Genomic DNA, 53,346 nt, shown 5'->3' with positions numbered 1-53,346 from the left:
GGGCCGGGGTGCGTCGGCCCCCGGTGCGGATTCGGTCACGGGCCCGGGGACGGGCGCCGGGGCGGGCGGTTCCCCGCCCGGTGCCGGGCGCACGGCCTCCACCCGGCGCAGCGCCATCGTCTCGTCCGCCGGGAGGTGCGCCTGCCTCAGCGTCATCGTCTCGTCGTCGAGTGCGGGCGCGGGTCCGGGGACGACGGGTCGGTACGCCTGCGCGTGCCGGTCGGTACCGGGCGCGTACGGCTCGGCACGGGGTTCGGCGCCGGGGGGCGCGTACGCCTCCGGCCGCTCCTCCCCCCGTACCGGTATCGGCCCCTGTCCCGGCAGCGGATCGTTCAGCGGATCGGCGAGCCGCCCCACCGCGGCCTCGAATGCCTGCTGCTCGGCGTGTCCCACCTGCTCGGCGTAGGGATCGGCAGGGGCGTCGGCGGGCGGGCCGGCCCGGTGGCGCCCGGTGAGCGGGTCAGCCCCTTGGGTGCCCTCCGGACGCAGGGCCGTCACGCCCCGACCACGGGGGCCAACCCCCGCGAGCGCTCCACGGCGCCGGTGTCACCGCACTCCGCGAGCCAGTTGGCGAGCATCCGGTGGCCCCACTCGGTGAGCACCGACTCGGGATGGAACTGCACGCCCTCCACCGGCAGTTCGCGGTGACGCAGCCCCATGACCACGCCCGTCTCCGTCCACGCGGTGACCTCCAGCTCCGCCGGGACGGTGGCGGGCTCGACGGCGAGCGAGTGGTAGCGGGTGGCGGTGAAGGGGGAGGGGAGTCCGGCGAAGACGCCGCCGTCGCCGTGGCTGACCGGCGACGTCTTGCCGTGCAGCAGTTCCGGTGCCCGGTCCACCACGCCGCCGTACGCCACGGCCATGGACTGCATGCCCAGGCAGACGCCGAAGACCGGCACACCGGTCGCGGCGCAGTGCCGGACCATCTCGACGCAGACGCCGGCCTCCTCGGGCGTGCCCGGCCCGGGGGAGAGCAGCACCCCGTCGAAGGAGTCCCCGGCGTGCTCGGGGCGGACCTCGTCGTTGCGGAGCACCTCGCACTCGGCGCCGAGCTGGTGGAGGTACTGGACGAGGTTGAAGACGAAACTGTCGTAGTTGTCGACGACCAGGACGCGCGCGCTCATCGTTCCCGCCCCGCTCCGGCCCGGCCCTCGTCGACCGTCACGTCGCTGAACGGGAGCAGCGGCTCCGCCCAGGGGAAGACGTACTGGAAGAGCACGTAGACGGCCGCCAGGGCCAGCGCGAACGAGAGCAGCCCCCGTACGAGCGTGTTGCCCGGCAGATGCCGCCAGATCCAGCCGTACATGCCGTGTAGCCGTCCCTTCTGTTACTCGCGCAACCAGAGTACGGGTACGCGGGCGCGCCGGGGGGCTCAAGCCCCGCAATGCGTCGCAGCCCACTCCGGGTTCAGCCGTCGGCCGCCTCGTCCACCGGTGTGCTCCGGGTCAGGTCGACCGTGCCCGAGTAGCCGGGGAGGGTCACCGCGTCGTGCTCGTCGACCGACCAGCCCAGGCCGTAGGCGTCGACGTACTCGCGGTAGCTGCGGACGGCGGGCGCGTCCTCCAGCGCCTCGCGCATCCGGTCGGGGTCGCCGACGGCGGTGACGGTGTACGGCGGGGAGTACAGGCGCCCCTGGAGGATCAGGGTGTTGCCCACACAGCGCACCGCGCTGGTGGAGACCAGCCGCTGGTCCATGACCTTCATGCCCTCGGCCCCGCCCGCCCACAGCGCGTTGACCACGGCCTGGAGGTCCTGCTGGTGGACGACGAGGTCGTTGGGCTGGGGCTCGGGGAGGCCGGGCGTGCGGGCGGCGGCGTCGGGCGGGGCGTCGTCGAGGGTGACGGTGAGACCGGATCCGGAGAGCTTCTCCATCCCCGCGGCCCGCTCCAGTTCCTCGAAGGCGCGTTTCTCGGCCTCCGTTCCGCCGCTGTCGCGCCGGGCGAGGGCGTTCACCTCCCGGCGCAGGGATCCCACGGACTCGTGCAGCGCCCCGATGTCGTCGCTGCGGTCCTCGATGAGGTCGGACAGCCGCAGCATCGAGTCGTCGGTGCGCAGGTCGATGCCCTGGGCGGTGTTGAAGCTGATCCAGAAGAGGAAGCCGGCGAGGGCGAAGACGCCCGCCGTGGCGAGCCGGACGGGCCGGAAGCGGGAATCGGTCACCTTACCCTTGTCTCCCTCCAGCGCGCGGAGGTACTACGCTAGCGGAACCAGGAATCGTCCCCTCCCCGGCCTCCCTCCGGATCCCGGACCGGACTCCGGCCGCCGGGGAAGGGCCATCACGAACAGGCCCGCGCGGTCACGCAGCGCATCGACAGGAGAGTCCCTCGTGCCGAAGTCACGGATCCGCAAGAAGGACGAGTTCACGCCGCCGCCGGCGAAGAAGGCCGCGAACATCAGCCTCACCTCGGGGCGCAGCTGGGTCGCACCGCTGATGCTGGCGCTGTTCCTGATCGGACTCGCATGGATCGTCGTCTTCTATGTGACGACGGGCGATCTGCCGGTCCAGTCGATCGGCAACTGGAACATCGTGGTGGGCTTCGGCTTCATCGCGGCGGGGTTCGTCGTCTCCACGCAGTGGAAGTAGCCACCGTCGCAACCAGGGCGAGTGCGCCCCGCGACAGCGTTATCCACAGGTCTTCCACAGCCCTGGGAAAACTTCAGAAGATCTGTGGATAACTTTTCCAGCCTGTCTGTCGTTATGACTGGCGACCCCCGGTAGGTACCTGGGATCAGCCCTTGCCTCCCTGGGGAAACACGCATGTGCACAGGGTCCTGGGCGCCTGTGTCCGCAGCTGCCCACACCGTGCACAAGATCGGTCACCTGTTGTGGATAACCTCTGGCCACAGCTCCGCGTACGGCGCTCGGCGGCAGCCGGTCAGCGGCCGAGCAGCTCCACCGTACGGACCACGCAGACGACCGCGATCACCAGCAGCACCGCGGCCATGGTCCCGTACTGCACCAGCGCGCGCCGGGCACGCGGGGCGTGCACCATCGCGTAGGCGGTCGCCGCGCCCACCACCAGGCCGCCGATGTGGGCCTCCCAGGCGATGCCCGAGAACCTGAAGGTGATGAACAGGTTGATCGCCAGCAGCACCAGGATGGGACGCATGTCGTACCGCATCCGCCGCATCAGCACGGCGGTGGCGCCGAACAGCCCGTAGATCGCGCCCGAGGCGCCCAGCGACTCCTGGTTCTGCGCGGCGAGCAGATACGTCAGCGCGCTGCCGCCCAGCGCGGACAGCAGATACAGCCCCAGAAACCGCCAGCGGCCCAGCGCGGCCTCCAGTTGCGGGCCGAGCCACCACAGCGCCAGCATGTTGAAGCCGATGTGCCAGATCTCCTGGTGCAGGAAGGCGGAGGTCAGCATGCGGTACCACTCGCCGTCCGCGACTCCGGCCCAGCCGGCCGCCGCCGGATCGTAGGCGTACCCCAGCATCGTCAGCGCGCCGAGCAGCGAACGGTCGTCGGCCGCGAGCACCGCGAAGAACACCGCCACGTTGATCCCCAGCAGCACCTTGGTGACCAGGCGCTGGTCGGCCGCGACGGCGCCGCCCGCCAGGGTGCGCGGCCGGGCGTCGCCCGCGGAGCGTCCCCCGCCGGAGCCGCCGCGCACGCACTCGGGGCACTGGTAGCCGACCGAGGCCGGGATCATGCACTCGGGGCAGATCGGCCGGTCGCAGCGGGCACAGGAGATGCCGGTCTCCCGGTCCGGGTGCCGGTAGCAGCGCGGCATCGCGGGCCGCGCCCCGTCCTGCTGGTCCTCCATGGCCACCTCAACGCCCCCTCACGACGGACACGGCACGCCCCCGCCCACGGTCGTGGCATACCCACGGGGGCGGAGAACACCGCCCCTCCGTCCTACGGACGGAGAAGGCGGCGGGTTCCCGTCGGGCGGCGTCTCCCGGTGCTTGCCGGCGCTTCTCAGCGCTTCTCGACGACCACCGACTCGATCACCACGTCCTGCAGCGGACGGTCGGTGCGCTGGTTGGTCTGGGTGCTCGCGATGGCGTCCACAACCCGCTGCCCCGCCTCGTCGGCGACCTCGCCGAAGATGGTGTGCTTGCCGGTCAGCCAGGCCGTCGGGGAGACGGTGATGAAGAACTGCGACCCGTTGGTGCCCGGGCCGGCGTTGGCCATCGCCAGCAGGTACGGCTTGTTGAAGGCCAGGTCGGGGTGGAACTCGTCGCCGAACTCGTAACCCGGGCCACCGGTGCCGTTGCCCAGCGGGTCTCCGCCCTGGATCATGAAGCCGCTGATCACCCGGTGGAAGACCGTGCCGTCGTACAGCCGGTCCGTGGACTTCTTCCCGGTGGCCGGGTGGGTCCACTCGCGCTTGCCCTCGGCGAGTTCGACGAAGTTCTTGACCGTCTTCGGCGCATGGTCCGGGAAGAGCCGGATGGTGATGTCGCCCTGGTTGGTCCTCAGGGTGGCGTAGAGCTGCTCGGCCACGGTCTGCCTTCCGTCTGCACTTTCGGAACCCCCCGATCCTCGCACAGCCGGACCCCCGGCGCCGTCCGGCGGGGTGCGCCGGACGGGTCGCGGGGCCTCCGCGCCCCCGCGGCCCGGGGGAGCCGCGGGGGTGCGGAGGTGAACGGGACCGGACCGAGAGGACGCCGAGGTGACACAGAGGTGGCGCCGAAAGGGCGGTGAAAGAACGCGGAAGCCGGAAAGGAGCGAATACGGCATAGCCCGTATGCCCGTTGGGACATGCCTCGACACCATTGCGAAGGCATGATCTCCAGCATGGGTGGAAGGCGGAAGAAACACGCCACCGATGAGGAGGAGATCCCGTGACCCGCATGGACAGCGTGCGCAGCGCGACCGACAACGCGAGGGAGACCGTGCGGCACGCCGCGGAAGTGGTGGCGCCGAAGGTGGCCCTCGCGGCCGGACAGGCCCGGTCCACGGTGCGCGGGCAGTACGCCGCCCGTGTCGCGCCGCGGCTGGAGCAAGCCCGCGAGACCCTGCCCCCCGCGGTCGACATGGCCGCCGCCCGGGCCGCCCACCGCACCCGCGAGGCCGCTCGTACGGCGGGTGAGTACGCGGCCCCCCGCGTCGAGGCCGCCCGCGCCGCTGCCGGTCCGGTCCGGGAGGCGGCGGTGGCCCGCTCCACCGCGGCCGTCGCCGCGCTGCGCGGCGAGCTGACCGCCCAGGACATCCGCAAGCTCGCGCGGCGCAACGCCCGCCGGGCACGCAGGGGCCGGGCGTTCAGGCGGTTGATGGTGGTCGGTGTCGTCGCCGGCGGCGCGGCGGCCTTCTGGAAGTGGTGGGAGAAGCAGTCCAGCCCCGACTGGCTGGTCGAGCCCCCGGCCGCCACCGAGGTCGGCGAGGACGCGGCCGTCATGGAGGGGACCGGGTCCGCCGGGCCGACGGCCGGGGCGACGGCCGCCCGGACCGACGCCCAGGGCACCTCCTCCGAGGCCGCCCCGTCGGACGAGGAGCGCTGAGGGCGCCGGCGGTCGCCCCCTCCCGGCGTGCGGCCCGTCCGCCGCCGCGCAAAAGCCGCACGGCACGCGACAGGCCCGGGGGGGGGGGGGGGGGGGGGGGGGGCGGGGGCGCCGCGGCCGCGGGCCCGGGGGGCCCCCCCCCCCCCGGGCCTGTGTGGTGTGGAGCTTAGGGGAGTCGAACCCCTGACATCTGCCATGCAAAGACAGCGCTCTACCAACTGAGCTAAAGCCCCGCCATGGAACAGAGTACCCAATGCCCGGGGTTGCTTCCGACCGGGTATCGCTCCACGCGCACCGCCTCCGTAGGATGCTCCGAAAGTTCGCTCCAGCGAAGCGGACACGGGGAGACAGGGGAGAGCGATGGACGCAGTACAGCAGGAGGCGACCGCCAGGGCGAGGGAACTGCAGAGCCAGTGGTACGGCGAACCGCTGGGCACCCTCTTCCGCCGGCTCATCGACGACCTCGGCCTCAACCAGGCGCGGCTGGCCACGGTGCTCGGCCTCTCCGCCCCCATGCTCTCCCAGCTGATGAGCGGCCAGCGGGCGAAGATCGGCAACCCCGCCGTCGTCCAGCGGGTCCAGGCGCTGCAGGAACTGGCCGCCGACGTCAGCAAGGGCATCGTCACCGCGGTCGAGGCCACCCAGCGCATGGACGAGATCCGCCGCACCGCGGGCGGCAACGTGCTGACCTCCTCCACCCATGTCACCCCCTCCGGTGGCCAGGCCACGACCGTCAAGCGCGTCGTGCGCGAGATCCAGGCGCTGCTGCGCTCGGTCGCGGACGCCGCCGACATCATCGAGGCCTCCGACTCCCTCGCCGGAAGCCACCCGGAGCTGGCAGAGTTCCTGAGGGTGTACGGAGCGGGCAAGACCGCCGACGCGGTCCGGCACTACGAGGCACACCAGGCCTGAGACGACGGCGACGGCGACAGCGGGGCAGGCGACCGGCGGGCAGAGGGACGAGGCGGGCACAGCGCGATGGGTGAGGTCTTCGCGGGTCGTTACGAACTGGTCGACCCGATCGGACGCGGCGGCGTGGGCGCGGTCTGGCGAACCTGGGACCACCGGCGCGGGCGCTACGTGGCCGCCAAGGTCCTCCAGCAGAGCGACGCGCACACCCTGCTGCGCTTCGTCCGCGAGCAGGCACTGCGCATCGATCACCCCCACGTCCTGGCCCCGACGAGCTGGGCCGCCGACGACGACAAGGTCCTGTTCACCATGGAACTGGTCCGCGGCGGGTCGCTCGCACACCTCATCGGGGACTACGGCCCCCTGCCCCCGGTGTATGTCTGCACACTGCTCGACCAGCTGCTGTCGGGACTCTCCGCGGTCCACGCCGAGGATGTGGTGCACCGCGACATCAAGCCCGCCAACATCCTGCTGGAGGCAACCGGCACCGGCCGGCCCCATCTGCGGCTGTCCGACTTCGGCATCTCGATGCGCAAGGGCGAACCGCGGCTGACCGAGGCCGACTACGTGCTCGGCACGCCCGGCTACTTCGCCCCCGAGCAGCTGATGGGCGCCGAGCCGGACTTCCCCGCCGACCTGTACGCGGTCGGACTGGTGGCGCTGTATCTGCTGACCGGCCGGAAGCCCGACTCCCAGGCGCTGGTGGAGGCGTACGTCCACGGGATGCCGCCCGCGCCGCAGGACATCCCCGAGCCGCTGTGGCAGGTGCTGGGCGCCCTGCTGCACCCCGATCCGGAGGCCCGCTTCCGTACGGCGACGGGCGTACGCAGGGCGCTGGTGTCCGCCGCGGAGCTGCTGCCGGCGGACGCCGCGGCGGAGCAGGAGGCCGTGGAGGTATTCGACCAGATCGGCCCGCTGCCGCCGGGATTCGGACCGGACGGGCCGCGGGACCGGGAGGGTTCAAAGGCCCCGGAGAGTCCGGAGGACGCCGGGGGACCGGAGCCGGAGCCGGGCCCGGACGGCGGGAAGGACCGGGAGGCCGCCGGCGCCGAGGCGCCTGCGGCGTTCCCCGCCTCCGAGACCGGGAGCTTCCACCTCCCCCCGCCCGTGCCGGCGTACGTCCGGGAACCGCCGCAGGCCCCGCCGTTCCCGGCACCGGCCCATCCCGGGGTCCGGGCCCAGGCGCGGTCCCACGCGCCGGCGGTGGGGCACGAGACCACGCAGGCGTCCTCCGGCGCCCCCGTCCAGCCGTATCCGCGGCCTCGGCCGCACACGTACCCGGGGCCGCCCCCCGCCGGTATGCCTCCGACGACGCCGCCTCCGAATCCGACACGGCCCTACACGGCCGCCCGGCCGTCCGCCCCCGCGGCGCGCAGGCCGGGGCCGCCCCCGAAGGTGGCGGCCCCGCTCCTGGTGCTGGCCCTGGCCCTCATCGCCGTCGGTGTCTGGGCTCTGACCCTGGCGCCCTGACCCGGCCGCGCCTCAGGCCCGGGCCGCGCTCCGCCGGGCGAGGAACGTCCACATGCCGAGCCCCAGGATCAGCGCGGTGCCGACGCCGATCCCGGCCCAGCCCAGCAGCCGCAGGGTGTCGCCGCTCTCCGCGGCCGACCGGCTCAGTCCCTCGGCCGCGGCCTCGCGGTCGCCCTCGGTGACCGCGAAACCCGCCTCCTCGGCGTTCCCCTCGTACTCGGGGCCGGCCTCCGGCTCGCCCACGACCGTGGTGCGCAGCACCACCGGCACCGTGCCCTCGACGGACTCGGCGAGTTTCCCGTTCGCGTGCACCGCGATGTAGTACCAGCCGGCGAAGCGCGTCCCACCGAGCTCCGTGCCGCCGTCGAAGCGATTGGCGAAGGCGACGCGCTGCCCGTCCAGCCGGTACGCGGCGGGCTTGTCGGGCCGGTAGCCCACCCCGTCGGTGCCGATCCGCCCGCGGGCGGTGTTGTAGAAGTCCACCCGGAAGGCGCCGCCGACGTACGAGGCACCGCCACCCCTGGCCCTGGCCGTGCCGAACTCCACCCGGGTGTGGAGCCGCTGGCCCCAGTCGAGCGGCACCTTGTAGAAGCGGGTCTCGCCGGGCCGCAGCCGGTCGCTCCAGTTGCCCTCCCCCATGCCGGGCGCGTCGTTGAAGCCGGTGCCGCCCTCGATGGGCCTGGTCTCCCCCTCCGGCGCGCCGGGCGGGCTCGGCGTCGCGGCGTCGGGCACGGCCCCGGACGTGCCTTCGGAGGCCGGCTTGCGCACCCCCGGCTCCCGCATGAAGGAGATCTCCAGGGGCCAGCGGGTGGAGTCGGCGGTCTCGTCGCTGTCCCGCTCCACGGAGAAGTGGTAGACGCCCGGCTCCTGGCAGTAGCCGTCCTCCCTGATCATGCGTCCGGCGAGGTCGGCGATCGGCCGGGCCGTGTCGTCGGAGCCGAAGCTCACGTCCCCGTCACCGCAGTTGTCACCGTCCGCCGACTCCAGGGTGACCTCGATGCCGTCCATGCTCCTGACCCGGCTGCCGGGCTCGGGCAGGGCGGTCGCGGAGATCCAGACGTTGGACTCGCCGTCCAGCGTGACGCTGTAGTACCTCCGCTCGCCCGGACCGATGTCGTCGGTGTGGAAGCCCGGCTCGATGGCCGGGCCGTGCGCGCTGCTCTCCTCGCCCTCGACGCGCTGGGCGCCCGGAGCCGTCTCGTAGGCGGGCGGGTCGTCCGGCCCGTCCGACGGTGCGGCCGCCGCGGCGCCCGGCGGTGCCGCGACCGCGCACAGCGCCGCCGCGGCGGCCAGTGAGCTCCTCATCGTGCGTCCTGCCCGCCCCTTCACCACGCGCCACCCTCCGTCGTGCCGTTCTCCGTGCCGCCGGCGCCCTTCGCCGCTCCCGCGTGTGCCGCCGTACGCCCGCGCAGCCGCGTGTACACGACCGCCGGCGCGATCGCCGGCCCCGTCACCGTCCCGGCCGCCACCGCGACGGCCGGACCGGACCATCCTGCACCTCCGGAACCCGAACCGTCCCGGGCGGCCCCGGCTTCCTTCCGCGTGCCCTCGCCGTCCCGCCCGGTGTCCTGTCCACCATCCCGCTCGGTGCCCCGCTCCCCGTCCCGCTCGCGCACGGCGGCTCGCCGTCCTCCGGACCGGCCCTCTCCTCGCCGATCACCGCCTCCATGCGGTAGCCGCCGGCGGGCGGACTCGATGCGGGTGGTGCCCGAGCCGTCGTCCTCGGCCGTCGAACCGGATGAGTCCAGCACCATCACCAGTGAGGCGTTGTCTTCCGCAACCGTTCGCGGTGCCACGGGAACCTCCCGGGAAGCGGCGGCGGCGAGCGGTGCCGCGATCAGCGCGAGAAGCATTCCGCAGCTCAACGCCGCGGCCATGCGGCGGTGGAGTGGCGCCATGCGCCTTGTCCCCTTCGGACGCGCCTCTCCGATACCCTGCGGAAGCATCACATGCATTTGCTAATGCGTACATCAAGAGGGCTGCGTCACGATACCGCGACACGCGCGCCGGTACCGGGATGCCCGGCTCCCGTACACGGAGACGGCGAAGCCCCGGCCGGGACCGGCCGGGGCTTCGCGCGAAGTACTGGTTGCTCTCAGACGCCCGAACCCGCGGGCACGGAGTCGGTCGCCTCCGTCCACAGATCCTGCTCGGCGCGATCCGCCTGGATCTGGCGGTACACGAGGAGCCCGCCGACGGCGGCCAGTGCGATCAGGAGGAGCTTCTTCACCGCGCTACCTCGTCCTTCTAGACGTTGGGACCTACTGGCGCCCGATGATACCCAAGCGGGCATCTCGGCAGAGCGACCGACCCGGGCGGGCGGCGCCCGCCACCCCGCACTCCGGAGGGGCCGAACGCCGAACGCCCGGCCCCTCCGGAGAGGGTCCGGGCGTTCGGTTCGCCATGTGGGGCTAACAGGACTTGAACCTGTGGCCTCTTCCTTATCAGGGAAGCGCTCTAACCGTCTGAGCTATAGCCCCGCGCTGCACCGAAAGATTAGCGCACTTCAGCCGCGTGCCAAAATCGCGTTGTTCCGCGGCCGCTCCGGTGCGGCGCCCGGGAGGATCCCGGGGGTCACTCGTCCTCCGCGAGGGTCACCTCGACACCGCCGACGAGGCCGGCCGACATGTTGTAGATGAACGCCCCCAGCGTGGCCAGGGCCGTCAACAGCACCACGTCGATCACCGCCACCACCGAGGTGAAGGTCAGCACCCGGGGCAGGGACAGGAACGCCTGGAGGTCGAAGCCACCGTCGCTGTCCGTGGAGGTCGCCTCGCTGACCGTCCCGCCGACGGCCGCGAACACGCCCATGGCGTCCATCACCGTCCACAGCACGGCCACCGCGATGACCGTGCAGATGCCCAGCGCTATCGACAGCAGGAAGCCGACCTTCATCACCGACCACGGGTCGACCTTGGCCACCTTCAGCCGCGCCCTGCGCGTCCTGGGGACGGTACGGGCGCCGGTGCGCGGGCGGCGCGTGACGTCCTGCCGGAGGTCGTCCCGCTCCTCCCGTCCGTCCCGGACGGCGCGCGGCGGCGGGGCGCCGCCCGGCGGGGGCGGGTACGCCTGCGGCGGCCGGTGCGGCTGCGGCGTGCCCGCGTGCTGCTGGGCATGCGGCTGCGGTTGCGGGTGGGCACTGGTCACGGTTGTTCCCCCACGGTGGGATTCGCCCTGTCGTCGAGCGTCGTCAGCGGCCGGTCCACGGGCGCCGCCGTCATCGTCGCCGCCCCTGGCGGCGCCCGCGGTTCCACTCACGTTCTGTCTACTCCTCGTTGTCCGGAGCCGTCTCGGCGGCCGTCTCCGGGTAAGGCTCCTGCGCGGAATCCGCGGCACCGTCCCCGGCACCGGTCTCCGCCTCGACCTCCTCGGCCTCGCGGCCGGCCTCGGCATTGCGTGCGATACCGACCACGGCGTCGCGCTTGCCGAGGTTGATCAATTGGACGCCCATGGTGTCACGTCCGGTTTCCCTGACCTCGGCGACCCGCGTACGGATCACGCCGCCGCCGAGGGTGATGGCGAGGATCTCGTCCGTCTCCTCGACCACCAGGGCCCCCACCAGCGAACCGCGGTCCTCCACGATCTTGGCCGCCTTGATGCCCAGACCGCCGCGGCCCTGCACGCGGTACTCGTCCACGGCCGTGCGCTTCGCGTACCCGCCGTCGGTGGCGGTGAACACGAACGTACCGGCTCGCACCACGTTCATCGAGAGCAGTTCGTCCCCTTCGCGGAAACTCATGCCCTTCACACCGGATGTGGCACGCCCCATCGGGCGCAGCGCGTCGTCGGTGGCGGTGAACCGGATCGACTGCGCCTTCCGGCTGATCAGCAGCAGGTCGTCCTCGGACGAGACCAGCTCCGCGCCGATCAGCTCGTCCTCGCCGCCGCCCTCCAGCTCCCGGAGGTTGATGGCGATGACTCCGCCGGAACGGGGCGAGTCGTAGTCCTTCAGCGGGGTCTTCTTCACCAGGCCCGACTTGGTGGCCAGCACCAGGTACGGCGCGGCCTCGTAGTCCCGGACCGCCAGGATCCGGGCGATCGTCTCGTCCGGCTGGAACGCCAGCAGGTTCGCCACGTGCTGGCCGCGCGCGTCCCGCCCGGCGTCCGGCAGCTCGTACGCCTTCGCCCGGTAGACGCGGCCCTTGTTGGTGAAGAACAGCAGCCAGTTGTGGGTGGTGGTGACGAAGAAGTGGTCGACGATGTCGTCTTCCTTGAGCTTCGTCCCGCGCACACCCTTGCCGCCGCGCTTCTGCGAACGGTAGTCGTCGGTCTTCGTGCGCTTGACGTAACCGCCGCGCGTGATGGTGACGACGATGTCCTCCTCGGCGATCAGGTCCTCGATGGACATGTCGCCCTCGAAGGGCACCAGCTTGCTGCGCCGGTCGTCGCCGTACTTGTCGACGATCGCGGCCAGTTCCTCGCCGATGATCCGCCGCTGCCGCTCGGGCGAGGCCAGGATCGCGTTGTACTCGTCGATCTTCGCCTGGAGCTCGTCGTGCTCGGCGGTGATCTTCTGCCGCTCCAGGGCGGCCAGGCGGCGCAGCTGCATCTCCAGGATCGCGTTCGCCTGGATCTCGTCGATGGCCAGCAGCTCCATCAGGCCCCCGCGCGCCACCTCGACGGTGTTGCTGCGCCGGATCAGGGCGATGACCTCGTCGATCGCGTCCAGCGCCTTGAGCAGACCGCGCAGGATGTGGGCACGCTCCTCGGCCTTGCGCAGCCGGTAGCGGGTGCGGCGGACGATGACGTCGACCTGGTGGGTGACCCAGTTGCGGATGAACGCGTCCAGCGACAGCGTGCGCGGCACCCCGTCGACCAGGGCCAGCATGTTGGCGCCGAAGTTGGTCTGCAGATCGGTGTGCTTGTACAGGTTGTTCAGCACGACCTTGGCGACCGCGTCACGCTTGAGGACGATCACCAGCCGCTGGCCGGTGCGCGAGGACGTCTCGTCCCGGACGTCCGCGATGCCGGCGACCCTGCCCTCCTTGACCAGCTCGGCGATCTTCAGCGCCAGGTTGTCCGGGTTGACCTGGTAGGGCAGTTCGGTGACGACCAGGCACTGGCGGCCCTGGATCTCCTCCACCTCGACCACCGCGCGCATCGTGATCGAGCCGCGGCCGGTGCGGTACGCCTCCTCAATGCCCTTGCGGCCCACCACCAGCGCGCCGGACGGGAAGTCCGGGCCCTTGATCCGCTCCAGCAGCGCCTCCAGCAGTTCCTCGCCCGTGGCCTCGGGGTGCTCCAGGTACCACTGGGCGCCGGAGGCCACCTCGCGCAGGTTGTGCGGGGGGATGTTGGTGGCCATGCCGACCGCGATGCCCGCCGAGCCGTTGACCAGCAGACTGGGGATGCGCGAAGGCAGGACGGTCGGTTCCTGGTTGCGGCCGTCGTAGTTGTCCTGGAAGTCGACGGTCTCCTCGTCGATGTCCCGGAGCATCTCCATGGCCAGCGGCGCCATCTTGCACTCGGTGTAGCGCATGGCCGCGGCCGGGTCGTTGCCCGGCGAGCCGAAGTTGCCGTTGGAGTCCACCAGCGGCATCCGCATCGACCACGGCTGGGCCAGCCGGACCAGGGCGTCGTAGATGGAGGTGTCACCGTGCGGGTGGTAGGTGCCCATCACGTCGCCGACGACGCGGGCGCACTTGTAGAAGCCCTTCTCGGGCCGGTAGCCGCCGTCGTACATGGCGTACAGCACACGGCGGTGCACCGGCTTGAGCCCGTCGCGCACGTCCGGCAGCGCACGCGAGACGATCACGCTCATCGCGTAGTCGAGGTACGAGCGCTGCATCTCGGTCTCGAGGCTGACCGGCTCCACCCGGAGTCCGGCACTCTCGTCGACCACGGGGGTGCCCGGGGGCGGCGCCAGGGGGGCGGGGGCGGCGTCGCCCTCGGTCGGGGCAGGGGTGGTCTCGTCGGCCATTACTGGTCAATCCCTTCGTTGAGCGGCGTACGGCCGACTCAGATGTCGAGGAAGCGCACGTCCTTGGCGTTGCGCTGGATGAACGAGCGCCGCGCCTCCACGTCCTCGCCCATCAGGATCGAGAACAGGTCGTCGGCGGCGGCCGCGTCGTCCAGCGTCACCTGACGCAGCACCCGGTGGGCCTGGTCCATGGTGGTGACGCGCAGCTCCTCGGCGTTCATCTCGCCCAGACCCTTGAAGCGCTGGACCGAGTCCTCCCTGATGCGTTTGCCCTGCTCGCGGCCCAGGCGGATCAGGCTGTCGCGCTCGCGGTCGGAGTACGCGTACTCGAACTCGTCGCGCGACCACTTGATCTTGTAGAGCGGCGGCTGGGACAGGTAGACGTGGCCGGCCTCGACCAGCGGCCGCATGAAACGGAACAGCAGCGTCAGCAGCAGGGTGTTGATGTGCTGGCCGTCGACGTCCGCGTCGGCCATCAGGATGATCTTGTGGTAGCGGAGCCTGGCGATGTCGAAGTCCTCGTGGATCCCGGTGCCGAAGGCCGAGATCAGCGCCTGGACCTCCTGGTTCTGCAGAACCTTGTCGATCCGCGCCTTCTCCACGTTCAGGATCTTGCCGCGGATCGGCAGGATGGCCTGGTACTGCGGGTTGCGGCCGGACTTGGCCGAGCCGCCGGCGGAGTCCCCCTCGACGATGAAGATCTCGCACTCGGACGGGTCGTTGGACTGGCAGTCGCTCAGCTTGCCCGGCAGCGAGGCCGTCTCCAGCAGGCCCTTGCGGCGGGTGAGGTCCCTCGCCTTGCGGGCCGCGACACGCGCCGTGGCGGCCTGGATGCCCTTGCGGATGATGTCGGCGGCCTCGTTGGGGTTGCGGTCCAGCCAGTCGCCGAAGTGCTCGTGGACGATCCTCTGGACGAAGGTCTTGGCCTCGGTGTTGCCCAGCTTCGTCTTCGTCTGGCCCTCGAACTGCGGCTCGCCCAGCTTCACCGAGATGATCGCCGTCAGACCCTCGCGGATGTCCTCACCCGTGAGGTTGTCGTCCTTCTCGCGCAGCAGCTTCCTGTCGCGGGCGTAGCGGTTGACCAGACCGGTCAGCGCGGCCCGGAAACCCTCCTCGTGGGTACCGCCCTCGTGGGTGTGGATGGTGTTCGCGAAGCTGTAGACACCCTCGGTGTACTGGGTGTTCCACTGCATCGCGATCTCCACCGAGATCCTGCGCTCCCTGTCCTCCGCCTCGATGTCGATCACCGAGGGGTGGACGGGCTCGCCCTTGCGGGAGTTGAGGTGGCGGACGAAGTCCGAGATGCCGCCCTCGTAGTGGTAGCGGACGTGGCGCGGCTTGTCGTCCTCGGAGGTGTCCGCGGTGTCGGCCCCGGCCGTCTGCTTGGCCGCCGCCCGCTCGTCGGTCAGGGCGATCGTCAGACCGCGGTTGAGGAAGGCCATCTCCTGGAAGCGCCGCGAGAGCGTCTCGAAGGAGTAGTCGGTGGTGTCGAAGATGTCGCCGTCGGCCCAGAAGACGACCGTCGTGCCGGTCTCCTCGGTGGCCTCGTGCCGCTGGAGAGGAGCGGTGGGCACACCCATCTTGTAGTCCTGCGTCCAGCGGTGGCCGTCGGTCTTCACCTCGACCGATACCTTGGTGGACAGCGCGTTGACCACCGAGACGCCCACACCGTGCAGGCCGCCGGAGACCGCGTAGCCGCCGCCGCCGAACTTGCCGCCCGCGTGCAGTACCGTCAGCACGACCTCGACGGCCGGCTTGCCCTCGGAGGGCACGATGCCCACCGGGATGCCGCGGCCGTTGTCCACGACACGGACGCCGCCGTCGGCCAGCAGCGTCACGTCGATGGTGTCCGCGTGTCCGGCCAGCGCCTCGTCGACGGAGTTGTCCACCACTTCCTGCACGAGGTGGTGGAGACCGCGCTCACCGGTGGACCCGATGTACATACCGGGCCGCTTGCGGACCGCGTCCAGGCCCTCGAGGACCGTGATCGCACTGGCGTCGTACGACGGCTCGCCGCCACCGGCTCCGGAGACGGACGGGGTCGCGGGCGGGACGGGGGACTCCTCGCCGGAAGCGGGGATGGTTTCGTTGGAGTTGCCGGAATCGGCCACGAAGCGCCCTTTCTGGCACAGCACAAGCCTTCCCCTGCGACCGGGGGGAAGGGTCCCGGAGGCCTTCCGGCGACCCTGTCCGCACGGCAGGAGCGGCTGCGTCGTTCGACATGTTCCGCAGTAAGGCGGGTGTGTCTCCAGTCTACCGGTACCACTGACATCGATGGGGGTTTGCCGGTACCTGGGACCGCATGTGCCGCCCTGAACCGGCGTCCGCCGACTCCCCATATGCGGGCCGGGCCCCCAGGACGCTCACGACGGCCCTCAGCGCCTCGGCACGTCAATGGACCGTCACTGTGAGCGCACTCACGGGGCGAGGGGCGCCGCCTCCCTCCGCTCACCGGGTGTCCGTGCTGGTCAGAGGCCTGTCCGAACGGTGGAGCGACCTCTTGCGGAACTCCGGGAACCATCCGCGGGCCGTCAGTCAGCCGTAGGTGTCCCCCGGCCCCCGGCTGCCCGGCGCGCGCAGCGGACCGTGCCGGGTGTCCGGCGCCTCCGGTCCCCGCACCCTGATCGACTTCACCGTCCCCTGTCCGAGATCGGCGTTCAGCCGCGCCACGAGCTGCGGGGCCAGCAGCCGGACCTGCGTCGCCCAGGCCGTCGAGTCGCAGCGCACCGACAGCACCCGCGCCTGCTCGTCGTAGGACCGCGGCACGCAGTGCCGCGCCACCTCCGGGCCCACCAACTCCGGCCAGCGGCCCATCACACCGCCGACCGCCATCGGCATCTCCCAGCCGCGCTCGGTCTTCAGGCGCTCGATCGCCGCCCCCAGCGGCAGCGGATCACGGCCGTCCCGCCGCGCCCCGGACCGCGGGCCGCCGCCCGTGCGCGCCTGCCGCCTCTGCCGCACCGCACTGCCGCGCGCCTTCGCCTGCTCCCGGGCGGCCCGCAGCGCCACTCTGGCCAGATCGACGCCCGACGGCTCGGCCGCGGGCCCCGGAATCCGCACCTCCGCGGAACCCCCCCGCCCGCCCGGAGGGGCGGGAGGAATCCCGGACGGGCCACCGCTCCGTCCGTCCGGACGGTCGTCCCGCCTCACAACCGGGTCACCTCCCCGTCGCCGACCGCGTACCGGGCCCCCGCCAGCAGTTCGGGGACATCCCCCTCCACGGCCGCCGTCACCAGCACCTGCTCGCCGTGCGCCACCAGCTCCGCCAGCCGCTCCCGCCGCCTGGCGTCCAGCTCGGCGAAGACGTCGTCGAGCACCAGAACCGGCTCGTTGCCCTCACCGCGCAGCAGGTCGTACGAGGCCAGCCGCAGCGCCAGCGCACAGGACCACGACTCCCCGTGGCTCGCGTACCCCTTGGCCGGCAACTCCCCCAGCCTCAGCACCAGATCGTCACGGTGCGGACCCACCAGCGTCACACCGCGCTCGATCTCCTGCCGACGCGCCCGGGACAGCGCGGCCAGCAGCCCCTCGTACAGTTCCTCGCGCGTACCGCCCTCCACCGGTGAGCGGTACTCCAGTACCACCGGCCCGCCGCCCGGGGCCAACCGCTCGTACGCCTTGTCCGCCAACGGTCCCAGCACCGCCACCAGCGACGTCCGGTGCGCCAGCAACTCCGCCCCGGCACGGGCCAGATGCTGGTCCCACACCTCCAGGGTGGACAGTGCCCCGCCGCCGGACCCCCCGCCGTGCCGGCGCGCCATCGCCGCCGTCTTCAGCAGGGTGTTGCGCTGCCTGAGAACCCGGTCGTAGTCCGACCGCACCCCCGCCATCCGCGGCGAGCGCGCCGTCACCAGCTCGTCCAGGAAACGGCGGCGCTCCCCGGGATCGCCCTTCACCAGCGCCAGGTCCTCCGGGGCGAACAGCACCGTGCGCACGATGCCCAGTACATCCCTCGGCCTGACCTGCGAGGAGCGGTTGATCCGCGCCCGGTTGGCCCGCCCCGGGTTCAGCTCCAGCTCCAGCAGCTGCTGCCGCTCCCCCTGCCGCACCACCGCCCGCACCACCGCGCGGTCGGCGCCCTGCCGCACCAGCGGCGCGTCGGAGGAGACCCGGTGGCTGCCCAGCGTCGCGAGGTAGCCGACCGCCTCGACGAGATTGGTCTTGCCCTGGCCGTTCGGACCGACGAAAGCGGTGACGCCCGGATCGAGCGGAACCTCGATCCGGGCGTAGGACCGGAAGTCGGCCAGCGACAGATGCGTGACGTGCATCGGATGTGCTTCGGGCCGGTCAGCCGCCGACGGGCGGGATGACGTCGGCGCCCGGCGCGTCGGCGCCCTTCTCTCCGCCGGCCGCGGCGGTCACCGCGTGGCCGCCGAACTGGTTGCGCAGCGCGGCGATCATCTTCATCTGCGGGGAGTCGTCCTGGCGCGAGGAGAAGCGGGCGAACAGCGACGCGGTGATCGCGGGCAGCGGCACGGCGTGGTCGATCGCCGCCTCCACCGTCCACCGGCCCTCGCCGGAGTCGGCCGCGTAACCGCGCAGCGCTCCCAGGTGCTCGTCGTCGTCCAGCGCGCGGACGGCCAGGTCCAGCAGCCAGGAGCGGATGACGGTGCCCTCCTGCCAGGAGCGGAAGACCTCGCGGACGTCGGTGACGGCCTCGGCCGCCTCCAGCAGCTCCCAGCCCTCGGCGAAGGCCTGCATCATCGCGTACTCGATGCCGTTGTGGACCATCTTCGCGAAGTGGCCGGCGCCCACCTTCCCGGCGTGCACGGAGCCGAACTCGCCCTCCGGCTTGAGCGCGTCGAAGACCGGCCGCACCTTCGCGACATGCTCGGCGTCACCGCCGTACATCAGCGCGTAGCCGTTCTCCAGGCCCCACACGCCGCCGGAGACGCCGCAGTCCACGAAGCCGATGCCCTTGGCCGCCAGCTCCTCGGCGTGCCGCTCGTCGTCCGTCCAGCGGGAGTTACCGCCGTCCACGACCACGTCCCCGGGGGAGAGCAGCTCGCCCAGCGCGTCGACCGTCGACTGTGTCGGGCCGCCGGACGGGACCATGACCCACACCACCCGCGGCGCCTTCAGCGAGTCCACCAGCTCCTCGAGACTGCGGACGTCGGCGAGGTCCGGGTTGCGGTCGAATCCGACGACGGTGTGGCCTGCGCGGCGGATGCGCTCGCGCATGCTGCCGCCCATCTTGCCGAGACCGACGAGACCGAGCTCCATCAGGGGGCCTTTCTTCGGTGTCCTGGTGTTGCGTACCCGGGTACGAGCCTACGACGGAGGGAGCGGCGCACAGCTGCGGGCACACTCCGCTCGTATGCGCGCCGACCGAGCCGGGAAAACGCCCCGGAGCCCGGTCCGGCCGGACGGACCGGGCTCCCGGCCGCACGCCACCGGGTCAGCCCGACAGCCGCACCGGCATGATCAGGTACTTGTACGCCTCGTCCGCCTCCGCGTCCACCGCCGGCTTGCCGCTCAGCAGCGCGGGCTTGGTCGAGGTGGTGAAGGAGAGCTGCGCGACCGGGGCGTCGATGGCGCTCAGCCCCTCCAGCAGGAAGCCGGGGTTGAAGGCGATCGAGATGTCATCGCCCTCCAGCTGTGCGTCCACCCGTTCCACAGCCTGTGCGTCGTCGCTCGATCCCGCTTCCAGGATCAGCACACCCTGCTCGAAGGTGAGCCGCACCGGGGTGTTCCGCTCGGCCACCAGGGACACGCGCTTGACCGCCTCCACGAAGGGGGCCGTCTCGATCACCGCGACGGAGTTGAACTCCGTCGGGAAGAGCGTGCGGTACTTCGGCAGGTCGCCCTCGAGCAGCCGCGTCGTGGTCCGCCGCCCGTTGCCCTCGAATCCGATCAGGCCCTCGCCCGCGCCGGAGCCCGACAGCGCCAGCGTCACGTTGTCACCGCCGCTGAGGGACTTCGCCGTGTCCAGCAGCGTCTTGGCCGGGACCAGGGCCACCGCGGAGGCGTCCGGCGTCTCCGGCTTCCACAGGAACTCGCGGACCGCGAAGCGGTAGCGGTCGGTGGAGGCCAGGGTGACCGTGTCGCCCTCGATCTCGATCCGCACGCCGGTGAGGACCGGCAGGGTGTCGTCGCGTCCGGCCGCGATGGCGACCTGGGCCGCGGCGGCGGCGAAGACCTCGCCCGGGACCGTGCCGGTCGCGCTCGGCATCTGGGGAAGCGCCGGGTACTCCTCCACAGGCAGTGTGTGGAGTGTGAACCGCGAGGATCCGCAGACGACGCTCACCCGTACACCGTCTGTGGAGATCTCCACCGGGCGGTTGGGGAGGGCTCGCGAGATATCGGCCAGCAGGCGGCCGGAGACGAGGACCGTCCCGTCCTCCTCCACGTCGGCCTCCACCGAGACCCGTGCCGAGACCTCGTAGTCGAAACCGGACAGGCTCAGCGAGCCCTCCTCGGCCCTCAGCAGCAGGCCCGCGAGGACCGGCACCGGGGGCCGGGCCGGCAGGCTGCGGGCCGCCCAGGCCACCGCCTCCGCGAGGACGTCGCGCTCCACCCGGATCTTCACTTAAGCCGCCTCCCGCTGTTGCTGGCTGCTCGCCTTGCTGGTCTTCGTCGTCGGCTTGTCGCCGGGGACCAGTCTGACGCACCCGGCTGACAGCGGGAGCGGGTCGGGGTCAAGTCGCCGGGAGGGTCGCGAAGCGCGGTCGGGCCGAGTTGTGCACAGGGCCCGTTTCCGACCGAAGTCCGCTCTTTATCTCCGTGGTCGTAGTAGTAGGGCCTGTGGAAACCGGGGATAACTCGATCCGCGCAGGTCAGACCGGAAGTTTTGTCCACCGGCCCTGTGGGTGGGGACGTGGACGAACAGGGGGCTCCTGTGGACGACGGAAAGTTCTGCACATCCCGTGCACAGCGATCCGCGACTTCTCCCCAGGGCCGCCCACAGTTTTACCCGCCTTCTCAACAGCCCAACCCAGACCCTCCATGTGACGCCTTTCACACGGAGGGGTGACATCGCGCGCCATGTTGTCGAACAGTGGACAGCTCTGTGGAGAAGCCGGTGAAAACTGTGCACAACGCGGCCGAGGCTGTGGGCGGGCGGTGGACAATCCGATCCGCCGCTTGCGGGCGCAATCACTGTCCACAGCTTGTGGAAAACTTCTGCCCACAGATCCCCAGGCATCTGACCAGGCCCATTCGATCATCGGGCGGCGTGCCTGTGGACGCTATCGGGACAACCCGCCGGTCCCCAGCGTGTGGACGGAAGAAAGTCGGTGAATCTGTGGATCACCGACTCTGCCGTCTGTGGATTCGAACAGCGACAAGCCCCCGGGAGGGGCCTCCTCGGGGGCTTCCGCGTCCGGAGGGACGCCTGGGGGCGAAGTGATCGCGGGACGGCGCCGCGTCAGACGTTCTTGATGCGGTTGGTCAGCTCGGTGACCTGGTTGTAGATGGACCGCCGCTCGGCCATCAGCGCGCGGATCTTGCGGTCGGCGTGCATGACGGTGGTGTGGTCCCGGCCGCCGAACTGGGCGCCGATCTTCGGCAGCGACAGATCGGTCAGCTCGCGGCACAGGTACATGGCGATCTGCCGTGCGGTGACCAGGACGCGGCTGCGCGAGGAGCCGCACAGGTCGTCCACCGTCAGCCCGAAGTAGTCGGCCGTCGACGCCATGATGTTGGCCGCGGTGATCTCCGGGGCGGCGTTCTCGCCGCCGGGGATGAGGTCCTTCAGCACGATCTCGGTCAGACCCAGGTCGACCGGCTGCCGGTTGAGACTGGCGAAGGCGGTGACCCGGATCAGCGCGCCCTCCAGCTCGCGGATGTTGCGCGAGATCCGCGAGGCGATGAACTCCAGCACCTCCGGCGGCGCGTTCAGCTGCTCCTGGACGGCCTTCTTGCGCAGGATCGCGATGCGCGTCTCCAGCTCCGGCGGCTGGACGTCGGTGATCAGACCCCACTCGAAGCGGTTGCGCAGCCGGTCCTCCAGGGTGACCAGCTGCTTGGGCGGCCGGTCGGAGGAGAGCACGATCTGCTTGTTCGCGTTGTGCAGGGTGTTGAAGGTGTGGAAGAACTCCTCCTGGGTGGACTCCTTGCTCGCCAGGAACTGGATGTCGTCGACCAGCAGGATGTCCATGTCGCGGTAGCGCTTGCGGAACGCGTCCGCCTTGCCGTCGCGGATGGAGTTGATGAACTCGTTGGTGAACTCCTCCGAGCTCACGTACCGCACCCGGGTGCCCGGGTAGAGGCTGCGGGCGTAGTGCCCGATGGCGTGCAGCAGGTGCGTCTTGCCCAGCCCGGACTCGCCGTAGATGAACAGCGGGTTGTACGCCTTGGCCGGCGCCTCGGCCACGGCCACCGCGGCGGCGTGCGCGAAGCGGTTGGAGGCGCCGATGACGAAGGTGTCGAAGAGGTACTTCGGATTCAGCCGGGCCGTCGGCTCACCGGGGCCGGTCGCGGGCGCGGGCTGAGCGGCGAGCGGGCCGGGGGCACCGCTGGGCGCGGGAAGCTGCTGGGGGTCGCGGCCTGTGCCCCGGGCGCCGTCGTAACGGGGCACCGACGGCTGGTCGTAGGGGGAGGCGTGGCGCCGGCCGCCGTAGGAGGGCGGCTCGTACGACGGGCTCTGCGACTGGTACGGGTCGTGCGGCGGCTGCCAGGCGTCGGGGTCCTGTGGGCGGGGCCAGGCGCCCGGCTGGTGCTGCTGAGGGGCGTGCGGATAGTCCGGGTACGCCGGCCGTGCGCTGGGCAGCTCGAGCTCCTGCTGCCGGTCCTCGTGCTGGGGTCCACCGTGCTGCCGGGCGTGCCGGCCGCCGTGCTGCGGAGCGTCGTAGCGGGGCTCGTCGAAGTGCAGCGGCTGCTGGTGCGGCGCCGGCCTGCGGTGCTGCGGCGGCTCCGGGTGCGCCGGCGGGGTGGGAGCAGCCGGAGCCCGGGGCTCGGGGGCCGGCCCGGTGACGGTGATCGCGAGACGGATCGGCTGCTGGCACTCGCGGCTGAGCGCGTCGGTGATCAGCGGGGAGAGCCGCCCCTCCAGTACGCCCTTCGCGTACTCGTTGGGCACGCCGAGCAGCGCGGTGCCGGAGACCAGCACCAGGGGCTGGCAGTCTCTGAGCCACCGCTGGTCCTTGGCCTCGACCCCCTGGCCGTCGGCGAGGAGCTGCTCCAGCACGCGTGGCCACACTGCGGCAAGATCGGCAGGCAGGTCAGCCACAGGGCACGCTCACTCACTCACTCACTCACTGGGTGGGGTTGTTCGGGCTTCGACAGTCCCACCCATGTGTGGTGCTTGGGACGGTCGGGAGGAAACGGAAGTTCAGCCACGGTAGTCAGCGCGGCATGTGTGGTTCAAGTCGTTGTCCACAGGCTGTGTACAGAACCCCCCGGCCGGCCCTGGTTTGACCTGATGGCGCGGGCGCGCGTACCGTAACCAGGTCGAGTTGTCGATGGCTGCTGCCGCCTGCCTCCGATGGGCAAGATCCTGGTGATCACAGAAGCGGTGCACTCGGGCGTTGCGAGCTACTCGTGGGCGCACGGTGACAGCCAGTCGGCGCCCCACGCGTCTCGTACGAGACACAAGCATTCCTGGAGCCCCGAGTGAGCAAGCGCACCTTCCAGCCGAACAACCGCCGCCGCGCGAAGACCCACGGTTTCCGTCTGCGGATGCGGACCCGCGCCGGACGCGCGATCCTCGCGTCCCGCCGCGGCAAGGGCCGCGCCCGTCTGTCGGCCTGACCGACCCGACGAGTCAGACCGCGGATCCGTGACGTGCTGCCCACCGAGAACCGGCTGAGGCGGCGCGAGGATTTCGCGGCCGCGGTACGCCGAGGACGCCGGGCCGGACGCCCGCTCCTCGTCGTCCATCTGCGCAGGGCGTCTCCCCGGAGCGATTCCGGGGAACGCAAGGACCCGCACGCCGCCGGGGGAGTACCTCCCCCGGCGCGTGCGGGTTTCGTCGTGAGCAAGGCGGTGGGCAACGCGGTGGTCCGTAACCTCGTGAAGCGGCGACTGCGTCATCTGGTCCGGGAGAGGCTCGACCTTCTGCCGCCCGGTAGCCTGATGGTCATACGGGCGCTGCCCGGTGCGGGCGAGGCGGACCACGACAGGCTGGCCCGCGATCTGGACACCGCACTGCAGCGGCTGCTTGGAGGCCCGTCGTGAAATATCCGCTGCTGTGGTTGATCAAGTTGTACCAGTGGACCATCAGCCCACTGCTCGGCCCGGTGTGCCGGTACTACCCGTCGTGCTCGCACTACGGCTACGAAGCCATCCGACGGCACGGCGCGGTGAAGGGGGCGGCGCTGACAGCCTGGCGCATCCTGCGCTGCAATCCATGGTCGCCCGGTGGGGTCGACCACGTTCCCGCCCGGAAGCATCCGGTCTGGCACCAGCGGATGCGTGACCGCTGGCAGCACCGGTCCCAGTCCAATGCCCAAGGAGCCTGACTCGTGGACACGATCGACACGATCCTCGGTCCTCTCTATAACGCTGTTTCCTGGATCATCGTCCAGTTCCACAAGCTGTACAGCCTCGTGTTCGACGAGGACAGTGGCTGGGCCTGGGGTCTGTCCATCGTCTCGCTGGTGATCGTGATCCGCATCGCCCTGATCCCGCTCTTCGTGAAGCAGATCAAGGCGACGCGGAACATGCAGGCGCTCCAGCCGAGGATGAAGGCGATCCAGGAGCGCTACAAGAACGACCGACAGCGCCAGTCGGAAGAGATGATGAAGCTGTACAAGGAGACGGGTACCAACCCGCTCTCCAGCTGCCTTCCGATCCTGGCGCAGTCCCCGTTCTTCCTGGCGCTCTACCAGGTGCTGAACAAGATCGCCAACGACCAAGAGGTCGGCGTCATGGGCGATCAGTTGGTGGAGAGCGCCCGTAACGCGAGCATCTTCGGGGCTCCGATCGCGACCCGGTTCATGGACAGCGCCGAGAAGGTCCAGGCGCTGGGCGCCTCGCTGACCGACGTGCGCGTGGTCACGGTCATCATGATTCTGCTGATGTCGGCGTCGCAGTTCTACACGCAGCGCCAGCTGATGACGAAGAACGTCGACCTGACGGTGAAGACGCCGTTCATGCAGCAGCAGAAGATGCTGATGTACGTCTTCCCGATCATCTTCGCCGTCTTCGGCATCAACTTCCCGGTCGGTGTTCTCGTCTACTGGCTGACCACCAACGTGTGGACCCTCGGGCAGCAGATGTACATCATCAAGCGCAACCCGACGCCGGGCTCGCTGGCCTACAAGCAGCGTCAGGAGAAGCTGCGGGCCAAGGGCAAGCTCAAGGAGGACCCGGCGGAGGCCGAGACCAAGAAGGCCGTCGAGGCCGCCCGTGCCAACCGCCAGCAGCCCAAGCGCATGACCAAGGCGCAGCGCCAGGCCGCCGCGGCCCAGGCGGAGGCGGAGGCCAAGGAGAAGAAGGCCACCGGGCAGAAGACCTCGTTGAGCAAGGAGGCCTCCGACTCCCCGTCGGTACGGCCCGGGCAGCAGCCGAAGAGGAAGCCCGGACAGCGCAAGGGCTCGCAGCGTTCCAAGCACCCGTCCAAGAAGTAAGAAGGAGTCCACTCGTGACGGACACGACCGCAGAGGGCACCGACACCCTGACCCGCCTTGAGCAGGAGGGTGAGATCGCGGCCGACTATCTCGAGGGGCTCCTCGACATCGCGGACCTCGACGGCGACATCGACATGGACGTCGAGGGCGACCGCGCCGCTGTGTCGATCATCAGTGACGGAGAGAGCCGGGACCTGCAGAAGCTCGTCGGCCGGGACGGTGAGGTGCTGGAGGCGCTGCAGGAACTGACACGGCTCGCGGTGCACCGCGAGACCGGCGACCGCAGCCGGCTGATGCTGGACATCGCCGGTTACCGTGCCCGCAAGCGCGAGGAGCTGTCGGAGCTGGGCACCAAGGCGGTCAAGGAGGTGCAGCGTACCGGTGAGCCGGTGAAGCTGAAGCCGATGACGCCTTTCGAGCGCAAGGTGGTGCACGACGCGGTGGCCGCGGCGGGGCTGCGCAGTGAGTCCGAGGGCGAGGAACCGCAGCGCTGCGTGGTCGTGCTGCCGTGACGGACGCCGTGTCGTCGCCCCTGCCTCCCGCGCCCGAGGTGGCGCGGGAGGTTTTCGGTGACCGCTTCGAGGACGCTGTCCGCTACGCGGAACTGCTGGCGGAGGTCGGGGTCAAGCGTGGACTGATCGGGCCGCGTGAGGTACCCCGGCTGTGGGAGCGTCACCTGCTGAACTGCGCGGTGCTCTCCGAGGTCGTGCCCGACGGCGTGACGGTCTGCGACGTCGGCTCCGGCGCCGGCCTGCCGGGTGTTCCCCTCGCACTGGTGCGGCAGGACCTGAGGATCACGTTGCTGGAGCCGCTGCTGCGGCGTACGACCTTCCTTCAGGAGGTCGTCGAGCTGCTGGGGCTGGACCATGTGTCGGTGGTGCGGGGCAGGGCCGAGGAGGTTCTGGGGTCGCTGTCTCCGGTGCATGTGGTGACGGCCCGCGCCGTGGCTCCGCTGGATCGGCTCGCCGGCTGGGGTGTACCGCTGCTGCGGCCGTACGGTGAGATGCTGGCCCTCAAGGGAGACACTGCGGAGGAGGAGCTGAAGACGGCGCGGTCCGCGCTTCAGAAACTCGGCGCGGTGGATGCCTCAGTGCTCCGTGTCGGTGAGGGCATGGTGGAGCCGTCTGCCACTGTGGTCCGTGTCGAGGTCGGCGAGAGTCCGGGTGGGGTGCGCTTCGCAGCCAAGAAGGCGAAAGCCGCCAGAGCTGGGCGCTCGCGGAGCGCGGCGCGTCGCCGACGGTGACTCCCGGAGACCGGCGGTGTCCCTGAAGGCGACCCCCGTTACTCCGTAGAGTCGCCAAAGACGAGCCGTGCGGAGTGTCGTCGCGTCCGAGGGCGGGCGTGGATGCATCGTGCTTCCCGTGAAACGTCGCTTTCTGCATGGATTCATCCGTCGAGGGCGCGCGACTGACGCGTCAGACCCATCCGAGCCCCGCTCAGAGGTGGATTCATCCACAGATGAGCGGGGCTCGCTGGTTCCCGACCCGGGGAGCATGGCAGGCTCTTCTCATTGCGAGCCTGACGTCGAGGAGAGTGAACCGTTGCGGTCCGACGGCCATATCCCGGGACCGATGACCGATCCGGTCCCGGGTCCCCGTTCTCAAGCGGTGGATGTTTCACGTGAAACGATGAGTGAGACACCGCCTCCGATGGATGCCTCTCCCCGGTACGAAGGGGATGTCTCCGCCCCCGTCGGCCGTGCCGCTCAGCAGGCGGTCGAGGCGATGAACCGTGCTGGTGAGGGTCTCCCCAGGCCCGAGGAGACCCGGGTGATGGTGGTTGCCAACCAGAAGGGCGGGGTGGGCAAGACCACGAGCACGGTCAACCTCGCCGCCTCTCTGGCCCTGCACGGTGCCCGGGTCCTGGTGATCGACCTGGATCCCCAGGGCAATGCCTCCACCGCCTTGGGGATAGATCACCACGCCGAGGTGCCGTCGATCTACGACGTTCTGGTGGACAGCAAGCCGCTCTCCGATGTCGTCCAGCCGGTGAGGGAGGTGGAAGGGCTCTTCTGCGCTCCGGCCACGATCGACCTTGCCGGTGCGGAGATCGAGTTGGTGTCACTGGTGGCGAGGGAGAGTCGTCTGCACAAGGCGATCTCCGCCTATGAGCAGCCACTGGACTACATCTTCATCGACTGCCCGCCCTCGCTCGGTCTGCTGACCGTCAACGCGCTGGTCGCCGGTGCGGAGGTGGTCATCCCGATTCAGTGTGAGTACTACGCCCTCGAAGGGCTGGGGCAGCTTCTGCGGAACGTTGAGTTGGTCAAGGGGCACCTCAACCCCAAGCTTCATGTCTCGACGATTCTGCTGACGATGTACGACGGCCGTACGCGGCTGGCCTCCCAGGTGGCGGAGGAGGTGCGGGGACACTTCGGCAAGGAGGTCCTGCGTACCAACATCCCTCGGTCGGTGCGTATTTCGGAGGCGCCCAGTTATGGGCAGACGGTGCTCACTTACGATCCAAGTTCCAGTGGCTCGCTCTCCTATCTGGAGGCGGCCAGGGAAATCGCGCTGCGAGGCGCTGGCAAGCAGCAGGAACAGCACATGGTGGAGGGGACTCAGTGACGGAACGACGTAGAGGGCTGGGTCGAGGACTCGGCGCGCTGATTCCCGCGGCGCCGACGGGACCGGACGACAGTGTCACCCCCGTGGTGGGAGAGAATGGCGCGCTTTCTCCGACCGCTGTTCCGGTGCTGACTCCGGGACGCGGTGTGGCGGCGGCCAAGGTGACCAATCCCCCCGATGGGGATGGGCGGCATGGTGGTGGAGTTTCACGTGAAACCGAGGCCATGAGTGGTGCTGCGGACGGCGCTGTGAGCGGTGAGGCGACAGGAGCTCACTTCGCCGAGGTGCCGGTCGATGCGATCACTCCGAACCCCCGGCAGCCGCGGGAAGTGTTTGACGAGGACGCTCTGGCGGAGCTGGTGACCTCTATCCAGGAGGTGGGGCTTCTCCAGCCGGTGGTCGTTCGGCAGACGGGCCCGGAACAGTATGAGCTCATCATGGGCGAACGTCGCTGGAGGGCTTGCCGGGAAGCGGGTCTGGAGCGGATTCCGGCGATCATCCGGGCTACGGAGGACGAGAAGCTCCTTCTGGATGCCCTGCTGGAGAATCTGCACCGGGCGCAGCTGAATCCTCTGGAGGAGGCGGCGGCCTACGACCAGCTGCTGAAGGACTTCGACTGCACCCATGATCAGCTGGCGGACCGTATCGGCCGGTCGCGCCCCCAGGTCTCGAACACACTCCGATTGCTGCGTCTCTCACCTTCGGTGCAGCGTCGTGTGGCGGCCGGAGTGCTGTCTGCAGGGCATGCGCGTGCGCTGCTCTCGGTGGAGGACTCCGAGGAGCAGGACCGTCTCGCTCACCGCATTGTGGCCGAGGGGCTGTCGGTGCGGGCGGTCGAGGAGATCGTGGCCGTGATGGACACCACGCCGAAGGGGAAGAGCCGGGCTCGGGGGGCACGGGCCGGCAAGCGGGTCTCCCCCGCGCTGGACCATCTGGCGAGCCGCCTCTCGGACCGCTTCGAGACCCGAGTCAAGGTGGACCTCGGGCAGAAGAAGGGAAAGATCGTCGTCGAGTTCGCCTCGATGGAGGATCTGGAGAGAATCCTGAGACAGTTCGCACCCGGTGAGAATCAGCTTCTGGAACGGCAGCTTGCTCAAGGAGACGACGACAGCGGCGAGTGAACCCGAGGAACCTGAGCACACCGAGGACACAGCCAAGAACACCACCGTACGACGCCCCATGGATACGATGTCTCCATGGGGCGTCAACTCGTTCCGCTCACCCTGGATAATCTGCCGGATCTCCCGAAGCGCTGCCGTAGATGCGTCTTCTGGGAGCTCGACCCTGTCAGCGGTGACGCCGCTGTGAAGGCGGGTCGGCCCGATCTGGAGAAAGAAGCCTGGATATCGGCAGTGCTGTTGGAGTGGGGCTCCTGTGGGCGGCTCGTCTATGTCGATGACGTGCCGGTGGGTTTCATGCTGTACGCGCCACCGGCGTATGTGCCGCGCTCGACGGCTTTCCCCACCAGTCCTGTCTCGTCGGACGCGGTGCAGCTGATCACAGCCTGGCTGATGCCGGGGTACCAGGGGCAGGGACTGGGCCGGGTGATGGTGCAGACCATGGCCAAGGACGTACTGAGGCGGGGTTTCAAGGCGATCGAGGCGTTCGGGGACGCTCGGTGGAAGCAGCCCGCTTGTCTGCTCCCGGCCGACCATCTTCTCGCAGTGGGGTTCAAGACGGTCCGACCACACTATGCCTATCCCAGGCTGAGGCTGGAGCTGCGTACGACCCTCTCCTGGAAGCAGGACGTGGAGCTGGCGATCGATCGGCTGCTGGGAGCGGTGCAGAAGGAGCCTGCCTTCAGGCCACTGTGATTTCCGCGGTGGTGGAAGGTGGAATGGCGACGGACCCGCCCCGGGGTGAGGCGGGTCCGTTCCACGTGAAACATCAGCCGATGAAGTCGGCCAGGTCGCGCTCGATGGCGGCCTTGGGCTTGGCGCCGACGATGGTCTTCACGACCTCGCCGCCCTGGTAGACGTTCATCGTCGGGATGGACATGATCCCGTACTTGGCGGCCGTCGCCGGGTTCTCGTCGATGTTGAGCTTGACGATGGTGAGCTTGTCGGCCTGTTCCTCCGAGATCGCCTCCAGCGACGGGGCGATCTGACGGCACGGACCGCACCAGGCCGCCCAGAAGTCGACCAGGACCGGCTTGTCGCTCTTGAGGACGACGTCCGCGAAGTCGGCGTCGGTGGCGGTCACGGTGGCCATAACGATCTCCTTGATTTCTCGGGGTAGGGGTGGTGGTCTCAGAGTGCGGCGGTGGCCGCGGCCTCGTCGGTCTTCTCCCGCTCGGCGTGGTGCTTCTCCGGGGCGTCGACCAGGGCGGCCAGGTAGCGCTCGGCGTCCAGTGCGGCCGAGCAGCCGGTGCCGGCGGCGGTGATGGCCTGGCGGTAGGTGTGGTCGACCACATCCCCGGCGGCGAAGACACCGGGGATGTTGGTGCGGGTGCTCGGTGCGTCGACGGTGAGGTAGCCCTCGCCGTCCAGGGTGAGCTGGCCGTGGAACAGCTCGGTGCGCGGGTCGTGGCCGATGGCGATGAACAGCCCCGTCACCGGCAGCCGGGAGGTGGCGCCGGTGGTGGTGTCGCGCAGGGTCAGCCCGGACAGCTTGCCGCCGTCCTCGTGCAGCTCGGCGACCTCGCTGTTCCAGGCGAACTCGATCTTGTCGTCGGCGAAGGCCCGCTCCTGCATGGCCTTGGAGGCCCGCAGGGTGTCGCGGCGGTGGACGATGGTGACCCTCTCGGCGAAGCGGGACAGGAAGGTGGCCTCCTCCATGGCGGTGTCGCCGCCGCCGACCACCGCGATGTGCCGGCCCTTGAAGAAGAACCCGTCGCAGGTGGCGCACCAGGACACTCCGCGGCCGGACAGCTCCTCCTCCCGGGGCAGACCGAGCTTGCGGTAGGCCGAGCCGGTCGCGACGATGACCGCCCGGGCGCGGTGCACGGTACCGGCCGAGTCGGTCACGGCCTTGATCTCACCCTCCAGGTCGACGGCGGTGATGTCGTCGGCGATCAGCTCGGCGCCGAACCGCTCGGCCTGGGCGCGCATGTTGTCCATCAGGTCCGGGCCCATGACACCGTCGCGGAAGCCGGGGAAGTTCTCCACCTCGGTGGTGTTCATCAGCGCGCCGCCGGCGGTCACCGAGCCTTCGAAGACCAGCGGCCGCAGGGCGGCGCGGGCGGTGTAGAGCGCTGCGGTGTACCCCGCCGGCCCGGAGCCGATGATGATCACGTTGCGGACGTCGCTCACGGAGTCTTCCTTGTCTGCCGATGGGTTTACCGGTGCCTGGGTGGAGCATCGCCTCGGAAGGCTTACTCCACCCAACGAATCCTAGGAGCCTGGCATTCCCAGCCGTGGCATTGCGCGCGCGGAACGCTCAACGTGGATAGGTGTGTACGGCCAGTACCGTGCCTGGGGCAGGAGTCGCCATGCTGACGCATTCGGCATCGATCACATAGGCCTCCACCTGGAAACCGTCGGTCCGATGCGGCAGGACCACGATGTACGCCTGCCGTCCCTCGTAGTCGCTCATGCCGACGGCCAGAGGTGCCTCGTCACGGCCGACGCCCTCACGGACGCACAACGGCATGGATGTCGAGGGTGCGGCCGTGGGTGTGCTCGGGGAACCTGGACTTGCCTTGAGGCTGAAGTCGGGAGAGTCGGGGCCCGCCTTCTTCAGGCTTCCCTGACTGCCCTGCTCCGGCTTTCCCGATGCGCTGTCGGCCAGTAGAGACCGTACGCGTGCCTCCAGCGCCTGATCGCTTCGCTTGCCTTCCGCGCCCGCTTCCGAGGCCAGGCCCCTGTCAGCGCCTCCGGAAGAATCTGCTCCCACACCTGGCAGCAGGACCGCGCCAAGGGTGAGGAGGGCTGCTGCGCCAGCGGTGCCGAGCAGGGCGGTGCCCCAGCGGCGCGGTCGCCTGCCGTTGACCCTGCCTGGGCCTCCGGAGCCTCGTGGTCGACCCGCCGGACGACCGTTAGAGCCTCTCGTAGGTCGGTCCGGGCCGGGACGGTCGAGGCGGATCGTTTCACGTGAAACAGCATTCGGCGCGTCCACCGAAGACGGGGATGGGGAAGCATCCCGGATCTCACTGCCGGAAGGGTTGGAGGCACTGAGCAAGGCCTCGGCGGCGAGCGCGGCGTCGATGCGGCCCGCCACGTCGTACGGCATCGGGGCTGGTTCCGGAAGAGTGCCCAGCGTGTTGCGGATCTCTTCCAGGGACGCCTGCACGTCCGCACACAGCACGCAGTCCGACAGATGGGCGCGAACATCGGCCGAACGCTCCGGGGAGAGCAGTCCCTCGGCGAGGTCGGAGATCTCGTCCACCTCGGGATGCCCGTCAGCGTCGAACGACGCGGAAGACATGGACGTCATGCGTGCTCACCTCCGCCCTTCACGGCCCCGGTGTCTGGTTTCCCTCTTGCCGGTGGGACGGATGCCCCCTGTGCCGGGTTCCTTCCGCCGGTGCCCACCCGAGGTCCTTCGGTCAGGCCTCCCGAGCGTAGATGGCTGACCAGCGGCAACAACCGAGCCCTGCCGCGGGCGCAGCGGCTCTTGACGGTTCCTACGGCGACATCGAGGATGCGGGCTGCTTCGGCGACCGGATAACCCTGCATATCGACGAGGACGAGCGCCGCCTGCTGCTCCGGCGGCAGCTGGGAGAGCGCGGCGATGAGCTCACGGTGGAGGTCCTGGCGCTCGACGGGCATGGCGGCGGATTCGTGTGGTTCCAGGAGTTGGTCCAGGCGCTCGGGCTCGGCGATGAGCGAAGTGCGTCGGCCGGCAGCCTTGCGTACACGGTCCAGGCAGGCGTTCACGGTGATGCGGTGCAGCCAGGTGGTGACGGCCGCCCGGCCCTGGAAGGTGTGGGCGTTCCGGTAGGCGGAGATCAGTGCGTCCTGTACGGCATCGGCGGCTTCCTCCCGGTCCCGCAGAATGCGCAGGGCGACGGCCCAGAGCCGGTCGCGATGACGGCGCACGATCTCGCCGAAGGCGTGCGGGTCGTCGGCGACATGGCGGGCGAGGAGTTCCCGGTCGTCGACTCTGCCGGCATTATCGGCGCCGTCGGGACCGCTCATGTCTCCGGCGCCGTCGACGGAGCCGCTCGTCACTCTGTCGCCCACCCGCCGTTCCCCTCCTGACTCCGCTGTCCCCACGTGCGGCAGGTCAGCTGAGGACCTCGACCTCCGTGATGCGGCCACGGTAGTTGCCTTCCGCCGTCAGGGGGAGTTCGGTGAGCCAGACCAGAACGTACCGTGTCCTGATCGGCTTCTTGGCCTTGAGCTCCACCTCGGTTCCGGATCCGCTGCTGACCTTGCTGAAGCCGCTCAGCGAGCCGGGCATCTGTGCGGTGTCCTCGTCTGCTGCCAGGAAGTCGACGGAGGTGCCGCCCTTGAAACCGACCTTGACGGTGCTGATCTGCCGGGACTCACCCAGATCGAGGATCAGTCCCACTCCGGTTTTGAGGTTCCCGAACTTCGCGCTGTTGTAGTACATGGTCTGCCAGAAGGTGTCGGCGTCGCCGTCGATCGCATTGCCCACCTGGTCGCTGTTCTCGGAAAGATCGTCGCCGAACGGGTCGAAGTCCTTGGTGAGGGAGATCTCGACCGGCTTGCCCGTGGGAGCGGTCTCCGGCTGCTTCTGCTGCTCGATCCCGCTCTTCCCCGGGCTCGGCGCGGGGGGCTCGCCGCCCTTCAGAAGGGTGTCGGCCAACTGCCAGCTCCCCAGGCCCAGTGCGGCGATGAGCAGGGCGGAGACACCCCACTTCAGTACCTTGCCGGCGCGGCCGGGCAGTGCGGGAGGCGCCGTCGGCACCGCTACGGGGGGTGCGCCGACGGGCCCTGCGGGAGGGCGGGCAGCGGGTCCGCTGTACCCCCCCTGCCGGTAGCCGGGGACTTGGTACGGCGGCGGAGCGGTGAACTCGGGCTCTGGCGGCCGGATGCGCGGCAGCGCGGCGATCGCCTTGGCCAGCTCCTCGGGAGTGGTGCAGGGCTGCTCCTGGCGGGAGGCGGTGGCGCCGTCGTTGACCATCGCGCGCATGGCCAGTTCGGAGAGCCCGCGGTGCACCCCGGCGCGTACCTGGTCCGGGGGGACGAGGGAGTCGCCGGTCAGCTCGGCCATGCCGCTGAGGCCGTAGGCGTCCTCACCGTACGGCCAGCGGTGGGTGAGGCAGGCGTAGAGCAGAGCGCCGATCGCCTCGGTGTCGGTGCGCTGGGGGTGGTCGGATGTGATGCCGCGCAGGGCGGCGTTCACGGCGAGGCCGCGGATGCGGTACTGGCCGGCGGCGGTGCGCAGGATGCAGCCGGGAGTCAGCCGCAGATGGGCCAGGCCCTCGCGGTGGGCGGCCGCCATCGCCTGGGTGATCTGGGTGACGAGCTGATAGGCCTCGTGGGTGGGCAGCGGGCCGGAGGCCAGGAGGGCGGTGAGGGGCGTGGCGTCCGGGAGCCACTCGTGGACGACGTAGACGAGGTCGTTCTCCTCGACCGCGTCCAGGACCTGTACGAAGCGGGGGTCGCCGAGGAGGGCTGCGGAGCGGGCGGCAGCCAGTACCGGCCGGGCGCGGGGGTGGTCGGCTGCGAGGAGATGGACGCCGACGGCGCGACGCAGTTTCTCGTCGACGGCCCGCCAGCTGCTGAAGCCATCCAGACGGGTGACGCATTCCTCCAGGCGGTAGCGCCGGGCCAGTTTGTGGCCGCTGTGCAGCTCGGGTGGCTGCGGGGAGCGGGAGGGCCGGGAGGCCGGTGTCACCGTGCCGGTACTGTCAGAGGCGCCGGGGGCGTCCGCCGCCGTGCTGCCATCGCCTTCGTGGTCCGTGGAACCGTCGGCCGTGGTCCGCTCGACAGCGTCGGCCGATGGCTTGTCCTTGCCATCCGTCCCGCCGCTCCCGTCGGCCACGTCGACGGCAGCCGTGCTCCGCTCCGCCACCGTCGCTCCTGCCTCCCCATCCGTTGCAGCCTGTTTCCCAACACAGCCAGAGACAATTGTGCCCACAGTCCGCCGCCGTGCACGACACACGGGCAGGGCCGAAGGTTGTGCGACAGGCCCCGGAGGGCCGTCAGCGGCCGAGCTTCGCGCGGACCATGCCCATCATGGCGGTCAGCTCCTCCACCCGCATACGCCGGGCTGCCAGAACGAAGACCACCCCCAGCACCAGACCGCCCGCGGCCAGGGCCGCGGCGCCGCCGACGAAGCCGGGACCGAGGGCCCGGACGACGGCGTAGGCGGCCGCGCCGCCGGCCAGGGCGGCCGGGAGGCCGGCGCCGCAGAGCCTGGCGTAGGTGCGCACGATGCGGGGGCCGTCCAGATCGCCGCCCAGCTTCCTGCTGAGCCGCTTCCAGGCGACACCGACGCCGACGGCGTAGGCGAGGCCGTAGGCGGCGGCCATTCCGGCGACCGCCCAGTGACTGGGCAGCAGCAGGAAGGCCAGCACGGAGCCGACGGCGTTGCAGGCGGCCACGATCACCGTGTTGTAGAAGGGGGTGCGGGTGTCCTCGTAGGCGTAGAAGCCGCGCAGGACCACGTACTGCACGGAGTAGGGGATCAGACCGAGGCCGAAGGCCATGAGGATGTAACCCATCGAGGTGGCCGCGTCAACGGTCGCGGAGGAGTACATCAGCAGGCACATCGGCACGCCGAGGGCCACGAAGGCGAAGGACACGGGCACGATGGCGACGGCCGAGGTGCGCAGCCCGTGCGAGATGTCGTCGCGGACGGCGGCCGGATCGCCGTCGTGTGCGGCGCGGGAGATCCTCGGCAGCAGAGCGGCCATCACCGACACGGTGATGATGGCCTGCGGCATCTGCCAGATCAGCTGGGCGTTGCTGTAGCCGAGGATTCCGGTGCCCGGATGGCCGTCGGCGTCGGCGGCCTTGCCGGCCCAGGTGGCGAGCTGGGTGACGACCAGGACACCCGCCTGGTTGGCCAGGACGAACAGGAAGGTCCACTTGGCGAGACGGGCGGCCTTGCCCAGGCCGTGGCCGCGCCAGTCGAAGCGCGGGCGGACGCGGAATCCGGTGGCACGCAGATAAGGGATCATCGCCAGCGCCTGGACGACCAGTCCCAGCAGGGTGCCCACGCCGAGCAGCCGGACCCCCTCCGGGGGGATCGTCTCCACGCTCACCCCGGAGGCCCGGGCGGTGCCGTACACCCAGATGAAGAGGCCGAAGGTGGTGATGATGACGATGTTGTTCAGGACCGGGGTCCACATCATCGCGCCGAAGCGGCCCCGGGCGTTGAGGATCTGACCCATGACGACGTGGACGCCCATGAAGAAGATCGTCGGCAGGCAGTAGCGGGCGAAGGTGACCGCCACGTTGTTGGCGGCCGGGTCGTCGGCGATCTGCACGGACAGTGCCCGGACCAGCAGCGGCGCACCCAGCACCGTGAGGGCGACCAGGCCGCCGAGGACGACCATCACCAGGGTGAGGAGGCGGTTGGCGTACGCCTCGCCGCCGTCCTCGTCGTTCTTCATGGCGCGTACGAGCTGTGGCACGAAGACGGAGTTCAGACCGCCGCCGATGGACAGGATGTAGATCATCGTCGGCAGCGTGTACGCCACGGTGTAGGCGTCGCCGAGGAGCGCGGCGCCCAGTGCGGCGGTGATCACCAGAGTGCGGACGAAGCCGGTGAGCCGGGAGACCATGGTGCCCGCGGCCATGATGGCGCTGGACTTCAGTATGCCGCCGCCCCGGCGGGCGGCCTTGCCCGCGGGCGCGGGGGCCGGGCCCGCGACGGCCTCCTCCGTCGCCGATGCCGCCTGCGGTGGTGGCGGCGGCTGGGGTGTGGAGACAGCGGGGGACGGAGGCTGCTGCGGCTGTCGCGAGCCGGGCTGCGGAGAGTGCCCGTGGAACTCCTGGGGTCGGTACGGCTCCTGGGCCTGCTGAGGTTCCTGGAGTGCGTACGGCTGCGGTCCCGAGGGCTGGTGCCGCTGGTAAGGCTGTCCCTGCTCGTGCGGCGGGCCCTGCTCGTGATGCTGCCCCTGGGACCCGGTCGGCTGCCGGGGCGGCGGATACTGCTGGTGCTCCTGGGACGGGGGTGCCTGCTGGTCGTGGAAGAGATGGACGAAGGCGTCGTCGCGGGCGCGGACGCCGCTCTCCTGCGCTCCTCTGTCCAGCATGCCGTCCATGCCCGTGAAACGCACGGTCGCCGGGTCGCCGCCCTGCCCCGGCTGTCGGCGGGCACCGTGAGGGGCGGGGTGGGAGGTGTTCCGGCCGTACGGGTACTGCCGGTACGGGTACTCCTCCCGCGCGTCCTGGCCGCTCGGGACGGCCTGTTCCCCGCCGTCGGGCGCGTCACCGCGGTCACGGTCGTACGGCGCGTTCATCGCTGCAACCCCACCTCATCGTCCGCGGCCGTTTTCCCCGGCCCCGACAGCTCGCTCAACGCTCCACCTTCTCACCCGCACCGGAGGGGTCGCGACGTCCGGCTCCGGTGTTCCCGGCGGGGTCACCCGCCTGCCCGGCTCCCGCCTCCCCGGCGGAGCCCCCGCGGGCCTCCCCGGCGCCCTCCGAGGCATCGGAGGCCTCCGGCTCATCGGCCTGCCGCTCCAGGGGGGCGTCCGGGTCCGGCCGGTCGCCGATGCGCTTGCGCTGGGTGTACATCCGCACCCCGGCCAGCACCACGAGCAGGACTCCGCCGGAGATCACCAGCATCACCGCGGAGGTGATCTCGGTGACCTCCACCTGGAACCTCATCGGCTCGCCCCAGGGATCGCCGTCCTCGGTGTAGAGCCGGGCCTCGACCCAGGTGCGGCCGTTGGCCTTGGCGGTGGTGGGGACCTTGACCGACTGGCTGTGCCCGCCCTCCACCGTGACCGGCTGCGCCTCGCCGACGTCCAGGCCGATCCGGCGTCCGGAGACCAGTCGCAACTCCAGGTTCTCCACGTCCTGGAGGAGATTGTTCTGCACGGTCACCGGGATGGTGGCGCTGCGGCCGGACAGTTTCATGTCCGATTTCTCGATCAGCCGGACACCGCCCGTCAGCTCCTCCAGATAACCGCCCACCGAGTCGCGGTACTCTGCTGCCGCCTCGTGGTCATGGCGCCAGGAGACGGACATCGAGCGGTGGAGCGCGCTGTTGAAGGGCGTCTGAACCCGGGCCGGCTCGGACAGGATGCTCTTGAAGTCCTCCAGGGTGGTCTGGATGGCGCGGATCTCCTCGAAGGACCCGGTCCGCAGTTCCCGCTTGCGCAGCGAGTCCGGGTAGGAGCCCCGCCCGGGGACCTTCCGGCCGGCCTGCGGGTCCGGATCGGCCTCCGCGGCCTCGGTCAGGCTCATGAACTCCGCCCAGCGCCCGTCGAGCTGGAGTGTGTCCAGTGCGGCGGCCATCGCCTGCGCCTGGCTGACGGTGGGCATCCGCTGGGGAGCCACCACGATGCTGCGCTGCCGGCCCGGCTGCTGTGCGGTGATCGACTGAGTGTGGGCCAGGAACCGCTGTACGGCCCGTGTGGAGTTGTCCGCCCGGGTCAGGTCCCCCTGGAACAGCTTCGACAGCCGGGCGTCCGCCACGATCGCGGTCGTGGCGCCGCCGACCGGCCGGGCGGCGGTGGGGGTGTGGTTCAGGGAATCGGGTTCGCGCATGCTGTCGCTGCGGGCGATGACGTTGTGGGCGCCCGCCGAGGTGGCGACGGAGATGATGGAGGGGTCGACGGCGCCCTCCACCGGCCAGGCGAAGTCGGTGCTGGGCTGGGTGAGCAGGGTGGTCTCCACCGTCATCCGGCCCAGTTCGGTGGCCGGACCGAGATGACTGAGCGCGCCGGAGACCTTCTTCCCCCGATGGGCCAGGGAGGCGAGATCCGGGTCGCCGAAGGGCAGGGCCACGATCTCCGCGTCCTCCACCGCCTGCCGCAGTTCATGCAGCCACTTCCGGGCGTCGGCCTGGCTCTTGCCCGCGACCTCCCGGCCGTCCTCGGCCAGCACCTTGTAGTTGCCGGTCATCGCCTCGACGGAGGCGAGCAGATCCGGATCGACCACCCAGGTGACCGGCAGCTCCCTGCCCAGGGCCACCATCTGCTGGAGGCGCCCGCCGGACGCGATCTCGGCCTCGAGGGCGTCGTCCTCGAACACCGGCACCCGTTGCCGGTCCCCGGACTCGGTGCGAGCGGCGATGTGGGGGGAGGAGATCAGCGGCCACAGGAAGGTCAGCTGTGTGGCCTGTTCGGGTGCGGACGGCTGCCATGGCAGGACGGCCCGCTCGATGCCGAGGACGCGTCCGTACGACTCGCCGGCCATCCGGCCCGACAGTGACACGCCGAGCTGGTACACCCCGGGCTCGTCGAACGGCAGCTTGTCGGCCGGCACGCTCAGGGTGAAGGAGAACCCGGCTCCCGAGGGGAGGTCGCCGATTTTCACGGTGCCCTCCTCGCCGAGCTCCTCACCGTCGACCCCGGGCACGTAGGCGGCACGCGAGTCGGTGCGGTCGATCGCGCTGCGTGTGGTCAGCCGGGCCCCGGGGCGCAGCGCGACCCTGGCCTCGGTGATGTCGGACGAGGTCCTGTTGCCGACACGGCCGGAGACGGTGACCGTGTCGCCCTTGCCCGGCGCCGAGGGGGTCAGCCCGGTGATGGAAACCGAGACCTCACGGGACTCGTCTGCGGTGGGCGCTGCCGGCGCGGCCGGGAGGGAAGAGGCCGAGGATACCGGGAGGGCTGCGGAGGCGGCGGCAGCCTCGGCAGGGATCTGGACGGCCACTCCGGCCAGCAGCGGGAGTGAGGCGGCCAACACGGCCGTGCGACGCACCGCCCATCGGCGACGGACAGGAGCGATGGGGGTCCCTGGGGTCTGTGCCGCCTCGGCCACGTGCCTCGTCCGTCCTGTTCGCCGGTCGTCCGTACCGGTGTGTTGCCGATCTGCCAATGGTCTGCCGCTGCTGTGGTGCACTCAGATGCTAACGACCCCCGTCGGCTGTGAGTGCCACGGAGCCGACCGCGGGCCGGAGCGGTCGACGGGCCGGGGAGCAGCGGGGAGGAACGGGGAAAGAGGGGCCACGTACTCTGTTCTGCTGTGCCGAACGCCAACACTGACAGCCATCCCCAGCAGCAGGCCCACGGGCCCACCCGAGGGGCTCCTCCGGCGGTGCTTGGGGAAGCCCAGCGCAGAGCTGTGAGCGAGCTGCTGCGGGTGTCCCCAGTCGCCGACGACCTGGCCCGCCGCTTCAAGGACGCCGGGTTCGCCCTGGCCCTGGTCGGCGGTTCCGTGCGCGACGCGCTGCTGGGCCGGCTCGGCAACGACCTGGACTTCACCACCGACGCCCGGCCGCAGGACATCCTGGCCCTGGTCCGGCCGTGGGCGGACGCGGTGTGGGAGGTGGGCATCGCCTTCGGCACGGTGGGCTGCCGCAAGGACGACTACCAGATCGAGGTCACGACGTACCGCTCGGAGTCGTACGACCGGACCTCGCGCAAGCCCGAGGTCTCCTACGGCGACTCGATCGAGGAGGACCTCGTTCGCCGGGACTTCACCGTCAACGCGATGGCGGTCGTGTTGCCGGAGAAGAACTTCGTCGACCCGCACCGAGGTCTGGAGGACCTCGCGCGCCGGGTGCTGCGTACGCCCGGCACACCCGAGGACTCCTTCTCCGACGATCCGCTGCGGATGATGCGGGCCGCCCGCTTCGCCGCCCAGCTCGGCTTCGAGGTGGAGGACGGGGTCGTCGCCGCGATGACGGCCATGTCCGAGCGGATCGGGATCGTCTCCGCCGAGAGGGTGCGGGACGAGCTGAACAAACTGGTCCTCGCCGACCACCCCCGACGCGGCCTGGAGCTGCTGGTGAAGACCGGGCTGGCCGACCGGGTCCTGCCCGAACTGCCCGCGCTGTGCCTTGAGCGGGATGAGCACCACCGGCACAAGGACGTCTACGAGCACACCCTGACCGTGCTGGAGCAGGCCATCGATCTGGAGGAGGGCGGCCCGGACCTCACCCTGCGGCTGGCGGCCCTGCTGCACGACATCGGCAAGCCGAGGACGCGCCGGTTCGAGAAGGACGGGCGTGTCTCCTTCCACCACCACGAGGTGGTGGGGGCGAAGATGACCAAGTCCCGGATGACCAAGCTCAAGTACCCGGGCGAGATGGTGAAGGATGTCTCACGCCTGGTCGAACTGCATCTACGCTTCCACGGTTACGGAACCGGTGAGTGGACCGATTCGGCTGTACGGCGCTATGTCCGCGACGCCGGCCCGCTGCTGGAGCGGCTGCACAAGCTGACGCGGTCGGACTGCACCACGCGCAACAAGCGCAAGGCCAACGCTCTGTCGCGTGCGTATGACGGTCTGGAGGAGCGCATCGCGCGGCTGAAGGAGCAGGAGGAGCTGGACTCCATCCGCCCGGATCTCAACGGCAACGAGATCATGGAGGTCCTCGGGTTGCGTCCCGGCCCCGAAGTGGGTGAGGCGTACCGGCACCTGCTGGAGTTGCGGCTGGAGCACGGCCCGATGGGACGTGAAGCCGCGATCGAGGCGCTCAGGCAGTGGTGGGCCGATCGGGACTGACCGCATCGCCGTCCCTCCTGTGGTGGCCGTTGCGGCGTTTCACGTGAAACATCGCGGCGGCCACCGCCGCGTACAGTGCCGCCGCCGTCATCACCAGAGTCGGCGAGCGGCCGTCCGGCGGGAGCATCAGGGCGGCCACACCGGCGGCGCCGACGAAGGCGACGTTGAAGAGCATGTCGTACAGGGAGAAGATCCTTCCCCGGTACACGTCGTCCACCGATGACTGAACGACCGTATCCGTGGTGATCTTCGCGCCCTGGGTGGCCAGTCCCATGGCGAAGACGGCGCCCAGTACGGGGACGGGCTGGAGGGGCAGCGCCAGCGCGGGCACCAGTACCGCCGCTCCCGCGGCGCACAGCGCGATCCAGCCGAATCGGCCGACGCGCTGTACCGCCCAGGGAGTGATCACGGCCGCTGCGAAGAAGCCCAGCCCGGAAACGCCCACGGCCAGTCCCAGAAGAGCCATTCCGCCCAGAATGTCTTCACCGTCGCCGCCGCCCCCCTCGCCGCCGTCCCAGGCGTACCGGCTCAGTATCAGCACCATCACCGTCAGCGCGCCGTAGCAGAAACGCAGCACCGCCATCGAGGCGAGCGACTGGGCGGCTCTGCGCCGCTGCCCCAGATGGCGCAGCCCGGCGACCAGCCCGCGCGCGACATCGGCCAGGGCGGCGCTCAGCCGTACGCGGGGAATCGTGTCCGGTCCGAGCGTTCCACGGCCGATCCGGAGCGCCGCCAGGGCTCCCAGCAGATAGAGACCGGCGCCGAGGACCACGACCACGGCGTCGGCGCCCGCGCTGTCCGGGGCGGGGATCCTCACGAGAAAGGCGAGCCCGCCTCCTGCGGTGGCCGCGAGGGTGCCGGCGGTGGGGGACAGTGAGTTCGCCATCACCAGCCGCTCGCCGTCCACCACATGCGGCAGTGCGGCCGAGAGCCCGGCGAGGACGAAGCGGTTGACGGCGGTGACCGAGAGGGCGGCGAGATAGAACAACCACAGAGGTGCCGAGACCAGCACCAGTGCCGCGGTCACGGCCGCCAGCACGGCACGCAGCAGGTTGCCGAACAACAGCACCTGCCGTCGCTGCCATCGGTCGAGCAACACTCCCGCGAAGGGGCCGAGCAGCGAGTACGGCAGCAGCAGGACGGCCATGGCGGAGGCAATGGCGGCGGGGGAGGTCTGCTGCTCGGGGGAGAAGACCACATAGGCGGCGAGCGCGACCTGAAAGACTCCGTCGGCCGACTGGGACAGCAGACGCACCGACAGCAGCCGGCGGAAGCCGGAGAAGCGCAGGAGCACGCGCAGGTCACGTACAACAGCCATGCGGTCAGCCTCACACACCCACCCGGGAGGAAGACGCAGCGCCCCGGGACACGGTGCGTCTCCGGAATACCGTGGGGCACGGTCGGTCCATTGGTGTTTCACGTGAAACACCAGCACGGCTCGGTGAGCGTCATTCCCCGCCGGTACGAGCCTCCCAGTGCACCTCCGATCCCTGAGGAGCGGAGGTGCCCGGCTGCTGGTGCTGTGGTGGACCGAGGACGAAGGCGTCGGGCGCGCGGTCGAGAACGCCTCCGGAGGGATCGTCGGAGCCGTCACGGCGGACCACATCACAGTCCGGCAGAAGGATGTCCCGTACCACCACGGCGCACAGATACAGAGTGCCCAGCAGGTGAAGCAGGATCGCGAACTGGTAGCCCTCGGTGGGCAGCCCATGGTGGTCGTCCCCGCTGCCCGTGTATGCCAGGTAGAACCAGATGCCGAGGTAGTACATCACCTCGCATGCCTGCCAGATCAGGAAGTCACGCCAGCGCGGCCGGGCCAGGACGGCCAGCGGAATCAGCCACAGCACATACTGCGGCGAGTAGACCTTGTTGGTCACGATGAACAGAGCGACCACGAGAAAGGCGAGCTGCGCGAAGCGTGGACGACGCGGTGCGCACAGGGTGAGCAGGGCGATCGCCGCACAGCCCATCAGCACCAGCAGCATGGCGTAGGTATTGGCGTGCTCCAGCGGGTTGCCGGTGCGCTGCGAGATGATCAGCCAGAACGATCCGAAGTCGATGTTCCGTTCCTGGCTGAAGGAGTAGAACTTCCCCCAGCCGTCCGGGGCGAGCAGCATGACGGGCAGGTTGACGGCCAGCCAGGAGGTCACGGTCCCGCCCAGCGCCGCACCGAAGGCCCTCCAGCGTCCCGCACGCCAGCAGAGCACCAGTAGCGGGCCCAGCAGCAGGAACGGATAGAACTTCGCGGCGGTCGCGAGCCCCAGCAGCACCCCCGAGGCGAACGGACGGCTGCGCGCCCACATCAGCATCGAGGCGGCGGTCAGGGACACCGCCAGCAGGTCCCAGTTGATCGTCGCGGTGAGCGCGAGGGCCGGGGCGAGCGCGACCAGCAGCGCGTCCCACGGGCGCCGCCGGTGCGTACGGGCGACGCACACCACCAGGATGGCGGCGCAGACCATCAGCATCCCGGCGTTGACCGTCCAGTAGATCTGCTGCCGCTGTACCATCTCGCCGCCCTGGGGCGTGAACCAGGACGCCACCTCCATGAACGCCCCGGTCAGCACCGGGTACTCCAGATACTCCATCCCTCCGGAGATCCCCTGGGGAATGCGGTCGAAGTACGGCGTGAGGTCGGCGGCGAAGCCGCGGCCGGTGTAGAGGTGCGGGATGTCGGAGTAGCAGGCGTGCACATACTGGCTGGTCGCCCCGCGGAACCAGCCGCTCTCGTAGCAGGGCAGCTTCTGCACCATGCCGAGCGCGAACATGCCCAGCATCACCAGCAGCACGATCCTCACCGGCGTCCACCAGGACCCCCCGGTCAGCGCGCGCCTGCCGATCGGCCCGCCGATCAGTTCGCTGCCCGCGGCGGCGATCTCGTCCTGGACGGTGGGCGGTACCGGTGCCCGCTGCTCCTGGTGCGCGCTCGTCATGGGCCACATCCTGCCGTATGGCGCGTCCGGCCACGCGGTGCGCGAGGAGGTGCTCCCCCGGGCTCGGCCGTACTCACGGGATCCACGGTCCGGGTGCCGGAAAGCCGGCAGCGGCGCCGTTTCCGGCGCCGCTTCCCCTCGTGCTCTTCCTCAGCGCTCTGTCCCGGGACTCCCGGGGATCATTAGCTGCCGGTGCCGCCCCAGATGCCGCCGCTGTCGTTGCCGCCGGGCCGGCCGTTGGTGCTGCCTTCGTCGGTGCCGCCGTCCGAGCCGTCGGTGCTGCCTTCGTCGGTACCGCCGTCCGAGCCGTCGGGGCCTCCGTTGCCCGCGCCGCCGTCCGAGCCGTTGGTACCCCCGGTGTCCGTGCCGCCGGTGTCGTCACAGAACCAGTCGTTGGGCCGGCAGGTGTTCGACGGAGGCGTGGACGGCGACTCCTGGGAGGGAGACGGCTCCGTGCTGGGCTCGGGCTCCTCGCTCTCCGACGGCGACGGCTCGGGCTCCTCGCTCTCCGACGGCGACGGTGACGGCGACGGGGCGCCGAGCTGGTCGATCTTCTTGCCGACCGGTCCGGGCTTGGGGAAGTCCTTCGTCGGCACTCCCTTGAGCGCGCTCTTCATGTACGCCGTCCACACCTCGGTGGGCAGCCGGCCACCGTGGATGGACGAGAAGCCACCCGTGTTGTTCATCGACAGCAGGGTGCGCTTCTCCGGGTCCGTGCGGAACAGTGTGACCGCGGTGGACAACTGCGGGGTGTACCCGACCCACCAGGCGGACTTGTTCTTGTCGGTCGTACCGGTCTTGCCCGCGGCGGGACGGCCCAGCCCCTGAGCCCTGGTACCCGTGCCGTGCGGCTTCTCGATGACACCGCGCAGCACGTCGGTGATGTTGTGGGCGATGTCGGAGTCCATCGCCGTCTCCTCCTGGGGCTTCTCGAAGCCGGGCTGCTCCTCGCCGTTGTGTGCCGCCTTCCGCACCGTGTAGGTGTCGACATAGGTCCCCGAGGCGGCGAAGGTCGCATACGAGTTGGCCATCTCGATGGCGCCCGGGGTGGAGGTGCCCAGCGCGAAGGACGGGTTGAGGTTCGGGTCGAAGCTGTCCTTCTCGATGCCCGTGCTCGTGGCCATCTCCTTGACCTTGTCCATGCCCACGTCCATGCCGAGCTGGACGAACGGGGTGTTGGCGGAGACCTCCATGGCCCGGCGCAGAGTGACGTACCCGTGGTCCTTGTCGCCGTCGTTCACCTGGTAGAAGGGGTTGCCGTCCTTGTCCAGGTAGTCGGTCCCGTCCTGCTGCCTGACCTTCAGCTTGTTGTCACCGTTGTACTCGCTGCTCGGTGCGACGCCCACGCCGTTGCTCTTGTAGGTGCCGTGCTCCATGGCCGCGGCCATCACGAACGGCTTCCAGACCGAGCCCACCGGGACGCCCAGGGTGTCCGCGTTGTTGGTGAAGTGGCCCTTGTCGAAGCCCGGACCGCCGTAGATCGCCACGACCTTGCCCGTGCCGGGCTCCACCGAGGCGGCGCCGAACTGGACGAACTTATCGGTTTCAGGCCTTCTGTCGGGGTCGATGTACTGCTTGGTGACCTTGTCGACCGCCTTCTCCATCTCGGCGGTCTTCTTCTTGTCGAAGGTCGTGTAGATCTGGTAGCCACCCTGGTCGAACTGCTTCTGGCTGATGCCCAGGGTCTTTTTGACCTCGGCCTCGGCGAGAGCGGCCAGATAGCCGGTCTGTCCGTTGAGTCCGGCCTGGGCCTTGCGCGGAGCGACCTCGGGGAACTCGTGCTTGTCCCGCTCGGCCTGGCTCATCATCCCCAGATCGACCTGCCGGTCCATCACCCAGTTCCAGCGCTTCACGGCGCGCTCCCGGTTCTCCTTGGCGGAGGAGTTGGGGCCCACGCCACCGGCCGGGTCGAACAGGTCGGCGCCCTTGAGGACGGTGGTGAGCAGCGCGCTCTCCGAGGGTGTGAGATCCTCGGCCCTCTTCTCGAAGTAGGCCTGGGAGGCGGCCTGGAGACCGTACGCGCCGCGCCCGTAGTAGCTGGTGTTGAGGTAGCCCTGGAGGATGTCGCGCTTCTCCACCTGGGCGTTGACCTTGATGGAGATGAACAGCTCCCGAGCCTTGCGGGCGATGGTCTGGTCCTGGCTCAGGTAGGTGTTCTTGACGTACTGCTGGGTGATGGTCGAGCCGCCCTGGGTGTCGCCGCCCGTGGCCATGTTGAACACCGCGCGGCCGACACCGATCGGGTCGATGCCCCTGTCATCCCAGAAGGTGGCGTTCTCGGCGGCGACCGTCGCCTCCTGCATCGACTTGGGGATGTCCTCTATCTTCATGTTCTGCCGGTTGGTCTTGCCGGCCCTGGCCATGACGGTGTCGTCGGACCAGTAGTAGACGTTGTTCTGCTGGAGTGCCAGGGCGTTCTTCTCGTCCGGCACCTCCACCATGGCCAGCGCCAGCCCCCCGAGACCGATCAGCATCCCCATGAAGGCCAGGGCCAGGCCGGTGATCAGCTTCCAGGACGGCGTCCAGCGCCGCCAGCCGTACTTGCCGGACCTGGGGTAGTCGATGAGGCGCTTCTTCTCGGGCTCGTAGCGCCCCCGCCTCCGGCCGACGACCGTGACGTCTCCGGCGGTGTCGGCCGCCCGGCGTCTGCCGCCGCCGGCGCCTGCGCGCTGTGCCGCGCGCCGCGCCTCGGCCCGGCCGCCGTGAGGGCGGTCCGAGGGCATGCCGTGGGAGGCGGTGGAGCCATACGGCTGTGCGGCACGCCGACCGCCTGACGGCGGCTGTGCGGCGCGCCGGCCACGCGACTGCGATGGCTTACGACGGTGCTCGCTCATGTGGAACAGCTACTCCTCGGGCAGGCGCTCGCGCCTGAAGGCGGCAGTGTACTTCCAGTCCCCCGAAGTGCGGCCCGCCCACGTTCTCAGAACTGGCCGCACTGCACCCGGGACGAGGACGCGTCCGACGCCTCGTTGGTTCCCGGTGGCCTTCCGCACAGCGGACAGACTACGCAGGACCAAAAAACCCATCTCCGGCATTCAGGAGAAAGAGGGACTGTCGAGCCGTGATGAAGGAGCGATGTGAAACCGCTCACTCCCTCTCGCGCCCATCCCCCCTTGTCGCGCCTCCGTAGGCGTTCTATCGTCTTCGCTATCGCCCTGATGTATCGAGTCGATACATCAGTGAGAGACAATGGCGCAGGGCGGCGGGACATGAGCCCGAGGCGGCCGCCCTGCGACGGGCCGGCCGGCGGACACCGGTGGAAGGAGTGACGGCGATGGGCAGACGCTCGGGAATCCTGGAGTTCGCCGTCCTCGGACTGCTCCGCGAGTCACCCATGCACGGCTACGAGCTGCGCAAACGGCTCAACACCTCGCTGGGTGTCTTCCGGGCCTTCAGCTACGGATCCCTCTACCCCTGCCTGAAGACGCTGGTTCAGCGCGGATGGTTGGCCGAGGAACCCGGTGACGAGCCGGAGGACTCCCTCACGGCGCCGCTCACCGGACGCCGGGCCAAGATCGTCTACCGGCTCACGGCCGAGGGGAAGGAGCGTTTCGAGGAACTCCTCTCCCAGACCGGGCCGGACACCTGGGAGGACGAGGGGTTCGGCGTCCGCTTCGCCTTCTTCGGCCAGACCTCGCGCGATGTGCGGATGCGGGTGCTGGAAGGCCGCCGCAGTCGTCTGGAGGAGCGCCTCGCCAAGATGCGCACCGCCCTGGCCCGCACCCGGGAGCGGCTGGACGACTACACCCTCGAACTGCAGCGACACGGCATGGAGTCCGTGGAGCGCGAGGTCCGCTGGCTCAACGAACTCATCGAGAGCGAGCGGGCGGGGCGTGATCAGCACCGGGGGGAGACCCCGCCCGATCCGTCCGATGACACCGCGTGAAGGTCCGCACCGAGCGGGCCGGCACCAACACCACCGTCGGAAACGACACGGAACAAACACAGGGAGCAACCGCCAATGGGTTCGGTTCGCGTAGCCATCGTCGGCGTGGGCAACTGCGCCGCCTCGCTGGTGCAGGGCGTCGAGTACTACAAGGACGCCGACCCGAAGAGCCGCGTGCCGGGTCTGATGCACGTGCAGTTCGGCGACTACCACATCTCGGACATCGAGTTCGTGGCCGCGTTCGACGTGGACGCCAAGAAGGTGGGTCTGGACCTCGCCGACGCCATCGGCGCCAGTGAGAACAACACCATCAAGATCTGCGACGTGCCCACCACCGGCGTGACCGTCCAGCGCGGCCACACCCTCGACGGCCTGGGCAAGTACTACCGCCAGACCATCGAGGAGTCGGCCGAGGAGCCGGTCGACGTCGTGAAGGTCCTCAAGGACCGGGAGGTCGACGTCCTGGTCTGCTACCTCCCGGTGGGCTCCGAGGATGCCGCGAAGTACTACGCGCAGTGCGCCATCGACGCGCGTGCCGCCTTCGTCAACGCCCTGCCGGTCTTCATCGCCGGAACCGAGGAGTGGGCGAACAAGTTCGCCGAGGCCGGTGTCCCGATCGTCGGCGACGACATCAAGTCCCAGGTGGGCGCCACCATCACGCACCGCGTGATGGCCAAGCTCTTCGAGGACCGCGGTGTCATCCTCGACCGCACGATGCAGCTCAACGTCGGCGGCAACATGGACTTCAAGAACATGCTCGAGCGCGAGCGCCTGGAGTCCAAGAAGATCTCCAAGACCCAGGCCGTCACCTCCCAGATCCCCGACCGGGACCTGGGCGAGGACAACGTCCACATCGGTCCGTCGGACTACGTGGCCTGGCTGGACGACCGCAAGTGGGCCTACGTCCGCCTGGAGGGCCGTGCGTTCGGCGACGTCCCGCTGAACCTGGAGTACAAGCTGGAGGTCTGGGACTCCCCGAACTCCGCCGGTGTCATCATCGACGCCCTGCGCGCCGCGAAGATCGCCAAGGACCGCGGTGTCGGCGGCCCGATCCTCTCGGCCTCCTCCTACTTCATGAAGTCCCCGCCGGTCCAGTACTTCGACGACCAGGCCCGGGAGAACGTGGAGAAGTTCATCAACGGCGAGGTGGAGCGCTAGGAACCGCCCGGGAGCCGCCCGGACGGCACCGGGAAGCTCACGGAGAACACCGCGCCGGATGCCGGGACGCATCCGGCGGTGCGGCATGGGGGGGGGGGGGGCCGCCGCGGGGGTTGGGGCGCCCCCCCCCCTCGCCGTCGTACGGCGCCGTGTACGGCCAGGCGGTACGGCGCCCGCCGCCGCGTGCGGCCGCTCAGTTGTCGACCAGCCGGTCGTACTGCGTCGTCGTGTGCCGCAGGATCGCCGTCAGTTCGTCGCCCACCTTCGGCTCCGCGGCCTCCTCCGGCACGAACAGGATCGACACCTGCATGTGCGGCGGTTCGGCGAACCAGCGCTGCTTGCCGTCCCACACGAAGGGCGAGAGGTTGCGGTTCACCGTCGCCAGCCCGGCCCGTGCCACGCCCTTGGCCCGCGAGGTCATCCCGTGCATGGCCTTCGGCGCCTCCAGGCCCACCCCGTGCGAGGTGCCGCCGGCCACCACCACCAGCCAGCCGTCGCCCGGCGCCTTCTGCTGGCGGTAGCCGAAGCGGTCGCCCCGCACCACCCGCGTGACGTCCAGCACCGAGCCCCGGTACCGGGTCGCCTCGTGGTCGCCCAGCCACAGCCGTGTGCCGATCCGCGCCCGGAAGCGGGTCTGCGGGAACTGCCGCTGGAGCAGCGCGAACTCCTCCGGTTTCAGATGGCTGACGAACACCTTCTCCAGCGGCAGGCGGGCCGTCCGCAGCCGGTCCATCCAGCCGATGACCTCGTCCACCGCGTCCGTGCCGTCGGTGCGGTCCAGCGGCAGATGGATCGCGAAGCCCTCCAGCCGCACGTCCTCGATCGAGGCGCGCAGCTTGCCGAGGTCCTCCTCCACCACCCCGTGCCGCTTCATCGAGCTCATCACCTCGATGACGACACGGGCCCCCACCAGAGCGTTCACCCCGTCCACCGAGGAGACGGTGCGGATCGCCCGGTCCGGCAGCGGCACCGGCTCCTCACCGCGGCGGAACGGGGTGAGCACCAGCAGGTCCCCGCTGAACCAGTCCTTCATCCGGGCGGCCTCGTACGTGGTGCCCACGGCGATGATGTCCGAGCCGGAGTGGGTCACCTCCTCGGCCAGCCGCTCGTGACCGAAGCCGTATCCGTTGCCCTTGCAGACCGGGACCAGTCCCGGGAACTGCTTCAGCACCGTCTGCTGGTGCGCCCGCCAGCGTTCGGTGTCGACGTAGAGGGAGAGCGCCATGGCCGTACGGAACCTTTCTCATCGGTCCCGGCGTGCGCCGGCGGGCCGTCTTCCGTCCCGCCGGCTCTCGCCGGACGTGCGTGGAGCGGGGCGTCAGCGGCGCGACATGTAGATGTCGAGCGCCTTGTGCAGCAGCTTATTGAGCGGAAAGTCCCACTCGCCGAGATATTCGGCGGCCTGGCCGCCGGTGCCCACCTTGAACTGGATCAGGCCGAAGAGGTGGTCGGAGTCGTCCAGGGAGTCGCTGATGCCGCGCAGGTCGTACACGCTCGCTCCGAGCGCGTAGGAGTCCTGCAGCATCCGCCACTGCATGGCGTTGGAGGGGCGCACCTCACGCTTGTGGTTGGCCGAGGCGCCGTAGGAGTACCACACGTGCCCGCCCACGATCAGCATGGTGGCCGCGGCCACCGGTTCGCCCTCGTGCTTGGCGAAGTACAGCCGCATCCGGTTGGGGTCCTCGGCGTTCAGCGCCGTCCACATCCGCTGGAAGTAGCCCAGGGGGCGCGGCCGGAAGCGGTCGCGCTCGGCTGTCACCTCGTACAGCTCCTGCCACACCGGCAGATCGTCGTAGCCGCCCTGCACGACCTCGACGCCGGCCTTCTCGGCCTTCTTGATGTTGCGCCGCCACAGCTGGTTGAAGCCCTTGTGCACCTCGTCCAGCGAGCGGTTCTCCAGCGGTACCTGGAAGACGTAGCGCGGCTGGACGTCGCCGAAGCCGGCGCCGCCGTCCTCGCCCTGCTGCCAGCCCATCCGCCGCAGCCGGTCGGCCACCTCGAAGGCGCGCGGCTCGATGTGCGTGGCCTCGACGTCGCGCAGCCGCTTCACATCCGGGTCCTGGATCCCGGCCTTGATCGCGGGGGCGTCCCAGCGCCTGATCACCACGGGCGGGCCCATCTTCACCGAGAACGCGCCCTTGGCCTTCAGATGCGCCAGCATCGGGCGCAGCCACTCCTCCAGGTTCGGCGCGAACCAGTTGATCACCGGCCCCTCGGGCAGGTAGGCGAGGTAGCGCTTGACCTTCGGCAGCTGGCGGTACAGCACCAGGCCCGCCCCGACCAGCTCACCGCCCGCGTCGAACCAGCCCAGGTTCTCCGATCCCCACTCGGCCTTCACGTCCGCCCACGCGGGGATCTGCATGTGGCTGGCCGACGGCAGGCTCCGGATATACGCCAGGTGCTGCTCGCGACTGATCGTCCTCAGGGTCAGGCTCATTACGGGGCGCTCCTCCGGCGTACTTCGCAGGGTCTGGCCGGAAGCCTACTGGGCTGGCACGCGCCCCGGACGTGCCAGTGCGGGGCCGTGGCGAGCCGGGCGGGCCCGCCGCGCCCCGTCCCGGGCGGCGGCCGGGCGGTCAGCCGAACAGTCCGCCGTTCGACATCCCCAGGTAGAAGCCGACCGCGGCCGCTCCCATGCTGACGACCAGCGCGAACCGCTCGCCGGTGGTCGCGGAGATCATCTGCCCCCAGCCGCCGGACACGATCCCCAGCAGCCCGACCCAGGACGCGATCAGGCTGAGGCCGGGGAAGAAGCCGGTGACGAACGCGACCACGCCGAGCACCGCGGCCACGGCGACGAACCGGTTCTCGACCGGGTGCCGCCGGCCGTCGGTGTTGAGGAGGGAGGAGACCGGGCTCCTCCGTACCGCCTGTGCCATGGGGAACCTCCTGCGAACCGTCCGGGCTTCCGGGCTGCCGAACCTCCGGGCGGAGCGGGTGAACCTCGTCCGCCGGATTTACGACGGTGTGGCGGGTGACGCGCATCACGTCACCTGTGTCCAGGTTGCGGGGAGCGGGCGCCGGATTTCAAACCGAGTGGCGGTGCGGGTACTCTGTATCCTCTGCGCGGTGTCCGCCCGGCGGCGACCGGATCCGGGAACGGACCGGGGCTTTCCGGGGACACGGCCCGGGACTGTCAGTGCCGGCCGATACCGTTGCTCACGCATCACGACCCTCCTGCCACGGAACGACCGTGGCCGCCGAGTCCAGAGGAGGTGGGTTCCACATGCGTCACTACGAGGTGATGGTCATCCTCGACCCCGATCTCGAGGAGCGCGCTGTCTCCCCGCTGATCGAGAGCTTCCTTTCCGTGGTCCGCGAGGGCCAGGGGAAGGTCGAGAAGGTCGACACCTGGGGCCGTCGTCGTCTCTCGTACGAGATCAAGAAGAAGCCCGAGGGCATCTACTCGGTCATCGACCTGCGGGCCGAGCCCGCGGTCGTCAAGGAGCTCGACCGTCAGATGAACCTGAACGAGTCGGTTCTGCGGACCAAGGTCCTCCGCCCCGAGACCCACTGAGCGCCCCCGCTCAGCGGATCACAGGGAACCGGTAGCGCCTCCGGTACTCCGGAAGCACCGCCACCACAGCATCACCAGCAGCCAGCAGCACCCCGCCGAGAGGTTCACCCATGGCAGGCGAGACCGTCATCACGGTCGTCGGCAATCTGGTCGACGACCCCGAGCTGCGCTTCACCCCCTCCGGTGCGGCGGTCGCGAAGTTCCGCGTCGCGTCCACCCCCCGCACCTTCGACCGCCAGACCAACGAGTGGAAGGACGGCGAGAGCCTGTTCCTGACCTGCTCGGTGTGGCGGCAGGCGGCGGAGAACGTCGCCGAGTCCCTCACCCGGGGCACCCGCGTCATCGTGCAGGGCCGGCTCAAGCAGCGCTCGTACGAGGACCGCGAGGGCATCAAGCGCACGGTCTACGAGCTGGACGTCGACGAGGTCGGCGCCAGCCTGCGCAACGCTACGGCCAAGGTCACCAAGACCACCGGCCGCGGCGGCGGCCAGCAGGGCGGTGGCGGCGGCTGGGGCGGCGGCCCCGGCGGCGGCCAGCAGGGCGGCGG

Annotated in this window: 47 protein-coding genes, 2 tRNA genes and 1 pseudogene; 18 read left to right on the top strand and 32 right to left on the bottom strand. The window is 70.1% G+C overall.

Features of this window, described 5'->3' with window-relative positions:
* The 4 genes and pseudogenes from AC2CJA_RS01820 to AC2CJA_RS01805 form a co-directional block, all read right to left on the bottom strand.
* Positions 1–498: pseudogene (locus AC2CJA_RS01820) on the bottom strand (hypothetical protein); the annotation flags it as partial.
* The gene (locus AC2CJA_RS01815) at positions 495–1,124 is read right to left on the bottom strand and encodes an aminodeoxychorismate/anthranilate synthase component II (protein WP_241713676.1); all 630 of its coding nucleotides are present in this window, start codon (positions 1,122–1,124) and stop codon (positions 495–497) included. The pseudogene AC2CJA_RS01820 and the gene AC2CJA_RS01815, both read right to left, overlap by 4 nt.
* Complete coding sequence (locus tag AC2CJA_RS01810; protein ID WP_484600851.1) at positions 1,121–1,306, bottom strand: hypothetical protein; 186 nt, start codon at positions 1,304–1,306, stop codon at positions 1,121–1,123. The genes AC2CJA_RS01815 and AC2CJA_RS01810 overlap by 4 nt, the downstream gene beginning before the upstream one ends.
* 101 nt (positions 1,307–1,407) lie before the next feature.
* Complete coding sequence (locus AC2CJA_RS01805; protein ID WP_484600850.1) at positions 1,408–2,160, bottom strand: DUF881 domain-containing protein; 753 nt, start codon at positions 2,158–2,160, stop codon at positions 1,408–1,410.
* 166 nt (positions 2,161–2,326) lie between these two features.
* Between AC2CJA_RS01805 and crgA the strand changes: the two genes are divergently transcribed.
* Positions 2,327–2,584, top strand: coding sequence for a cell division protein CrgA (crgA, locus tag AC2CJA_RS01800; RefSeq protein WP_241713669.1), 258 nt, complete (start codon positions 2,327–2,329; stop codon positions 2,582–2,584).
* Positions 2,585–2,876: 292 nt separating this feature from the next.
* Here the strand turns inward: crgA and AC2CJA_RS01795 are convergent, their stop codons facing one another.
* Together AC2CJA_RS01795 and AC2CJA_RS01790 are read right to left on the bottom strand one after the other, a co-directional pair.
* The gene (locus AC2CJA_RS01795; protein ID WP_484600849.1) at positions 2,877–3,767 is read right to left on the bottom strand and encodes a rhomboid family intramembrane serine protease; all 891 of its coding nucleotides are present in this window, start codon (positions 3,765–3,767) and stop codon (positions 2,877–2,879) included.
* A 155-nt stretch (positions 3,768–3,922) separates the two neighbouring features.
* Positions 3,923–4,450, bottom strand: coding sequence for a peptidylprolyl isomerase (locus AC2CJA_RS01790; RefSeq protein ID WP_484600848.1), 528 nt, complete (start codon positions 4,448–4,450; stop codon positions 3,923–3,925).
* A gap of 341 nt (positions 4,451–4,791) precedes the next feature.
* On the opposite strand from AC2CJA_RS01790, the gene AC2CJA_RS01785 reads away from it, so the two are divergent.
* Positions 4,792–5,448 carry a DUF5324 family protein gene (locus AC2CJA_RS01785; RefSeq protein WP_484600847.1) on the top strand — a complete coding sequence of 219 codons (657 nt, stop codon included), beginning with the start codon at positions 4,792–4,794 and terminating at the stop codon, positions 5,446–5,448.
* Positions 5,449–5,608: 160 nt separating this feature from the next.
* Here AC2CJA_RS01785 and AC2CJA_RS01780 read toward each other — a convergent pair.
* Positions 5,609–5,681, bottom strand: a tRNA-Ala gene (locus tag AC2CJA_RS01780).
* Positions 5,682–5,808: 127 nt separating this feature from the next.
* On the opposite strand from AC2CJA_RS01780, the gene AC2CJA_RS01775 reads away from it, so the two are divergent.
* Positions 5,809–6,360, top strand: coding sequence for a helix-turn-helix domain-containing protein (locus AC2CJA_RS01775; protein ID WP_484600846.1), 552 nt, complete (start codon positions 5,809–5,811; stop codon positions 6,358–6,360).
* A 66-nt stretch (positions 6,361–6,426) separates the two neighbouring features.
* A complete protein-coding gene (locus AC2CJA_RS01770) occupies positions 6,427–7,827 on the top strand; it encodes a serine/threonine-protein kinase (protein WP_484600845.1) in 1,401 nt (466 codons plus the stop codon).
* A 12-nt stretch (positions 7,828–7,839) separates the two neighbouring features.
* On the opposite strand, the gene AC2CJA_RS01765 is transcribed toward AC2CJA_RS01770, so the two are convergent.
* The 12 genes from AC2CJA_RS01765 to dnaA all read right to left on the bottom strand — a co-directional run bounded on the left by AC2CJA_RS01765 (position 7,840) and on the right by dnaA (position 22,916).
* A complete protein-coding gene (locus tag AC2CJA_RS01765; protein WP_484600844.1) occupies positions 7,840–9,132 on the bottom strand; it encodes a hypothetical protein in 1,293 nt (430 codons plus the stop codon).
* A 20-nt stretch (positions 9,133–9,152) separates the two neighbouring features.
* Complete coding sequence (locus AC2CJA_RS01760; protein ID WP_484600843.1) at positions 9,153–9,623, bottom strand: hypothetical protein; 471 nt, start codon at positions 9,621–9,623, stop codon at positions 9,153–9,155.
* 299 nt (positions 9,624–9,922) lie between these two features.
* Positions 9,923–10,057 carry a DLW-39 family protein gene (locus AC2CJA_RS01755; protein WP_217655894.1) on the bottom strand — a complete coding sequence of 45 codons (135 nt, stop codon included), beginning with the start codon at positions 10,055–10,057 and terminating at the stop codon, positions 9,923–9,925.
* A gap of 176 nt (positions 10,058–10,233) precedes the next feature.
* Positions 10,234–10,307 (bottom strand) — tRNA-Ile (locus AC2CJA_RS01750).
* Positions 10,308–10,401: 94 nt separating this feature from the next.
* Positions 10,402–11,085 (bottom strand): DUF3566 domain-containing protein, encoded by a 684-nt coding sequence (locus AC2CJA_RS01745; RefSeq protein WP_484600842.1) that lies wholly within the window; start codon positions 11,083–11,085, stop codon positions 10,402–10,404.
* Positions 11,086–11,092: 7 nt separating this feature from the next.
* Positions 11,093–13,747: a DNA gyrase subunit A gene (gyrA, locus tag AC2CJA_RS01740; protein WP_484600841.1), complete on the bottom strand. Its 2,655-nt coding sequence runs from the start codon at positions 13,745–13,747 to the stop codon at positions 11,093–11,095.
* 38 nt (positions 13,748–13,785) lie between these two features.
* Positions 13,786–15,882, bottom strand: a complete 2,097-nt coding sequence (gene gyrB / locus AC2CJA_RS01735; RefSeq protein ID WP_484600840.1) for a DNA topoisomerase (ATP-hydrolyzing) subunit B — start codon at positions 15,880–15,882, stop codon at positions 13,786–13,788.
* A gap of 400 nt (positions 15,883–16,282) precedes the next feature.
* Positions 16,283–16,807 carry a DciA family protein gene (locus AC2CJA_RS01730; RefSeq protein WP_484600839.1) on the bottom strand — a complete coding sequence of 175 codons (525 nt, stop codon included), beginning with the start codon at positions 16,805–16,807 and terminating at the stop codon, positions 16,283–16,285.
* Between the two features lie 86 nt (positions 16,808–16,893).
* Positions 16,894–18,015, bottom strand: coding sequence for a DNA replication/repair protein RecF (gene recF, locus AC2CJA_RS01725; protein ID WP_484600838.1), 1,122 nt, complete (start codon positions 18,013–18,015; stop codon positions 16,894–16,896).
* A gap of 19 nt (positions 18,016–18,034) precedes the next feature.
* Positions 18,035–18,970 (bottom strand): phosphogluconate dehydrogenase (NAD(+)-dependent, decarboxylating), encoded by a 936-nt coding sequence (gnd, locus tag AC2CJA_RS01720; RefSeq protein ID WP_484600837.1) that lies wholly within the window; start codon positions 18,968–18,970, stop codon positions 18,035–18,037.
* Positions 18,971–19,145: 175 nt separating this feature from the next.
* On the bottom strand, positions 19,146–20,276 hold the full coding sequence (dnaN, locus tag AC2CJA_RS01715; protein ID WP_484600836.1) for a DNA polymerase III subunit beta: 1,131 nt from the start codon (positions 20,274–20,276) through the stop codon (positions 19,146–19,148).
* Positions 20,277–21,113: 837 nt separating this feature from the next.
* A complete protein-coding gene (gene dnaA, locus AC2CJA_RS01710) occupies positions 21,114–22,916 on the bottom strand; it encodes a chromosomal replication initiator protein DnaA (RefSeq protein WP_484600835.1) in 1,803 nt (600 codons plus the stop codon).
* Between the two features lie 383 nt (positions 22,917–23,299).
* On the opposite strand from dnaA, the gene rpmH reads away from it, so the two are divergent.
* From rpmH to AC2CJA_RS01665, 9 genes are all read left to right on the top strand, one after another.
* The gene (rpmH, locus tag AC2CJA_RS01705) at positions 23,300–23,437 is read left to right on the top strand and encodes a 50S ribosomal protein L34 (RefSeq protein ID WP_003949374.1); all 138 of its coding nucleotides are present in this window, start codon (positions 23,300–23,302) and stop codon (positions 23,435–23,437) included.
* 33 nt (positions 23,438–23,470) lie between these two features.
* Positions 23,471–23,863, top strand: coding sequence for a ribonuclease P protein component (gene rnpA / locus AC2CJA_RS01700; RefSeq protein ID WP_484600834.1), 393 nt, complete (start codon positions 23,471–23,473; stop codon positions 23,861–23,863).
* A complete protein-coding gene (gene yidD / locus AC2CJA_RS01695; RefSeq protein ID WP_484600833.1) occupies positions 23,860–24,147 on the top strand; it encodes a membrane protein insertion efficiency factor YidD in 288 nt (95 codons plus the stop codon). The genes rnpA and yidD overlap by 4 nt, the downstream gene beginning before the upstream one ends.
* 12 nt (positions 24,148–24,159) lie before the next feature.
* On the top strand, positions 24,160–25,257 hold the full coding sequence (yidC, locus tag AC2CJA_RS01690; RefSeq protein ID WP_484600854.1) for a membrane protein insertase YidC: 1,098 nt from the start codon (positions 24,160–24,162) through the stop codon (positions 25,255–25,257).
* A 14-nt stretch (positions 25,258–25,271) separates the two neighbouring features.
* Positions 25,272–25,769 carry a Jag family protein gene (locus tag AC2CJA_RS01685; protein ID WP_484600832.1) on the top strand — a complete coding sequence of 166 codons (498 nt, stop codon included), beginning with the start codon at positions 25,272–25,274 and terminating at the stop codon, positions 25,767–25,769.
* Positions 25,766–26,500, top strand: a complete 735-nt coding sequence (gene rsmG, locus AC2CJA_RS01680; RefSeq protein ID WP_484600831.1) for a 16S rRNA (guanine(527)-N(7))-methyltransferase RsmG — start codon at positions 25,766–25,768, stop codon at positions 26,498–26,500. Before AC2CJA_RS01685 ends, rsmG begins: the two co-directional genes overlap by 4 nt.
* Positions 26,501–26,750: 250 nt before the next feature.
* The gene (locus AC2CJA_RS01675; protein ID WP_484600830.1) at positions 26,751–27,824 is read left to right on the top strand and encodes a ParA family protein; all 1,074 of its coding nucleotides are present in this window, start codon (positions 26,751–26,753) and stop codon (positions 27,822–27,824) included.
* Positions 27,821–28,945: a ParB/RepB/Spo0J family partition protein gene (locus tag AC2CJA_RS01670; protein WP_484600829.1), complete on the top strand. Its 1,125-nt coding sequence runs from the start codon at positions 27,821–27,823 to the stop codon at positions 28,943–28,945. The genes AC2CJA_RS01675 and AC2CJA_RS01670 overlap by 4 nt, the downstream gene beginning before the upstream one ends.
* A gap of 75 nt (positions 28,946–29,020) precedes the next feature.
* Positions 29,021–29,638: a GNAT family N-acetyltransferase gene (locus AC2CJA_RS01665; protein ID WP_484600828.1), complete on the top strand. Its 618-nt coding sequence runs from the start codon at positions 29,021–29,023 to the stop codon at positions 29,636–29,638.
* A 73-nt stretch (positions 29,639–29,711) separates the two neighbouring features.
* Here the strand turns inward: AC2CJA_RS01665 and trxA are convergent, their stop codons facing one another.
* The 7 genes from trxA to AC2CJA_RS01630 form a co-directional block, all read right to left on the bottom strand.
* A complete protein-coding gene (trxA, locus tag AC2CJA_RS01660; RefSeq protein ID WP_484600853.1) occupies positions 29,712–30,041 on the bottom strand; it encodes a thioredoxin in 330 nt (109 codons plus the stop codon).
* A gap of 32 nt (positions 30,042–30,073) precedes the next feature.
* Positions 30,074–31,075, bottom strand: a complete 1,002-nt coding sequence (gene trxB, locus AC2CJA_RS01655) for a thioredoxin-disulfide reductase (RefSeq protein ID WP_484600827.1) — start codon at positions 31,073–31,075, stop codon at positions 30,074–30,076.
* 127 nt (positions 31,076–31,202) lie between these two features.
* A complete protein-coding gene (locus AC2CJA_RS01650) occupies positions 31,203–32,198 on the bottom strand; it encodes an anti-sigma factor family protein (RefSeq protein WP_484600826.1) in 996 nt (331 codons plus the stop codon).
* Positions 32,195–32,902, bottom strand: a complete 708-nt coding sequence (gene sigM / locus AC2CJA_RS01645) for an RNA polymerase sigma factor SigM (RefSeq protein ID WP_484600852.1) — start codon at positions 32,900–32,902, stop codon at positions 32,195–32,197. The genes AC2CJA_RS01650 and sigM overlap by 4 nt, the downstream gene beginning before the upstream one ends.
* Before the next feature lie 88 nt (positions 32,903–32,990).
* A complete protein-coding gene (locus AC2CJA_RS01640) occupies positions 32,991–34,748 on the bottom strand; it encodes a protein kinase family protein (protein WP_484600825.1) in 1,758 nt (585 codons plus the stop codon).
* Positions 34,749–34,878: 130 nt separating this feature from the next.
* Positions 34,879–37,146, bottom strand: a complete 2,268-nt coding sequence (murJ, locus tag AC2CJA_RS01635; RefSeq protein ID WP_484600824.1) for a murein biosynthesis integral membrane protein MurJ — start codon at positions 37,144–37,146, stop codon at positions 34,879–34,881.
* Between the two features lie 55 nt (positions 37,147–37,201).
* A complete protein-coding gene (locus AC2CJA_RS01630) occupies positions 37,202–39,619 on the bottom strand; it encodes a DUF6049 family protein (protein WP_484600823.1) in 2,418 nt (805 codons plus the stop codon).
* 204 nt (positions 39,620–39,823) lie between these two features.
* On the opposite strand from AC2CJA_RS01630, the gene AC2CJA_RS01625 reads away from it, so the two are divergent.
* Positions 39,824–41,308, top strand: a complete 1,485-nt coding sequence (locus AC2CJA_RS01625; protein WP_484600822.1) for a CCA tRNA nucleotidyltransferase — start codon at positions 39,824–39,826, stop codon at positions 41,306–41,308.
* Here the strand turns inward: AC2CJA_RS01625 and AC2CJA_RS01620 are convergent.
* The 3 genes from AC2CJA_RS01620 to AC2CJA_RS01610 all read right to left on the bottom strand — a co-directional run bounded on the left by AC2CJA_RS01620 (position 41,280) and on the right by AC2CJA_RS01610 (position 47,072).
* Positions 41,280–42,626: an MFS transporter gene (locus AC2CJA_RS01620; RefSeq protein WP_484600821.1), complete on the bottom strand. Its 1,347-nt coding sequence runs from the start codon at positions 42,624–42,626 to the stop codon at positions 41,280–41,282. The two genes, AC2CJA_RS01625 and AC2CJA_RS01620, sit on opposite strands and share 29 nt — an antisense overlap.
* Before the next feature lie 130 nt (positions 42,627–42,756).
* Positions 42,757–44,238, bottom strand: a complete 1,482-nt coding sequence (locus AC2CJA_RS01615; protein WP_484600820.1) for a glycosyltransferase family 87 protein — start codon at positions 44,236–44,238, stop codon at positions 42,757–42,759.
* A gap of 182 nt (positions 44,239–44,420) precedes the next feature.
* Positions 44,421–47,072: a transglycosylase domain-containing protein gene (locus AC2CJA_RS01610; RefSeq protein WP_484600819.1), complete on the bottom strand. Its 2,652-nt coding sequence runs from the start codon at positions 47,070–47,072 to the stop codon at positions 44,421–44,423.
* 440 nt (positions 47,073–47,512) lie between these two features.
* Here AC2CJA_RS01610 and AC2CJA_RS01605 point away from each other — a divergent pair, with 440 nt between their 5' ends.
* Positions 47,513–48,124 (top strand): PadR family transcriptional regulator, encoded by a 612-nt coding sequence (locus AC2CJA_RS01605; protein WP_484600818.1) that lies wholly within the window; start codon positions 47,513–47,515, stop codon positions 48,122–48,124.
* A gap of 75 nt (positions 48,125–48,199) precedes the next feature.
* Positions 48,200–49,282, top strand: coding sequence for an inositol-3-phosphate synthase (locus tag AC2CJA_RS01600; protein ID WP_484600817.1), 1,083 nt, complete (start codon positions 48,200–48,202; stop codon positions 49,280–49,282).
* Positions 49,283–49,475: 193 nt separating this feature from the next.
* On the opposite strand, the gene AC2CJA_RS01595 is transcribed toward AC2CJA_RS01600, so the two are convergent.
* The 3 genes from AC2CJA_RS01595 to AC2CJA_RS01585 form a co-directional block, all read right to left on the bottom strand.
* Positions 49,476–50,507 carry an alanine racemase gene (locus tag AC2CJA_RS01595; protein WP_484600816.1) on the bottom strand — a complete coding sequence of 344 codons (1,032 nt, stop codon included), beginning with the start codon at positions 50,505–50,507 and terminating at the stop codon, positions 49,476–49,478.
* Positions 50,508–50,600: 93 nt separating this feature from the next.
* Entirely contained in the window at positions 50,601–51,719 is a 1,119-nt protein-coding gene (locus AC2CJA_RS01590; protein ID WP_484600815.1) for a lipid II:glycine glycyltransferase FemX, read from the bottom strand.
* 139 nt (positions 51,720–51,858) lie between these two features.
* Positions 51,859–52,161, bottom strand: a complete 303-nt coding sequence (locus AC2CJA_RS01585) for a hypothetical protein (RefSeq protein WP_484600814.1) — start codon at positions 52,159–52,161, stop codon at positions 51,859–51,861.
* A 347-nt stretch (positions 52,162–52,508) separates the two neighbouring features.
* Here AC2CJA_RS01585 and rpsF point away from each other — a divergent pair, with 347 nt between their 5' ends.
* Together rpsF and AC2CJA_RS01575 are read left to right on the top strand one after the other, a co-directional pair.
* A complete protein-coding gene (gene rpsF / locus AC2CJA_RS01580; protein ID WP_241717160.1) occupies positions 52,509–52,799 on the top strand; it encodes a 30S ribosomal protein S6 in 291 nt (96 codons plus the stop codon).
* 110 nt (positions 52,800–52,909) lie between these two features.
* A partial coding sequence (locus AC2CJA_RS01575; protein WP_484600813.1) for a single-stranded DNA-binding protein occupies positions 52,910–53,346 on the top strand: 437 nt, incomplete at its 3' end.

Source organism: Streptomyces sp. ATLC9 (assembly GCF_057196705.1).
The sequence above is the reverse complement of the archived record's forward strand: the minus strand, read 5'-3'. Positions and strand labels throughout refer to the sequence as shown.

Bases quoted from the DNA above. Each gene is read 5' to 3' on its own strand.
- AC2CJA_RS01815 (WP_241713676.1), bottom strand. From the start codon at position 1,124: ATGAGCGCGCGCGTCCTGGTCGTCGACAACTACGACAGTTTCGTCTTC.
- AC2CJA_RS01810 (WP_484600851.1), bottom strand. From the start codon at position 1,306: ATGTACGGCTGGATCTGGCGGCATCTGCCGGGCAACACGCTCGTACGG.
- AC2CJA_RS01795 (WP_484600849.1), bottom strand. From the start codon at position 3,767: ATGGAGGACCAGCAGGACGGGGCGCGGCCCGCGATGCCGCGCTGCTAC.
- AC2CJA_RS01775 (WP_484600846.1), top strand. From the start codon at position 5,809: ATGGACGCAGTACAGCAGGAGGCGACCGCCAGGGCGAGGGAACTGCAG.
- AC2CJA_RS01770 (WP_484600845.1), top strand. From the start codon at position 6,427: ATGGGTGAGGTCTTCGCGGGTCGTTACGAACTGGTCGACCCGATCGGA.
- AC2CJA_RS01765 (WP_484600844.1), bottom strand. From the start codon at position 9,132: ATGAGGAGCTCACTGGCCGCCGCGGCGGCGCTGTGCGCGGTCGCGGCA.
- gyrA (WP_484600841.1), bottom strand. From the start codon at position 13,747: ATGGCCGACGAGACCACCCCTGCCCCGACCGAGGGCGACGCCGCCCCC.
- recF (WP_484600838.1), bottom strand. From the start codon at position 18,015: ATGCACGTCACGCATCTGTCGCTGGCCGACTTCCGGTCCTACGCCCGG.
- gnd (WP_484600837.1), bottom strand. From the start codon at position 18,970: ATGGAGCTCGGTCTCGTCGGTCTCGGCAAGATGGGCGGCAGCATGCGC.
- AC2CJA_RS01675 (WP_484600830.1), top strand. From the start codon at position 26,751: ATGGCAGGCTCTTCTCATTGCGAGCCTGACGTCGAGGAGAGTGAACCG.
- AC2CJA_RS01665 (WP_484600828.1), top strand. From the start codon at position 29,021: ATGGGGCGTCAACTCGTTCCGCTCACCCTGGATAATCTGCCGGATCTC.
- AC2CJA_RS01650 (WP_484600826.1), bottom strand. From the start codon at position 32,198: ATGACGTCCATGTCTTCCGCGTCGTTCGACGCTGACGGGCATCCCGAG.
- sigM (WP_484600852.1), bottom strand. From the start codon at position 32,902: ATGAGCGGTCCCGACGGCGCCGATAATGCCGGCAGAGTCGACGACCGG.
- murJ (WP_484600824.1), bottom strand. From the start codon at position 37,146: ATGAACGCGCCGTACGACCGTGACCGCGGTGACGCGCCCGACGGCGGG.
- AC2CJA_RS01620 (WP_484600821.1), bottom strand. From the start codon at position 42,626: ATGGCTGTTGTACGTGACCTGCGCGTGCTCCTGCGCTTCTCCGGCTTC.
- AC2CJA_RS01615 (WP_484600820.1), bottom strand. From the start codon at position 44,238: ATGACGAGCGCGCACCAGGAGCAGCGGGCACCGGTACCGCCCACCGTC.
- AC2CJA_RS01610 (WP_484600819.1), bottom strand. From the start codon at position 47,072: ATGAGCGAGCACCGTCGTAAGCCATCGCAGTCGCGTGGCCGGCGCGCC.
- AC2CJA_RS01605 (WP_484600818.1), top strand. From the start codon at position 47,513: ATGGGCAGACGCTCGGGAATCCTGGAGTTCGCCGTCCTCGGACTGCTC.
- AC2CJA_RS01600 (WP_484600817.1), top strand. From the start codon at position 48,200: ATGGGTTCGGTTCGCGTAGCCATCGTCGGCGTGGGCAACTGCGCCGCC.
- AC2CJA_RS01595 (WP_484600816.1), bottom strand. From the start codon at position 50,507: ATGGCGCTCTCCCTCTACGTCGACACCGAACGCTGGCGGGCGCACCAG.
- AC2CJA_RS01590 (WP_484600815.1), bottom strand. From the start codon at position 51,719: ATGAGCCTGACCCTGAGGACGATCAGTCGCGAGCAGCACCTGGCGTAT.
- AC2CJA_RS01585 (WP_484600814.1), bottom strand. From the start codon at position 52,161: ATGGCACAGGCGGTACGGAGGAGCCCGGTCTCCTCCCTCCTCAACACC.
- rpsF (WP_241717160.1), top strand. From the start codon at position 52,509: ATGCGTCACTACGAGGTGATGGTCATCCTCGACCCCGATCTCGAGGAG.